Annotated in this window: 49 protein-coding genes (1 of these 49 cut by a window edge); 23 read left to right on the top strand and 26 right to left on the bottom strand. The window is 67.4% G+C overall.

The window, feature by feature from the left end; all coding sequences use genetic code 11:
- The first annotated feature begins 56 nt into the window (after window positions 1–56).
- From AC3WJI_RS06315 to AC3WJI_RS06305, 3 genes are read left to right on the top strand one after another with little or no spacing between them, the layout of a single operon-like run.
- Entirely contained in the window at window positions 57–1,187 is a 1,131-nt protein-coding gene (locus tag AC3WJI_RS06315) for an ABC transporter permease (RefSeq protein WP_492756402.1), read from the top strand.
- Entirely contained in the window at window positions 1,187–2,290 is a 1,104-nt protein-coding gene (locus tag AC3WJI_RS06310; RefSeq protein WP_492756401.1) for an ABC transporter permease, read from the top strand. Before AC3WJI_RS06315 ends, AC3WJI_RS06310 begins: the two co-directional genes overlap by 1 nt.
- 4 nt (window positions 2,291–2,294) lie before the next feature.
- Window positions 2,295–3,689 (top strand): efflux transporter outer membrane subunit, encoded by a 1,395-nt coding sequence (locus tag AC3WJI_RS06305; protein WP_492756400.1) that lies wholly within the window; start codon window positions 2,295–2,297, stop codon window positions 3,687–3,689.
- Between the two features lie 115 nt (window positions 3,690–3,804).
- Here the strand turns inward: AC3WJI_RS06305 and AC3WJI_RS06300 are convergent, their stop codons facing one another.
- Window positions 3,805–4,500: a FadR/GntR family transcriptional regulator gene (locus AC3WJI_RS06300; protein WP_492756399.1), complete on the bottom strand. Its 696-nt coding sequence runs from the start codon at window positions 4,498–4,500 to the stop codon at window positions 3,805–3,807.
- Between the two features lie 214 nt (window positions 4,501–4,714).
- On the opposite strand from AC3WJI_RS06300, the gene AC3WJI_RS06295 reads away from it, so the two are divergent.
- Window positions 4,715–4,972, top strand: coding sequence for a hypothetical protein (locus AC3WJI_RS06295; protein WP_492756398.1), 258 nt, complete (start codon window positions 4,715–4,717; stop codon window positions 4,970–4,972).
- Here AC3WJI_RS06295 and nagE read toward each other — a convergent pair.
- From nagE to AC3WJI_RS06275, 4 genes are read right to left on the bottom strand one after another with little or no spacing between them, the layout of a single operon-like run.
- Window positions 4,965–6,710, bottom strand: coding sequence for an N-acetylglucosamine-specific PTS transporter subunit IIBC (nagE, locus tag AC3WJI_RS06290; RefSeq protein ID WP_492756397.1), 1,746 nt, complete (start codon window positions 6,708–6,710; stop codon window positions 4,965–4,967). The genes AC3WJI_RS06295 and nagE overlap by 8 nt on opposite strands.
- Window positions 6,707–9,160: a phosphoenolpyruvate--protein phosphotransferase gene (gene ptsP, locus AC3WJI_RS06285; RefSeq protein WP_492756396.1), complete on the bottom strand. Its 2,454-nt coding sequence runs from the start codon at window positions 9,158–9,160 to the stop codon at window positions 6,707–6,709. Before ptsP ends, nagE begins: the two co-directional genes overlap by 4 nt.
- An 8-nt stretch (window positions 9,161–9,168) precedes the next feature.
- Window positions 9,169–11,400 carry a beta-N-acetylhexosaminidase gene (locus AC3WJI_RS06280; RefSeq protein WP_492756395.1) on the bottom strand — a complete coding sequence of 744 codons (2,232 nt, stop codon included), beginning with the start codon at window positions 11,398–11,400 and terminating at the stop codon, window positions 9,169–9,171.
- A gap of 44 nt (window positions 11,401–11,444) precedes the next feature.
- Window positions 11,445–14,126 carry a TonB-dependent receptor gene (locus AC3WJI_RS06275; protein WP_492756394.1) on the bottom strand — a complete coding sequence of 894 codons (2,682 nt, stop codon included), beginning with the start codon at window positions 14,124–14,126 and terminating at the stop codon, window positions 11,445–11,447.
- A 208-nt stretch (window positions 14,127–14,334) separates the two neighbouring features.
- Here AC3WJI_RS06275 and AC3WJI_RS06270 point away from each other — a divergent pair, with 208 nt between their 5' ends.
- Genes AC3WJI_RS06270 through nagA form a run of 3 tightly spaced genes read left to right on the top strand, consistent with a single transcriptional unit; the run spans window position 14,335 to window position 17,256 of the window.
- Window positions 14,335–15,078 (top strand): GntR family transcriptional regulator, encoded by a 744-nt coding sequence (locus AC3WJI_RS06270; protein WP_492756407.1) that lies wholly within the window; start codon window positions 14,335–14,337, stop codon window positions 15,076–15,078.
- Window positions 15,044–16,111: an SIS domain-containing protein gene (locus tag AC3WJI_RS06265; RefSeq protein WP_492756406.1), complete on the top strand. Its 1,068-nt coding sequence runs from the start codon at window positions 15,044–15,046 to the stop codon at window positions 16,109–16,111. The genes AC3WJI_RS06270 and AC3WJI_RS06265 overlap by 35 nt, the downstream gene beginning before the upstream one ends.
- Window positions 16,111–17,256 (top strand): N-acetylglucosamine-6-phosphate deacetylase, encoded by a 1,146-nt coding sequence (gene nagA / locus AC3WJI_RS06260; protein ID WP_492756393.1) that lies wholly within the window; start codon window positions 16,111–16,113, stop codon window positions 17,254–17,256. Before AC3WJI_RS06265 ends, nagA begins: the two co-directional genes overlap by 1 nt.
- A gap of 16 nt (window positions 17,257–17,272) precedes the next feature.
- Here nagA and AC3WJI_RS06255 read toward each other — a convergent pair whose 3' ends face one another.
- The 3 genes from AC3WJI_RS06255 to AC3WJI_RS06245 are packed head-to-tail and all read right to left on the bottom strand — an operon-like array spanning window position 17,273 to window position 25,528.
- The gene (locus tag AC3WJI_RS06255) at window positions 17,273–18,046 is read right to left on the bottom strand and encodes a helix-turn-helix domain-containing protein (RefSeq protein WP_492756392.1); all 774 of its coding nucleotides are present in this window, start codon (window positions 18,044–18,046) and stop codon (window positions 17,273–17,275) included.
- 38 nt (window positions 18,047–18,084) lie between these two features.
- Window positions 18,085–20,145 (bottom strand): response regulator, encoded by a 2,061-nt coding sequence (locus tag AC3WJI_RS06250; RefSeq protein WP_492756391.1) that lies wholly within the window; start codon window positions 20,143–20,145, stop codon window positions 18,085–18,087.
- Between the two features lie 7 nt (window positions 20,146–20,152).
- Complete coding sequence (locus AC3WJI_RS06245; protein ID WP_492756390.1) at window positions 20,153–25,528, bottom strand: HAMP domain-containing protein; 5,376 nt, start codon at window positions 25,526–25,528, stop codon at window positions 20,153–20,155.
- Window positions 25,529–25,722: 194 nt separating this feature from the next.
- Here AC3WJI_RS06245 and AC3WJI_RS06240 point away from each other — a divergent pair, with 194 nt between their 5' ends.
- The 3 genes from AC3WJI_RS06240 to AC3WJI_RS06230 are packed head-to-tail and all read left to right on the top strand — an operon-like array spanning window position 25,723 to window position 26,628.
- Window positions 25,723–26,094, top strand: coding sequence for a hypothetical protein (locus AC3WJI_RS06240; RefSeq protein WP_492756389.1), 372 nt, complete (start codon window positions 25,723–25,725; stop codon window positions 26,092–26,094).
- 1 nt (window position 26,095) lies between these two features.
- Entirely contained in the window at window positions 26,096–26,371 is a 276-nt protein-coding gene (locus AC3WJI_RS06235) for a DUF5985 family protein (protein WP_492756388.1), read from the top strand.
- Window positions 26,368–26,628 carry a DUF5985 family protein gene (locus AC3WJI_RS06230; protein WP_492756387.1) on the top strand — a complete coding sequence of 87 codons (261 nt, stop codon included), beginning with the start codon at window positions 26,368–26,370 and terminating at the stop codon, window positions 26,626–26,628. Before AC3WJI_RS06235 ends, AC3WJI_RS06230 begins: the two co-directional genes overlap by 4 nt.
- Here the strand turns inward: AC3WJI_RS06230 and AC3WJI_RS06225 are convergent, their stop codons facing one another.
- Together AC3WJI_RS06225 and AC3WJI_RS06220 are read right to left on the bottom strand one after the other, a co-directional pair.
- Window positions 26,629–27,015, bottom strand: a complete 387-nt coding sequence (locus AC3WJI_RS06225) for a hypothetical protein (RefSeq protein WP_492756386.1) — start codon at window positions 27,013–27,015, stop codon at window positions 26,629–26,631.
- Between the two features lie 82 nt (window positions 27,016–27,097).
- Window positions 27,098–28,048, bottom strand: coding sequence for a C2 family cysteine protease (locus AC3WJI_RS06220; protein WP_492756385.1), 951 nt, complete (start codon window positions 28,046–28,048; stop codon window positions 27,098–27,100).
- A gap of 126 nt (window positions 28,049–28,174) precedes the next feature.
- Here AC3WJI_RS06220 and AC3WJI_RS06215 point away from each other — a divergent pair, with 126 nt between their 5' ends.
- Both AC3WJI_RS06215 and AC3WJI_RS06210 read left to right on the top strand, forming a co-directional pair.
- The gene (locus AC3WJI_RS06215) at window positions 28,175–29,272 is read left to right on the top strand and encodes a Tle-like phospholipase domain-containing protein (protein ID WP_492756384.1); all 1,098 of its coding nucleotides are present in this window, start codon (window positions 28,175–28,177) and stop codon (window positions 29,270–29,272) included.
- A gap of 41 nt (window positions 29,273–29,313) precedes the next feature.
- Window positions 29,314–30,207 (top strand): ankyrin repeat domain-containing protein, encoded by an 894-nt coding sequence (locus AC3WJI_RS06210; protein ID WP_492756383.1) that lies wholly within the window; start codon window positions 29,314–29,316, stop codon window positions 30,205–30,207.
- 303 nt (window positions 30,208–30,510) lie between these two features.
- Here AC3WJI_RS06210 and AC3WJI_RS06205 read toward each other — a convergent pair whose 3' ends face one another.
- From AC3WJI_RS06205 to AC3WJI_RS06150, 12 genes are all read right to left on the bottom strand, one after another.
- Window positions 30,511–31,143: a hypothetical protein gene (locus tag AC3WJI_RS06205; protein WP_492756382.1), complete on the bottom strand. Its 633-nt coding sequence runs from the start codon at window positions 31,141–31,143 to the stop codon at window positions 30,511–30,513.
- Window positions 31,140–31,598, bottom strand: a complete 459-nt coding sequence (locus tag AC3WJI_RS06200; RefSeq protein WP_492756381.1) for a hypothetical protein — start codon at window positions 31,596–31,598, stop codon at window positions 31,140–31,142. Before AC3WJI_RS06200 ends, AC3WJI_RS06205 begins: the two co-directional genes overlap by 4 nt.
- Entirely contained in the window at window positions 31,598–32,923 is a 1,326-nt protein-coding gene (locus AC3WJI_RS06195; protein ID WP_492756380.1) for a FliI/YscN family ATPase, read from the bottom strand. The genes AC3WJI_RS06200 and AC3WJI_RS06195 overlap by 1 nt, the downstream gene beginning before the upstream one ends.
- Entirely contained in the window at window positions 32,916–33,524 is a 609-nt protein-coding gene (locus AC3WJI_RS06190) for a FliH/SctL family protein (protein WP_492756379.1), read from the bottom strand. The genes AC3WJI_RS06195 and AC3WJI_RS06190 overlap by 8 nt, the downstream gene beginning before the upstream one ends.
- A complete protein-coding gene (locus AC3WJI_RS06185; RefSeq protein ID WP_492756378.1) occupies window positions 33,521–34,039 on the bottom strand; it encodes a hypothetical protein in 519 nt (172 codons plus the stop codon). Before AC3WJI_RS06185 ends, AC3WJI_RS06190 begins: the two co-directional genes overlap by 4 nt.
- Window positions 34,036–34,752 (bottom strand): type III secretion system inner membrane ring lipoprotein SctJ, encoded by a 717-nt coding sequence (sctJ, locus tag AC3WJI_RS06180; protein ID WP_492756377.1) that lies wholly within the window; start codon window positions 34,750–34,752, stop codon window positions 34,036–34,038. The genes AC3WJI_RS06185 and sctJ overlap by 4 nt, the downstream gene beginning before the upstream one ends.
- 69 nt (window positions 34,753–34,821) lie before the next feature.
- On the bottom strand, window positions 34,822–35,214 hold the full coding sequence (locus AC3WJI_RS06175; RefSeq protein WP_492756376.1) for an EscF/YscF/HrpA family type III secretion system needle major subunit: 393 nt from the start codon (window positions 35,212–35,214) through the stop codon (window positions 34,822–34,824).
- Window positions 35,215–35,226: 12 nt separating this feature from the next.
- Window positions 35,227–35,538, bottom strand: coding sequence for a hypothetical protein (locus AC3WJI_RS06170; RefSeq protein ID WP_492756375.1), 312 nt, complete (start codon window positions 35,536–35,538; stop codon window positions 35,227–35,229).
- A gap of 28 nt (window positions 35,539–35,566) precedes the next feature.
- Window positions 35,567–36,685 (bottom strand): SctD/MshK family protein, encoded by a 1,119-nt coding sequence (locus AC3WJI_RS06165; protein ID WP_492756374.1) that lies wholly within the window; start codon window positions 36,683–36,685, stop codon window positions 35,567–35,569.
- Window positions 36,682–38,535 carry a type III secretion system outer membrane ring subunit SctC gene (sctC, locus tag AC3WJI_RS06160; RefSeq protein WP_492756373.1) on the bottom strand — a complete coding sequence of 618 codons (1,854 nt, stop codon included), beginning with the start codon at window positions 38,533–38,535 and terminating at the stop codon, window positions 36,682–36,684. The genes AC3WJI_RS06165 and sctC overlap by 4 nt, the downstream gene beginning before the upstream one ends.
- 14 nt (window positions 38,536–38,549) lie before the next feature.
- Complete coding sequence (locus AC3WJI_RS06155; protein WP_492756372.1) at window positions 38,550–40,538, bottom strand: FHIPEP family type III secretion protein; 1,989 nt, start codon at window positions 40,536–40,538, stop codon at window positions 38,550–38,552.
- Window positions 40,539–40,545: 7 nt separating this feature from the next.
- On the bottom strand, window positions 40,546–41,250 hold the full coding sequence (locus tag AC3WJI_RS06150; protein WP_492756371.1) for a lytic transglycosylase domain-containing protein: 705 nt from the start codon (window positions 41,248–41,250) through the stop codon (window positions 40,546–40,548).
- Between the two features lie 484 nt (window positions 41,251–41,734).
- Here AC3WJI_RS06150 and AC3WJI_RS06145 point away from each other — a divergent pair, with 484 nt between their 5' ends.
- The 7 genes from AC3WJI_RS06145 to AC3WJI_RS06115 are packed head-to-tail and all read left to right on the top strand — an operon-like array spanning window position 41,735 to window position 46,297.
- Complete coding sequence (locus AC3WJI_RS06145) at window positions 41,735–42,880, top strand: EscU/YscU/HrcU family type III secretion system export apparatus switch protein (protein WP_492756370.1); 1,146 nt, start codon at window positions 41,735–41,737, stop codon at window positions 42,878–42,880.
- Window positions 42,881–42,893: 13 nt separating this feature from the next.
- Window positions 42,894–43,229 (top strand): flagellar biosynthetic protein FliO, encoded by a 336-nt coding sequence (fliO, locus tag AC3WJI_RS06140; protein WP_492756369.1) that lies wholly within the window; start codon window positions 42,894–42,896, stop codon window positions 43,227–43,229.
- A complete protein-coding gene (locus tag AC3WJI_RS06135; RefSeq protein ID WP_492756368.1) occupies window positions 43,226–44,215 on the top strand; it encodes a FliM/FliN family flagellar motor switch protein in 990 nt (329 codons plus the stop codon). Before fliO ends, AC3WJI_RS06135 begins: the two co-directional genes overlap by 4 nt.
- The gene (sctR, locus tag AC3WJI_RS06130) at window positions 44,215–44,877 is read left to right on the top strand and encodes a type III secretion system export apparatus subunit SctR (protein WP_492756367.1); all 663 of its coding nucleotides are present in this window, start codon (window positions 44,215–44,217) and stop codon (window positions 44,875–44,877) included. The genes AC3WJI_RS06135 and sctR overlap by 1 nt, the downstream gene beginning before the upstream one ends.
- 12 nt (window positions 44,878–44,889) lie before the next feature.
- Complete coding sequence (sctS, locus tag AC3WJI_RS06125; RefSeq protein WP_492756366.1) at window positions 44,890–45,159, top strand: type III secretion system export apparatus subunit SctS; 270 nt, start codon at window positions 44,890–44,892, stop codon at window positions 45,157–45,159.
- A 17-nt stretch (window positions 45,160–45,176) separates the two neighbouring features.
- Window positions 45,177–45,932: a type III secretion system export apparatus subunit SctT gene (gene sctT, locus AC3WJI_RS06120; RefSeq protein WP_492756365.1), complete on the top strand. Its 756-nt coding sequence runs from the start codon at window positions 45,177–45,179 to the stop codon at window positions 45,930–45,932.
- A gap of 26 nt (window positions 45,933–45,958) precedes the next feature.
- A complete protein-coding gene (locus AC3WJI_RS06115) occupies window positions 45,959–46,297 on the top strand; it encodes a helix-turn-helix domain-containing protein (RefSeq protein WP_315587580.1) in 339 nt (112 codons plus the stop codon).
- An 80-nt stretch (window positions 46,298–46,377) separates the two neighbouring features.
- On the opposite strand, the gene AC3WJI_RS06110 is transcribed toward AC3WJI_RS06115, so the two are convergent.
- From AC3WJI_RS06110 to AC3WJI_RS06095, 4 genes are all read right to left on the bottom strand, one after another.
- Window positions 46,378–46,689, bottom strand: coding sequence for a hypothetical protein (locus AC3WJI_RS06110; RefSeq protein WP_492756364.1), 312 nt, complete (start codon window positions 46,687–46,689; stop codon window positions 46,378–46,380).
- A 194-nt stretch (window positions 46,690–46,883) separates the two neighbouring features.
- The gene (locus AC3WJI_RS06105) at window positions 46,884–47,246 is read right to left on the bottom strand and encodes a DUF6683 family protein (RefSeq protein ID WP_492756363.1); all 363 of its coding nucleotides are present in this window, start codon (window positions 47,244–47,246) and stop codon (window positions 46,884–46,886) included.
- Window positions 47,247–47,622: 376 nt separating this feature from the next.
- Window positions 47,623–47,910, bottom strand: coding sequence for a hypothetical protein (locus AC3WJI_RS06100; RefSeq protein ID WP_492756362.1), 288 nt, complete (start codon window positions 47,908–47,910; stop codon window positions 47,623–47,625).
- Between the two features lie 84 nt (window positions 47,911–47,994).
- The gene (locus AC3WJI_RS06095) at window positions 47,995–48,597 is read right to left on the bottom strand and encodes a hypothetical protein (protein WP_492756361.1); all 603 of its coding nucleotides are present in this window, start codon (window positions 48,595–48,597) and stop codon (window positions 47,995–47,997) included.
- 261 nt (window positions 48,598–48,858) lie between these two features.
- Here AC3WJI_RS06095 and AC3WJI_RS06090 point away from each other — a divergent pair, with 261 nt between their 5' ends.
- From AC3WJI_RS06090 to AC3WJI_RS06075, 4 genes are all read left to right on the top strand, one after another.
- The gene (locus AC3WJI_RS06090; RefSeq protein WP_492756360.1) at window positions 48,859–49,089 is read left to right on the top strand and encodes a hypothetical protein; all 231 of its coding nucleotides are present in this window, start codon (window positions 48,859–48,861) and stop codon (window positions 49,087–49,089) included.
- A gap of 11 nt (window positions 49,090–49,100) precedes the next feature.
- Window positions 49,101–49,967 carry a DUF6683 family protein gene (locus AC3WJI_RS06085; protein WP_492756359.1) on the top strand — a complete coding sequence of 289 codons (867 nt, stop codon included), beginning with the start codon at window positions 49,101–49,103 and terminating at the stop codon, window positions 49,965–49,967.
- A gap of 113 nt (window positions 49,968–50,080) precedes the next feature.
- On the top strand, window positions 50,081–50,593 hold the full coding sequence (locus AC3WJI_RS06080) for a hypothetical protein (RefSeq protein WP_492756358.1): 513 nt from the start codon (window positions 50,081–50,083) through the stop codon (window positions 50,591–50,593).
- Between the two features lie 64 nt (window positions 50,594–50,657).
- Window positions 50,658–50,676, top strand: partial view of a hypothetical protein gene (locus AC3WJI_RS06075; protein ID WP_492756357.1) — the 5' end (the start) only. It continues 833 nt past the right edge of the window; 19 of the gene's 852 nt are visible here — the first part of the coding sequence; it begins with the start codon at window positions 50,658–50,660; its stop codon lies beyond the right edge, outside the window.

Here is a 50,676-nt window from a genome sequence, read left to right as displayed (position 1 = left end):
GTCCGCGGGCGGGATCTCTGCGAGACATCCCCCACCCCTGAAGGGGAGGGGCTTATATGACACCCCGCTTCTCCCCCCGTCGCCTCGCCGCGCTGGTGCGCAAGGAAGGCGCGCAGATCCTGCGCGACCCTTCCACCTTCCTCATCGCCTTCGTGCTGCCGATGATCCTGCTGTTCCTGTTCGGCTATGCGGTGTCGCTCGATTCCAGCCGGACGCGGATTGGGCTGGTGCTGCAGGATTCGAGCGCCCCTGCCCTTCGCCTCGCCCAGGCCTATCAGACCTCGCGCTATTTCGAGGTCAGGATGGCGCGAACGATCCAGCCGATGCGCGAGCAGATGGTCTCGGGTGATTTGCGCGCAATCATCGTCATCCCGCCCGATTTCGGTGAGGGGGTGAAGCGCGGGCGCACCCCTGCGATCCAGATCATTGCCGACGGATCGCAGCCCAACACCGCCAATTTCGCCGCGGCGTACGGCGAAGGCGTGCGCGCGCAATGGGCCGCGGCCGAGGGGCTGGAGCGCAACCCGGCCGCGCGCGAGCCGCCGGTCAGCCTGTCGGCGCGCTTCTGGTACAATCCCGAGCTCAAGAGCCGCTATTTCCTCGTCCCCGGATCGATCGCCAACGTGATGACGATGATCGGCACGCTGCTCACCGCACTCGTCGTCGCGCGCGAATGGGAGCGCGGGACGATGGAGGCGATGATGGCCACGCCGATCTCGATGGCCGAGTTCATCGCGAGCAAGGTGATCCCTTATTATCTCCTCGCGCTCGCCTCGATGGCGCTCTGCACCGTGATCGGCGTGTTCGTGTTCGGGGTGCCGTTCCGCGGCTCGGTATTCGCCTTGTTCGTCGTCGGATCGGCCTTCTTGATGCCCGCGCTCGGGCTCGGGCTGTTCATCTCCTCGGCGACCAAGAACCAGTTCGTCGCGAGCCAGATCGCCTTGCTCTCGGCCTTCCTGCCGACCTTCCTGCTCTCGGGCTTCATCTACGAGATCAGCTCGATGCCCTGGCCGATCCAGGCGCTGACTTATCTCGTGCCCGCGCGCTACCTGATACCCAGCCTCGAATCGGTGTTCCTCGCCGGCGACCAGTGGGTGCTATTGCTACCCAATATCATCTTCATGCTCGGCTTCGGCGCGGTGTTCTTCTTGCTATCGTTTCGCGTTACCCGTCGAAGCCTCGACTGATGCGCCGCCTCTATGCCATGATCGTCAAGGAGATGTGGGCGGTGCTGCGCGACCCCAAGTCGCGGATCGTGCTGTTCGTGCCGCCGCTGATGCAGCTCTTCATCTTCAGCTTCGCGACGACGCTCGACGTCAAGAATGTCGATATCGCGGTGCTCGACCGCAGCTCGGGCGCGCATTCGGCCGAGATCGTCAGCCGCATCGCCGGCAGTCCCAATTTCCGCAGGATCGTGCCGCTGCGCAGCCCGCACGAACTGCGCGACGCGATCGACAACCAGAAGGTGATCGCCGCGCTGGTGATCGACCAGGATTTCGACCGCAACCTCGCCGCGGGCAGGCCCGCGACCGTCGGCGTGGTGCTCGACGGGCGGCGCTCTAACGCCGCGCAGATCGTCAATGGCTATCTCAGCCAGATCGTCGGCAGCGTCGGCGCCGACCTCGTCGCGCGGCCGGGCTCGGAAACGCCGCCGGGCAGCGTGATCACCAACTGGTACAATCCATCGCTCGACTATATCTGGTTCACTTTGCCCTCGCTGGTGGCAATCATCACCTCGGTCGCCGGCCTAGCGATCACCTCGCAATCGGTGGCGCGCGAGCGCGAGCTCGGGACGTTCGACCAATTGATGGTCTCGCCCTTGCGCGTCCACGAGATTCTGATCGGCAAGATGGTCCCGCCCTTCATCATCGGGATGATCAACGGTAGCCTCTATTTGATTATCGCGCCGCTTGTCTTCGGCGTGCCGTTCACCGGCTCGCTGCTGCTCTTTTTCCTCAGCCTGGCGATGTACATGCTCGCACTCATCGGGCTCGGCATGCTCGTCTCGGCGCTGGCCAAGACCCAGCAGCAGGCGTTTCTCGGCGTGTTCCTGATCACCACTCCGCTGATCCTGCTCTCGGGCTATGCCAGCCCGATCGACAACATGCCCGGCTGGCTCCAGCTCGTGACCTATCTCGACCCCGCGCGCTATTTCCTCGTCATCGTCCAGGGCTTGTTTCTCAAGGCGATGCCCGCCGCCGCCGTGTTCCACCAGCTCTGGCCGCTCGCGCTGATCGCCTGCGCGACGCTTTCCGCGTCGGCCTGGCTGTTCCGCGCGCGCATGGAGTGACCTGATGCCCCGCCTCCCCCTGCTCGTCCTGTTTGCCTTGGCCGGCTGCACCGTCGGCCCCGATTACCAGCGTCCGGCGCCGACCGCCGCGACGCAGGCACCCTGGGTCGAGCCCGGCACACCCGGCGCGGTAGACCTCGCCTGGTGGGACAGCTTCGGCGACCCGCAGCTCTCCGCGCTGGTCAATCGCGCGCTGGCGAGCGCGCCCGATCTCAAGGAAGCCGAAGCGCGCCTCGCCGAAGCGCGCGCCAACCGCGACGCCGTGGCCGGCGGCCGGCTGCCGAGTCTCGAGGCAAAGGGCTCAGTCACCGAGAACCGGCTGAGCGAAAACGGCCAGCTGCCGATCGGCAACATCCCCGGCGTCGACCGCGAGTTCCGCCTGTTCGACCTCGGCTTCGATGCGAGCTGGGAATTGGATTTCTGGGGCCGCCGCACCCGCCAGACCGAAGCCGCCGACGCCCGCGCCGAGGCGGCGCTGTTCGGCCAGCGCGACGTGATGTTGACCCTGATCGGCGAAGTCGCGCGCAGCTATTTCGACCTCCGCGCAGCGCAGGCGGACGCGACCAACGCGCGGGCGCTCGCCGGCTCGGACGCCGAGCTTGCTAGGCTCACGCAATTGCGGTTCACCGCCGGCGAGGCCTCGCGTCTCGAGCGCGAGCGCGCAGACGCCGCGGCGCGGACCAGCGCTGCTGCGGTGCCCAGCGCCGAAGCCAGCGCAGTCGCGGCAGCGTACCGGATCGCGGCTTTGGTCGGCGCGGCGCCGGAGGAGGTCGCGCCCGAATTGCGCAGGCCCGCCCCCGTTCCCGTCAGCCCCGACGCGATCCTGGTGGGTGTCCGCTCCGAACTGCTCGAACGCCGCCCCGATATCCGCCGCGCCGAACGCGAGCTCGCCGCCGCCACCGCCGATGTGGGTGTCGCCACCGCCGACCTCTTCCCGCGCTTTAGCCTGTTCGGCAGCCTCGGCCAGCAGGCCCGTACCCCCGGCGACCTGTTGTCGGGCGACAGCACGCGGCTGCAGATCGGCCCGAGTTTCTCCTGGCCGATCTTCTCCGGCGGCACGATCCGCGCGCAGATCCGCGCCGCCGACGCCCGCGCGCAGGGTGCCGCGGCGCGCTACGAAAAAGCCGTGCTCGGCGCGCTCGCCGACAGCGAGGCGGCGATCAACCGCTTCCTCAACGCCCGCACCGCCGAAGTCGAAGCGAAAGCCGCGCTCGACCGCGAGCGCTCGGCCTATGCGCTCGCGGAGAAGCGCGCAGCCAGCGGCGAAGACGACCGGCTGACCCTGGCCCGCGCGCGCCAGTCGCTGCTCGGCGCCGAACGCCGCGCCGACCAGGCGCAGGCGGCGAAGGGCCAAGCCGCGGTCGCGCTGTACAAGGCGCTGGGCGGGGGTTGGCGATAACGCCAACAGCACTCTCCCCGTTCTCCCTGAGCTTGTCGAAGGGCCGTTCTTTCTTCTGAACCAGAGAAGAACGGTGCTTCGACAAGCTCAGGACGAACGGGTGTTTGTGCAGCCCTTACGGCATCAATCGTTTCCGCCCCTGCGACAGATGCCAGCGCATCGCCAGCGCCGCGGCGTCGGCGTCCTGCGCACGGATCGCCTCGACCACCATCTCATGCTCGCTGATCATCGCGCCGATCGCCTCGGGCGGCCTGGCGCGCGAGATGTCGACCCCGGCGCGCAGAATACGGTAGATTCCCTCCTTGAGATGATCGAACGCGGCGACGAAGGCAGGGTTGGCGGTCGCCTCGAAGATCGAGCGGTGAAGCACCCAATCCTCCTCATGCGCCGGGCCGTTCGAGTGCAGCGCCTCGCGCAAAGCCTCCATCGCGGCCTGGATCGCCTCCATCTGCTCGGGCGAGCGCCGCATCGCGGCGAGCCGGCACGCCTCGGCCTCGAGCACGAAGCGTACCTCATAGGTGCCGAGCGTCGCCGACAATTCGGCCATCGGCATATGCGCGCCGAGCCGCTCGGACGGCCGACGCATGACATAGGAGCCCGCGCCGCGCCGCGCCTCGGTGATCCCGTCGGCGGCGAGCCGGACCAAAGCTTCGCGCACCACCGTCCGCGACATGCCGAAGCGCTCGGCGAGCCGCGGCTCGGACGGCAGCCGGTCGCCGATCTGGAGATCGCCGGCGTTGATGATCTCGACGATCTGCGAATAGGCGCGATCGGCGAGCCGTCCCTCGCCATGCGCAATCCCATGTGCCACGCGGCCCCTCCCCCTTCTCGTCCGAAACTAGTCGCAAAGGGAGCACCCTGCCAACCCCGCGTAAGACATATTGGTTAGACAGATTATACGATTTTGGCAGGTGACAAGCCGATTGACGCGCTCGAACGGCGAGGCATACTCGAACCTGTCCAACCGATTCAGGACTCGGCCGAAGAGCCGGGCGATCGGAACAAGGGACGGATCTGGAGGGGTTATGGACGCGATGTGCGGCTCTGCCGCGGTGACTCTGCCGCCGATGAGTGCCTTTGCCGAAGTCTATGTCGACCGGCCCACCGCGCGCGGCGGACCGATGACAGCATTGTTCGGCCCGTTCGGCGACTGCGCGTTCGTGCTGGTCCGCCAGGGCGGCTATGGCGACGCCGAATGCTGGATCGAGAGCGCAACCGGCCGAGTCTCGTACGCCGACGTCGTCGAGGCCGATCGCGCCGGACTGATCCAGCGCGCTACCTGACCGGCTGAAGCGCCTGCGCCAGTGCCGCGGTCGCGTCGCCGGCGATCAGATGCACCGGCCGTCCGGCATCGTCGGGCACCAGCACCGCGAGGATCCCGCCGCGCGCCAGCGCCGAACGGTCGATCTTCGCGGGATCCGCCAGCTCGACGAGCAACCGCGTGCCCCGGGCGCGAACCGCGCGGATATTGCCTTCGCCGAGGGCACCCATAACGGCTGCAGCATCGAATGCACGCGTCGGCGTTGCCACCGGTGCAGGCGTCGGAGCAGCCGCGACCACGGGTGCTGCCGACACGGCGGCAGGCCCCGCGGCCATCGCCGCACGCACTTCGCCCGCGACTTGGTCGGCGATCGGGCCTAGCACCACCTGCAGCGCGCCATTGTCGAGCTTGAGCACGCCGCGCGCGCCCAGCGCCTTCAAGGCACTCTCGTCGATGGCGGCAAAGTCGGCGACGACGAGCCGCAGCCGCGTCGTGCATGCGTCGACGCTGCGCAGATTGCCGCTTCCGCCCAGCGCGGCGAGCACTGCCGCTCCGCGCTCACCCGCCGCCGCCTGCTGTGCCGCAGGGGTCACCTCCGCGTCGCGACCCGGGGTCTTCAAATCGAAGCGCCGGATGCACCAGCTGAACGTCGTGTAATAGATCCAGAAATAGGCAGCACCGACCGGCAGCAGCAGCAGCGGCTTGGTCGCGAGCCCGTAATTCAGCACATAGTCGATCAGCCCGGCCGAGAAGCCGAAGCCGAGCTTCACCCCCAGCGCGTCCATCAGCACCATCGCGATCCCGGTGAGCACCGCGTGCACGACGTAGAGCACAGGCGCCAGGAACATGAAGGTGAACTCGATCGGCTCGGTGACGCCGGTGAGGAACGACGTCAGCGCGAGGCTGAGCAGCAGCCCGCCCACTGCCTTGCGCCGCCCAGGCAGTGCGTTGCGATACATCGCCAGGCACGCCGCGGGCAGCCCGAACATCATCACCGGGAAGAAGCCCGCCATGAACGATCCGGCGGTCGGGTCGCCGGCAAAGAAGCGCTTGATGTCGCCGGTCGCGCCGTTGAAGTCGCCGAGGATGAACCAGGGCAAGTTGTTGAGGATGTGATGGAGCCCGGTCACCAGCAGCAGCCGGTTGAGCAGCCCGAACAGGAACAGTCCGGCCGGCCCGGCGCCGAGCACCCAGCCGCTCAGCGTGTCGATCCCCGCCTCGAACCAGGGGAAGCCGAGCCCGAACAGCACCGCGCCGATCAGCCCCGCCAGACCCGCGACGATCGGCACGAAACGGCGCCCGGCGAAGAAAGCGAGATAGTCGGGCAGCTTGATGTTCGAAAAGCGATTGTAGAGCACGCCCGCGGTGATCCCGGCCAGGATGCCGGCGGCGACGCTGAGCTTGCCGATCTCCTTGGCGCGCCACGCCGCCTGCTCGATCGCGGAGGCCGAGACGATCTCGGGCGGCAGGTGCAGCAGCACCTTGGCACCCTCGACCGCGACGAGATAGGCGACCACGCCGGCAAGCGACGCCGCGCCGTGATTCTCGCGCGCCAGGCCCACAGCGACGCCCGCGGCGAACAACAGCCCGAGATTGGAGAAGATCGCCTCGCCGGCAGCGGCGACGAACGGAATGCCGAGCAGGTCGGCCTGCCCCAGCCGGAGCAGTAGCGCCGCGATCGGCAGCACCGCGATCGGCAGCATCAGCGCGCGGCCGAGCGGCTGCGCCTTGGCGAGCAGGGTTGCGGGTCGGAAGGTCATGCCAGTGCCTCTCGGGCGAGTGCGCGCACGTCGGCGGGGGAGTCGGCGTCGCACGCCTTCTCCGCCAGCTTTACGCAGGCGTTGATGTCGAGCCGGCGGACCGCCGCCTTGAGCCCGGGGATCGCGGCGGGAGTCGCCGACAATTCGGTGATGCCGAGCCCGATCAGGATCGGCGCGGCGAGCGGATCGGAGGCGAGCCCGCCGCAGACGCCCGCCCAGCGGCCGGCCGTGCTGGCGCCCTTGCCCACCTCGCGGATCAGGCGGAGCACCGCCGGGTGCAGCGCGTCGATTCGCTGCGATACCGACGCGTTGCCGCGATCAGCCGCGAGCGTGTACTGGGTCAGATCGTTGGTCCCGATCGACAGGAAGTCGGCTTCGCGCGCGATCTGCCCGGCGAGCATAGCGGCGGCGGGCGTCTCGATCATCACCCCGAGCTGGACCGCTTCCGCCATGCCCAATTCGGCCTGCACTTCGGCGAGCAGCGCGCGGACAGGCCGGTAATCGCCGAGATCGGCAATCATCGGCAGCATGATCCGGCACTGGGCCGCGGGCACCCCGCGCAGGATCGCGCGCAGCTGAAGCCGCATCAGATCGGGCCGCGCCAGGCTCAACCGCACCCCGCGCAGGCCGAGCGCCGGATTTTCCTCATGGCCCATCGGCAGATAGGGCACCGGCTTGTCGCCACCAATGTCGAGCGTGCGGACGATCAGCGGCCGATCGCCGAGCGTCGCGGCGATCCGCGAATAGGTGTCGCGCTGCTCCTCCTCGTCGGGGGCGGTCTCGCGCTCGAGGAACAGGAATTCGGTCCGCAGCAGCCCGCAGCCCTCGGCCCCCGCCGCGACTGCCGCCGCCGCGTCGGTAACCGAGCCGAGATTGGCGAAGATCTCGATCCGCGTGCCGTCGGCCATGCGGCACGGCGCGTGCGCCTCGGCCGCGTCGCGTGCGCGGCGCTCGCGCGTAGCGGAAAGGCGCTCGCTTGCCTCCGCCAAGGCGTCGGGGCTCGGCTCGACCGCCAGGGTCGCGTCATCGGCGTCTAGGATCAGCGCGGTGCCGTCGGCGATCGCCAGCACGCCCTCGCCGGCCGCGACCAGCATCGGGATCCCCGCCGAGGCCGCAAGGATCGCGACATGCGACGTGGGGCCGCCCGCAGCGGTGCAGATGCCCGCAAGGTTGGCCGCGTCGAGCGCGAGAAATTGCGAGGGCAGCAGATCGTCCGCGATCAGGATCGTCCCCGAGGGCAGCGCAGGAACGCTTGCTCCGGCGGTGCCGAGCAAGGCCGCGATGACCTGGCGCTCGACATCCTTGAGATCAGCGACGCGCTCCATCAGCAATGCGTCGCCGGTCGCGCGGATCGTGCCCGACGCCTGCGCCGTCGCAGTCCGCCACGCGAATCCGGCACTGTGCCCGGCAGCGATCTGGGCGTTGGCAGCGCGGACCAGCTCGGGGTCGTCGAGCAGCGCGCGATGCGCCTCGGCGATTTCGGCGGCAGCGCCGCGCGCGCCGGTGAGCTGGCCGGTGACCTCGGCCAGCGCGGCGTCGAGCGCGGCCCGCTCCGCCGCCGGGCCTGCGCCGTTCTCGGGCACTTCCTGGTCGACGGCGCGCAGCTGCAGTGCCGCGCCGATCGCGAGCCCAGGCGACGCACAGACCGGCCCATGCGACCGCATCGCCGGCACCGCGGGCGCCGCGGCGGCTTCCTCGCCGAGCCCCGACAGGATCAGTTCGGCAACGGCATCCACTGCCGCGCGCGCATCGGCACCGGTGCCGGTCACCCGCACCTCAGTGTCACGGCCGATGCCGAGGCCGAGCAACGCCACCGTGCTGCGTGCATTGGCCTGCTTGTCGCCCGCCACCAGCGTGACGTCGGCGACGAAGGGCCGCAGCGAAGCGGCGATCCGCGCCGCTGGGCGCGCGTGAATGCCATGCGCCGCGGCGACGATCACCTCGCGCTCGAAGCTTTCCGTAGATGCCTCGCGACGAGCTTCGCGCGCGTCGGCAGGGGCGATCCGAGCAACGCTCGTGCCTGCCTCGACGACGCGATCGGTCGCCTCCAAGGTCAGGACATAGCCCTCGCTGGCGACTACCACCGGCGTGATCAGTGCCTTCGCCGCTTCCGCGACCGCGTCGAGATCGAATTCGATCAGGGGATCGCCTGCTGCGACGCGCTGACCGGCGGCCACCTTGGCAGCGAACCCCTTCCCGCCCAGCGCGACGGTCTCGAGACCGATATGGAGCAGCAGTTCGGCGCCGTTGTCGAGCCGCAGGGTCACCGCATGCGCGGTGGCGGGCACCGACAGCACTTCGGCCGCCGCGGGCGCGCGCAGCACGCCCTCGATCGGGTCGATCGCAAAGCCGTCGCCCATCATCCGCTCGGCGAACACGGGGTCGGGGACGGCCTCGAGCGGCGCGAGCCACCCGGCGAAAGGGGCGACCAGCTTCACTACGTCAATCATCAGATTACTCACGGAATCAATTCTACGGCGTCGACCGCCCAGATCGGCTCGACGCCCTTGGCAGTGTAACGGATGCACAGGGTCTCGCTGCCCGGCCGCGGCGCCAAGGTGCCCACGAGGCGGGTCAGGCCGGGATTGCCGACTGCAGGGGCGAGCGGCAGCACCGCAACCCGCGGACCCTCGCAGGTCCCGGCACGCACTTCGAACTCGCCTTCGGGAGTCGCCGGCGGCGCGAACTTGATGTTGTCGACATCCTTGCCGACCTGGAAGTTGAACGGGATCTGCCCGACGGTGATCGCGATCTGCTTCGCCTCGCCGACCGGCGCCTTCTCCCATTGCCAGCACGGATTGAACAGATCGGTGACGAATATCGCGCGCTTGCCCGTCGCCGGATAATCGTCCTCCAGCGCGAGCGGAACCCGGCTGGTGCAAGTCTTGAGCATTTCGTCGCTGCGCCAGCGCATGCGTTGCGCGGTGACGGTCTCCGCCAGCGCGCCCGGCAATGCCCGTCCGTTGTGGAACGCGACCGCATTGAGCTTGGCGGGGAATGTCACCGTCACCGGCCCGTGATAGACCGGCGATGCCGGGCCCACGGGACTGCCGTCGGTGGTGAAGCGCATCTCGAGCCCGGACTGGTTGGCGAGAGTCACCGTCGCGCGCTTGCTGCCGGGAACGTAGCTGTAAGTCGGTGTCACCGCGAATGCGCTGGAGGCGGGCCGCAGCCCGAGCGGCCGCATCCGGTCGAGCTGCGGGATCAGCCGGTCGACGAAAGCCCCGTAATCGCGCGGTGCCTTCGCGGCCCAGCCGACTTCGGCGATCGCCGAGGCACGCGGGAAGGTCATCCAGGTCGCACGATCCTCGGTGCGAACATGCTCGGTGAACAAATTCCCCTGAAGTCCGAGAATATGGTGCTGCTGCGCGGCCGGCACCGCGGCGGGGACGGGCTCGAAATTGTAGATCGTCCGTAGGTCCCGCACGTCGGGGCGGCCGGGCGGCTCGCTTTCCCCGGCACCCTGGCGGCGATCGAAATACAAGGTGGGCGACGGGGCGAGTACCGCGTCGTGCCCGGCCTTGGCCGCGGTGATCGCGCCGTCGGTCCCGCGCCAAGAGGTGATCGTCGCGTCCGCGGGCACGTCTTCGCCTTCGAGGATCTCGTCCCAGCCGATCAGCTTGCGTCCGCGCTTGGTCAAATATTCGCCGATGCGGTGCATGAACGCCGCCTGCAGCGCGGTCTCGTCCTTGATGCCGAGCGCCTTCATCTGCGCCTGGATCCTGGCCGATCCCTTCCATTGCTCCTTGGTCGCCTCGTCGCCGCCGACATGAATGTAGCGCGACGGGAACAGCGCCATCACTTCGTCGAGAACATTCTCCAGGAAAGTGAACGTGCTATCGTCGAAATTGTAGAGCCAGGGAAAGACCCCCCAATCGCTCTCGGTGCCCGGCGGAATCGGCACGCCGGTGCCGAGCTCGGGATAAGCGCGGATCGCCGCGAGCGCATGGCCCGGCATCTCGATCTCGGGGATGATCGTGACGTTGCGCTGCGCTGCGTAGGCAACGATCGCCTTGATCTCGCCCTGCGAATAGAAGCCGCCGACCTGCGGCAGCTGCGGCGCCCCCGCCGCGGTGGCGGGGTGGCGCCAGCCCGAGATTGCGGTGAGCTTGGGATATTTCTTGATCTCGATCCGCCAGCCCTGGTCGTCGACCAGATGCCAGTGGAGCGTGTTGAGCTTGTTGACCGCCATCCAGTCGATCAGCTGCCGAACATAGGCCGGCGACTGGAAGTGACGCGCGCTATCGAGCATCAGCCCGCGCCAGCCGAAGCGTGGACTGTCGTTGATCGTCACACTGGGAATGCGGTGCGCGGCGTCGCCCTGCGTCGCCAGCTGCCACAAGGTCACTGCGCCGTAGAGCAGCCCCGCATCGCTCGAAGCAGTGATCGTCGCGCCGCCGGGTCCGGTTTCGAGCCGATAGCCTTCCGCCGCGAAACCCGGCCGCCGCACGAACGAAACCGTCGGACCCCGCGCCTTTTTCGTAGTCTTCGACAGCCGTACGCGCTGGCTCGCCATCAGTTCGGTGAGCCGCGCCGCGGCGTTGCGCTCGCCCGCATCGCGCGCGACGACCGGCGTGCCCGAACGCAATACGAACCCTTCCCCATGCACCGCCATTGCGGCGGGCACGGGGAGCAGGTCGGGCTCCGCCGCTCCGGCTGGAGCGGCGGCAAGCAACAAGGCAATCAACATTCGCACATCATCATCATGCCTTGTCCCTCATCCGTCGGGAAGCGTCAGAACTTTACCCGGATGCCCGCATAAACGATCCGGCCATTGTCGTAGAGCGCGCGGAAGCGCGTCTGCGTGCCGGAATATTGGTAGATCTTGTTGTTGGTCAGGTTCACTGCATCGGCGGTGAGCGACAGGAAGTCGGTGACCTTGAGGTTCAACGAAGCGTCGAGCGACTCGGTCTTGCCCTGGTTGAGCGGCGAGGCGCGGTCGATGTTGATGAAGAACGCCGAGCGGTAATTGTACGATGCCCGCAGCGATAGCCAGTCATTCTCGAAATAGCCGGTCAGGTTGAGCGAGTGCTTCGAGTTGCCCGGGATCGGATCGCCGCTGTCCGACTTGGCGTCGGAATAGGTGTAGTTCACGATCGCGCCGAACGGTCCGAACAGGCGCCGCGACGCCTGCAGCTCGACACCAAAATTGCGCCCGCCCGCGCCGTTCGAGCGCCGGTTGATGTCGAACAGGCAGCTGTAGAGCTGCTGGCCGGCATTGACGACCGAGCAGCGCGACAGGTTCGGCGTCGTGGTCTGGACGGGGAACACCTCCTGCGTCGTCCGGTTGACGATGTAGCTGGCGATGTTCTTGTAATAGAGCGCGCCGGCGAAGATCGTCTCGCGATCGGGATACCATTCGAGGCTGAGGTTGTAGTCGTCCGATTCGTAGCGGTTGACGCTGGGATCGCCGCCGTCGCCGGTCAGCGTACCCGGATTGAGGCTGACGCGGGGGACGATGTCGGTATAGTCCGGCCGCGCGATCGAGCGCCCGGCGCCGAAGCGCAGGATCATCTCCGGGCTCAGATCGAACCAGACGTTCACCGCCGGCAGGAAGTCCGTGTAGCTGCGGCGCACTTCGATCGGCGCGAACGTGCCGAACGGATTGTCGACCGCCCCCGGCGTTCCGGCCGGAACGCCAAGCTGGTTGCCGCGCGACGTCTGTTCGGTGTGGATCACCCGCAGCCCGATATTGGCATGCAGGCCCTGCACCTCCGGTTCGCCGACCTTGATCATGGCGTAGCCGCCATAGGTCTTCTCGTTGATCGAATAGTTTTCCGGCGGATTGAGCACGCGCGCCCGATTGGCCTCGGGCTGCGAACCGAGGATCTGCTGGAGCTTGGCGGTGTCGATGTTGAAATAGTTGGTCAGCGTGCCCGGCAGCGCGATGTTGTCGAGGAAGTCGTCGGGCAGCGATCCGCCGGCGAAGTCCGACGATAGGCAGGCGCGCCCGCCGCAGCCGGTTGCCGCGAGCGGCACGAAGAAGCTGCCGTACGTCGTGGCGTAGAAATAGGCGTTACGATCATGGTCGGTGTACTTGCCGCCCACCTTGATCGACGAAATCGCACCGCCGATGGGCTGCTCGAAATCGGCGTAGGCGTACTTCTCCTTGTCCGAATTGCCGACCTGATGCAGCGAGGCGAAATCGAAGAAAAGGTTGTTCGGTGCCGTCGGATCGATGCCAGTGAAGGTCACCTGCGGTACCCGGCCGGTGATGTCGAAGGTGAAGGCGCCGGGAGCGCCGCCCTCGTAGAAAGGCTGGTCCTGAGTTTTGCCGCGCGCGCGAGTATAGCCGCCCTTCAGGTGCAGGACGCCGTCGCTGCCGGTGTGCCAGGTCAGGTCGAGGTCGGCCGAATAGGTCTCGGCGAACGCGTCACGGTAGATCGAGTCGTAGACGACCGCGCGGCCGCCCGGAACCGAAGTGACGGTGCCCTTGACGACGGTCGCGTCTTCCACCGTCGCATTGGTCAGCGTGCCGCCGCCGCCCAGCGCGTTGGCGGTCCAGGCGAGGTAGTTCTGGTTGAAGTTCGATGCGTTGAAGCGCGAATAGAGGCCGGTCGCGACGATCTCGAGGCTGTCGCTCGGCTTGAACTGCAGCTCGACATTGCCCCCATAGCGCTCGCGCTCCTGCTGGAACAGCGCCGAGCCGATCAGCGACGGGACCTGCGCGGTCTGGCCGCCGACGGTAACCGGCTGATAGCCGAGCACCTCTACACCGTCGCGGCGCAGTCGGCGCTTCTGATAGACCCCGCCGACGAGGACGCCGAACGTCCCGGCGTCGTTCTTCCAGCTGAGCAGCCCGGAGGCCTGCGGATCGAACTTGTCCGACCGCTCGGTATAGGCAGCCTGCACCGAGGCATTGAGCGACCAGCGCGGCAGATCGAGCGGGTGGCGGGTATGGACGTTGATCGTGCCGCCGATCCCGCCTTCCTCGACATCGGCCTGGGGCGATTTGTAGACGTCGAGCTGTCCGACGATCTCGGCCGGCAGCGTCAGGTAGTTGAACGAGCGCGTCGCGGCGAGCTGGTCGAGGATGAACCAGTCGGCGGTGGCGATCCCGTGCCCGTTGACCAGCGTCTTGGTGAGGTTCGGCGCAGTGCCACGCAGCGAAACGCGCTCGCCCTCCCCGAATTCGCGGTTGATCACGACGCCGGGAACGCGCTGCAGCGCCTCGGCGACGTTCTTGTCGGGGAATTTGCCGATATCCTCGGCGGAGATGATGTCGGCGATGACCGGCGACAGCCGCTTCGCGTCGATCGAGGCTTGCTGCGAGGCGCGGATGCCGGTGACGACGACGTCCTCACCCTCCTGCGTCTCGGCGGCGGTTGGCGTCTCATCAGCCGTTTGTGCGTGTGCGGCACTCGAGAACAGCGCCAGGGCGCTGACGGTGCCAATAAGCAGACCTCGAATCTCCATGTTTCATCCCCTTATGATCCCAGTAGTGGCATGTCTTTTTTATACCAGTTGCATACCATTACGCGGACCATCCGTCAGACCAATACGGGCGTCAAGAGGGATTCTTTCACTAATGTGACGTCGCAGCGCATTTTTTGGGTAGCTTGTGGTATGCCATTGGTATTAGTATTGCCCTTCAAGATGCCTGCGCCCAATGGTAGAAACCGCAATGCCGCTTCTGGCCGAAAAGATACGACCTCTCGATGGGACCGGTGGCGGGCCGCTCTACCGGCGGCTTGAGGATGCGCTGCGCGATGCGTTACGCGACCAGGTGCTCAAGCCCAACGAAGCGCTGCCTGCCGAGCGTGACCTCGCCGCGGATCTCTCGGTCTCGCGAATCACCCTGCGCAAGGCGCTGGACACCTTGGTCAACGAAGGGCTCCTCGTCCGCCGTCACGGGGCCGGCACCTTCGTCGCCAGCCGCGTCGAGAAGCAATTCGCCAAGCTCTCGTCCTTTTCCGAGGACATGGCCGCGCGCGGACGCACGGTGCGCAGCGAATGGATCGGCCGCTCCTCGGGCGCCGTGACGCCGGACGAGGCGCTCACCCTGGGATTGAGCCCAGGCACTGCGGTCTATCGCTTCAATCGCATCCGCTTCGCCGACGATACCGCGATGGCGATCGAATATTCGACGATTCCCGGCTTCGGGCTCGACAGCGAGGAAGTCGTTGGGGCGTCGCTCTATGCCGCACTCGAAGTCACCGGCAACCGCCCGGTGCGCGCGCTCCAGCGGTTGCGCGCGGTGCTTTTCAACGCCGAGCAGGCCGAATTGCTCGGTACCGATGCCGGCGCGCCGGGTCTTTACATCGAGCGACGCGGGTTCCTCGCCGATGGCCGCGTGATCGAGGCGACCCAGAGCTGGTACCGTGGCGACGCATATGATTTCGTCGCCGAACTCGATACACGAGGCTGATATTGTGACGAATTCCGAAACGAAGATGTTTCACGAGGCGGGCGAAGCCGCCGCCGTCGTGCGCCGCCAGCTCGCCGCCAACCAGACCGCCGTGACTGCGCTCGCGAGCCAGCTACGAGCAGCGCCGCCGCGCGGCGTGCTGACCTGCGCGCGCGGCAGCTCGGATCACGCCGCCTTGTTCGGCAAATATCTGATTGAGACCCGCCTGGGGGTGCTGACCACCTCCGCCGCCCCGTCCATCTCGTCGGTCTACGGCGCGTCGGCGAACCTCACCGACATGCTGGCGATCGGCATCTCGCAATCGGGCAAGAGCCCCGACATCCTCTCAGCGATGCGCGCGGCCAAGCAGGGCGGCGCGCGCACCGTGGCGCTCGGCAATACCGCCGATTCGCCGCTCGCCGAAGAGGCAGACACCTTCCTGCCGCTCCACGCCGGCGCGGAAGTAAGCGTCGCCGCGACCAAGTCGTATATCGCCAGCCTGGCGGCATTGCTGCATCTGGTCGGCGAATGGGCCGGCGACGGCGAATTGCTCGAAGCGCTTCACGGCGCGCCGGCGCTGCTGGAGCGGGCGTGGGAAGCGGACTGGTCGCCGATGGTCGATCGGCTCGCCCAGGCGCGCGGGCTCTATGTCATCGGCCGGGGCCTGGGCTTCGGCATCGCGCAAGAAGCGGCGCTCAAGTTCAAGGAGACCTGCGGGCTCCACGCCGAGGCGTTCAGCGCCGCCGAGGTCCGCCACGGCCCGATGGCGCTGGTCGGCCCGGATTTCCCCTTGCTCGTCTTCCGGCAGGGCGATGAGACCGCCGACGGCGTCGATGAGCTGGTCGCCGAAGTCGTCGGGCGCGGCGGCGATGTGCTGGTGAGCGGCGGCGACGTGCCCGGCGCGATCCAGCTGCCGCACCCGGCCGCGCATCCGGCGATCGAGCCGATGCTCCAGATCCAGGCCTTTTATCGCGCGGCCAACGCGCTTTCGCTGCGTCGCGGGTTCGATCCCGACCGTCCTCCCCTGCTCGCCAAGGTCACCGAAACCGTCTGATGCTCACTGCTCTCGTCAATGGCCGCGTGCTCCGCGCCGGCATTCTTCGCGACGGCGAAGCCGTGCTGCTCGACGGCGATCGCATCGCCGGCGTAGTTCCCGCGAACGAAGTCCCCGCCGACGCTCAGCGCCGCGATCTCGCCGACGCGATGCTGTTCCCCGGCTTCATCGACACCCAGGTCAATGGCGGCGGCGGCGTGCTGTTCAACGATTCGCCGACTGCCGAGGGCATCGCCGCGATCGGCGCCGCGCATCGCCGCTTCGGCACCACCGGCTTCCTGCCGACCCTGATCAGCGACGACATCGCAGTGATCCGCGAGGCGGTCGCCGCGGTCGACGCCGCGATCGAGCAGGGCGTTCCGGGGGTGCTCGGCATCCATATCGAGGGTCCGTTTCTCAACGTCGAACGGCGCGGCATCCATCGCTCCGACAAAATCCGCCCGCTCGACGACGAAGGCGTCGCTGCTTTGACCTCGCTCAAGCGCGGCGTCACACTGGTGACGCTCGCGCCCGAGCAGACCGATCCCGCGACGATTCGCCGCCTCGTCGATGCGGGCGTGATCGTCGCCGCCGGCCACAGCAACGCGACCTACGAACAGTCGATCGCGGCGGTCGAGGCGGGGGTCACCGGAATCACCCACTTGTTCAACGCGATGTCGCCGCTCACTTCGCGCGCGCCGGGGCTTACTGGCGCTTCGCTCGAACGCTCCGAGCTGATCTGCGGGATCATCGTCGACGGGCAGCATGTCAGCCCGACCACGTTGGGCATTGCACTGCGCTGCAAGCCGCCCGAGCAATTGATGCTGGTCACCGACGCAATGCCAACCGTCGGCAGCGATTCCGACACCTTTGTCCTCCAGGGCCGCACGATCCGCGTGATCGACGGAATTTGCCGCGACGTAGACGGCACGATCGCCGGCTCGCATCTCGACATGGTCACGGCGCTCGCCAACACCGTGAACATGCTCGGCACGTCGATCGAGACCGCCGCCTGCATGGCCTCACACGCCCCCGCCGCGTTCCTCGGCCTTGCCGATAGCCTGGGCGAGATCGCGAAGGGCTACCGTGCCGATCTCGTCGCCGTCGATGCGGATTTTGGCGTCACCGAGACTTGGATCGGCGGCGTCAGCAGCAAGGCGGGCTAAAAGCTACCGTTCACGCTTAGCGGATGAAATAGCCTGCCACCTTCCAGCCGGCGCCCTCGTGCGTGAGGATGACCGTCTCGACCGCGGCTTTCCGTTGCGCGAAGCTGGTCCGAAACTGGAGCACTTCATAGTCCCCAACCGGCGCGCCGGGCAGCGACGTGCTCTTCGTTACGCTCTGAAAGGTGCGCGAGGATACCGCCCCCAGCGGCTGCCGTACCGGCTGAACTGTCGACGCCCATTGCGGGGCGGAAATCTGGGACCGGAACGAGGTCGCGGCGGCGCGCCAGCTTTCCTCCCAGCGCTGCTGATCGATCAGCGCCATCCAATTGCGCGCCGCGTCCAGGCTGGCCGGGGCAGCGGACACAGGGGGTGCCGGCTGCGGCCCGGGAGCCTCGGCGGTGGCGCCGCCATGCACGACCGACGCGACGATGGCTGCTGCGATGACAAGCGACATGATGAGCATTCCTCCACTGAGCCAAGCGAGCCGGTGAGCGACGCTCCGCCGGTGATCCGCATGCTCTGGAACAAGGCCTTCTTCGGCCTCCTCGGCCACCCCTATTGACTTGTATACGAGGGAATTGGGGCGATCCTGCTCGGCTTCGGCGAGCAGCCGCGCCGCCTCCCGGCTGCTCGACACGCTCAGTTTGCCGCGCGCATCGCGCAGGCGCTCGTTAACCGTATGAACCGACAGCCCAAGGCTCTGCGCAATCGACTTCGCGTCATGGCCACGAAGGAGCAGCCGCAGCGTCTCCTTCTCGCGCTCAGTCAGGGCCAGCAGGCCGTCGCGCATCGAGCGAGCATTCTCTGCACCATGCGCGTTACGCGTGTTCACCGCCGCTCGCGGAGCGCCGTCTTGAGCTGATCGGGCGTGAACGGCTTGCTGAGGAACCGAACGTCGGGGCTCTCGGCCGCGTTGAGATCGGTCTGCGCATAGCCGGTAATGATCAACGCCGGGAAATTTGCGCTTTCGCTGCGGATCTGGCGGACCAGCTCCGCGCCGGACATACGCGGCATCGCATAATCGGTGATCAGCAGGTCGAACGCCGTGGGATCCTCGCGGAAGGTCTCGAGCGCGAGCGCGCCTTCGGCGACGTGGATCACCTGGTGGCCGAGATCCTCGAGCAGCGCGGCGGTCGTCGCGCGCACGCCGTCATGATCGTCGACGAGCAAGATCTTCAACGCCGTGGCCGACGCGTCCAGGGCATCATCGGGGATCGCGAGGACCATCTCTGTCGCGGTCTCCGGCGCGCGTGGCAGCCAGATTTCGACGCACGTCCCCTTGCCGAGCTCGCTGTCCACCCGGACCTCGCCGCCCGATTGCTGGGCGAAGCCATAGACCATGCTGAGCCCGAGCCCGGTGCCCTTGCCCACCGGCTTGGTGGTGAAGAAAGGCTCGAGCACTTGCTGGATCAGCTCGGGCGCGATCCCACAGCCGGTATCGCCGACGCCGATCACGACATAATGGCCGGGCGCCAGGCCGGTACGGCCGACCTGCTCGACGATCTCGCGATCCTCGGCGGCGACGGTGACCACGCCGCCCTCGGGCATCGCATCGCGGGCGTTGATTATCAGGTTCATCACCGCGAGTTCGAGCTGCGCGGCATCGGCGTAGACCGGCGACACGGTGTCCGACAGCCTCCAGTCGAGCTCGACCATCCCCCCCAGCGTATGCGCGAGCAGGCTGGTCACCGACTGGGCGAGCCGCGGTATCTGGATCGACGCGGGCTCGAGCTTCTGGCGGCGCGCGAAGGCGAGCAGATGCTTGACCAGTTCGGCGCCCTGCTCGGCGGCGTGGCGGGTCATGCCGACGATCTTCGCCTGATCGTCGCTCAGTGGCACGCGCCGCTCGATCATTCCCAGTCCGCCGAGCACTGCGGCGAGCAGGTTGTTGAAATCGTGGGCGATCCCCCCGGTAAGCTGGCCGATCGCGTCCATCTTGCGCGCCTGGGTGAGCTGGCTTTCGAGCTCCTTGCGATCGGTGACGTCGAGCAGCGTGCCGGCGAACTCGACCGGATTGCCGAGCGAGTCGCGCAGCAGCACCACTTGGTCGAGGAAATGCTTGTACTGGCCATCTGCGCACTGCCAGCGATACTCCACCGACAGCGATTGCCCGCTCCGTCGCGCGGCGAACGCCTCGACAGCGCGCTCGCGATCCTCGGGATGGAGCCGCTCGACCCACAGGCTCGGCGCCGCCTGGATATCCTCGAACGCATAGCCGGTGAGCGCGGGGAAATTGCCGCTGACGAACTTGGGGATGCGCGGATCGGCGTGGATCTCCTCGAGATAGAGGATGATCGGGAGGGATTCGATGATCGCCGCCTGGCGCTGCTCGGCGAGGCGCAGTTCCTGCTCGACGCGCAGCCGCTCGGCATTGGCGCGCAGGTTGGCGTCGAGCAGCGCCTGCTCCTGGCGCGCCTTGCGCTGGATTTCGCGGGTCATCAGGAACAGGTCGACGAACACCGCGACCTTCGAGCGGATCACCACCGGCTCGACCGGCTTGAACACATAATCGACCGCGCCCATCGAATAGCCGCGGATGAGGTGCTCGCTCTCCTTGTTCACCGCCGAGAGGAAGACGATCGGCACCCGCTTTGTCTGCTCGCGCGAACGGATGATCTGCGCGGTCTCGTAGCCGTCGAGGCCGGGCATGTAGACGTCGAGCAGGATGACGGCGAATTCGGTCTTGAGCAGCTGGCGCAGCGCCTCCTCGCCCGAATTGGCGACGACGACTTCGGCGACATCTTCGAGCACATTGGTGATCGCGAGCAGATTGCGTTCGTCATCGTCGACGACGAGCACCTTCGCGCGGTCCTCGATGGCCTGGGGGTCCGTCACCAAAGTCGCCTCTGCAATCGTCGCGGTAAGAATGGGCGGTGTCTTTGCGCGCATCCGCACCTCAGCTCCGCTCTGCCAGGATGACGCCATTGGTCACGGCCGCGTCGCGCGACCGCGCTATCCATACGCGCAACAGCGCCAGCAGCAAATCGATGTCGACCGGCTTGGCGATATAGTCCGAGGCGCCGGCGTCGAGGCACTTCTGCCGGTCACCCTTCATCGCCTTGGCGGTGACCGCGATCAGCGGCAGATCGGCGAGCCCGGCACGCGCACGGATCTGCTGCATCGTCTCATAGCCGTCCATCTCCGGCATCATGATGTCGATCAGCGCGATATCGATGCCGGGCGTCTGTTCGAGAATGACGATGCCGTCGCGGCCGCCTTCGGCATGCAGCACCTCGACGCCGTAGCTCTCCAGCACGCTGGTCAGCGAGTAGATGTTGCGGATGTCGTCGTCGACAATGAGGATCTTGGTGTCGGCAAGTTCGGGCACCGCGCGCGCCGCCTGGAGGACTGCGTCGCTCTGCTCCGGGACAAGCTCGACGATCTGCGGCTCGGCGGCCACGCTCGCAGCAAGGTCCTCGAACACTGCCACCAGCGCTTCGCGGGCAGCGGGCTTCTCGGTCACGCCGAACGCGCCGAGGTCGATCGCCTTGGCGACCTTGTCGGCCCCGGAGATCACGTGGATCGGCACGTGCCGGGTCTGCGGATCGTGCTTGAGCAGGTCGAGCAGCACGAAGCCGTCAATGTCCGACAATCCTAGATCGAGCGTGATCGCGTCCGGCTGGAGTTTCCGGACCATCGCCAGCGTCCCCGCCCCGGCTCCGGACACGACGCCCTTGAGGCCCGCCCCCCGCGCGATGTCGAGCAGGATCGAGGCGAAGGTGGGATCGTCCTCGACGATCAGCACGAACGGTTCGCCTGCCAGAGTGTCGCGATCGTCGCTGAGGTCGAACGGTCCCGGTAGGGCGGTCGGCACCGTCGCACCGCTATTGTCGTAGCGCGCGGGCGTGCCCGCTTGACCGATCTGCGCGGGCGCGATCGCCTGGAGCGGCACGAACAAAGTGAAGGTCGACCCCTCGCCCGGTGTCGAGCGCACCTGCAGCTCGCCGCCGAGCAACCGGGCGATCTCGCGGCTGATCGACAGGCCCAGGCCGGTGCCGCCATATTTGCGGCTGGTGGTGCCGTCGGCCTGCTGGAACGCCTCGAAGATCAGCTTCTGCTTGTCCTGCGGGATGCCGATGCCGGTATCGGTGACGGCGATCTCGATTGCGGTGTCCATCCCGCGCAGTACCGGATGGTTGGTGCTCCAGCCCTTGGTCGCCGCCCGCACCGCCAGCGTGACGCTGCCCTTGGCCGTGAACTTGAACGCGTTGGAAAGCAGATTGAGCACGACCTGCTGGAGCCGCTTCTCGTCGGTGCGGATCGCCGACGGCAGGCCCGGATCGAACTCGACGTTGAAGTCGAGGCTCTTGTCCGCGGCGAGCTGGCGGAAGGTCCGCTCCATATGCTGCTTGAGCCCGGCCATCGGCATCTCGCCGATCTCGATCGACACGGTACCCGATTCGATCTTCGACAGATCGAGGATGTCGTTGATCAGGTTGAGCAGATCCGAACCCGCGCCGTTGATCGTCCGCGCGAATTCGACCTGCTTGTCGTTGAGGTTGCCCTGCGGGTTGTCCGACAGCAGCTTCGACAAAATCAGCAGCGAATTGAGCGGCGTGCGCAACTCGTGCGACATGTTGGCGAGGAACTCGGACTTGTACTTGGAGGTGAGCGCGAGCTGCTCGGCCTTCTCCTCGAGCGCGCGGCGCGCCATCTCGATTTCGAGGTTCTTGGCCTCGACCTGCTTCTTCTCGTTCTCGAGAAGCTGCGCCTTCTCCTGCAGCTCCTCGTTGGTGTTGTGGAGCTCTTCCTGCTTGGTGGTCAGCTCGGTCTGGCGTGCCTGCAATTCCTGGGTCAGCAGCTGCGACTGCTTGAGCAGGCCCTCGGTGCGCATCGTCGCGGCGATCGTGTTGAGCACGATGCCGACCGATTCCATCAGCTGGTCGAGGAAGCTCTGATGCGTCTCGTTGAACTCGCCGAACGATGCCAGCTCGATCACCGCCTTGACGTCGTCCTCGAACAAGGCCGGCAGGATCGCGACATTGGCGGGCGCAGCGTGGCCGAGCCCCGAGCCGATGCGCAGGAAGTCGCTCGGCACATGCTCGAGCACGATCGCGCGCTTGTCCGCGGCCGCCTGGCCGACAAGCCCTTCGCGCAGCTGGAACTTGTTCTTGAGCGCGTCCTTGCTTTCGGCGCCATAGCTCGCGGCAAGCTCGAGCACGGTGTCGTCGCCCTCGCGCGTGGTGACGTAGAACACGCCGTATTGCGCATTCACCAGCGGCGCGAGCTCGGACATGATCAGGTTCGAGACCGTGGTGAGATCGCGCTCACCCTGCAGCATGCGCGAGAAGCGCGCGAGGTTGGTCTTGAGCCAGTCCTGTTCCGCATTCTTCAAGGTCTGGTCCTTGAGGTTGCGGATCATCTCGTTGATGTTGTCCTTGAGCGCGGCCATCTCGCCCGAGGCTTCCACTGCGATCGAGCGGGTAAGATCGCCCTTGGTCACCGCGGTCGCCACGTCGGCGATCGAGCGAACCTGATTGGTGAGATTCGCTGCCAGCTGATTGACGTTATCGGTCAAGTCGCGCCACAGGCCGGCGGCGCCCGGCACGCGCGCCTGGCCGCCGAGCTTGCCCTCGATGCCCACCTCGCGCGCCATGTTCGTCACCTGGTCGGCGAAGGTGGCGAGCGTCTCGATCATGAAGTTGATCGTCTCGGCCAGCGCCGCGATCTCGCCCTTGGCGTCCACGGTCAGCTTGCGCTTGAGGTTGCCCTGCGCCACCGCGGTCACGACGTCGGCGATGCCGCGCACCTGGTTGGTCAGGTTGGTCGCCATCAGGTTGACGTTGTCGGTCAGATCCTTCCACGTGCCGCCGACGCCCGGCACCTGCGCCTGCCCGCCCAGCTTGCCCTCGGTACCCACTTCACGCGCCACGCGAGTCACTTCGGAGGCGAAGCCGTTGAGCTGGTCCACCATCGTATTGATGGTGTCCTTGAGCTCTAGGATTTCGCCCTTCACGTCCACCGTGATCTTCTTGGAAAGATCGCCGCGCGCCACTGCGGTGGTCACGTCGGCGATGTTGCGGACCTGGCCGGTGAGGTTCGCCGCCATCAGATTCACATTGTCGGTGAGGTCGGCCCAGGTGCCGGCGACGCCGCGGACCTGCGCCTGGCCGCCGAGCTTGCCCTCGGTGCCCACTTCGCGCGCCACGCGCGTCACTTCCGACGCGAAGCCGTTGAGCTGATCGACCATCGTGTTGATCGTGTTCTTGAGTTCGAGGATCTCGCCCTTCACGTCGACGGTGATCTTCTTGGAAAGATCGCCCAGCGCCACCGCGGTGGTCACTTCCGCGATGTTGCGCACCTGCCCCGTCAAGTTCGCGGCGAGGTCGTTGACGTTGTCGGTCAGATCCTTCCACGTCCCGCCGACGCCCTCGACCTTGGCCTGGCCGCCGAGCTTGCCTTCCGAGCCCACTTCGCGCGCCACGCGGGTCACTTCCGAAGCGAACGAATTGAGCTGGTCCACCATCGTGTTGATCGTGTTCTTGAGCTCGAGGATCTCGCCCTTCACGTCGACGGTGATCTTCTTGGAAAGATCGCCCTTCGCCACCGCGGTGGTCACCTCGGCGATGTTGCGCACCTGGCCGGTGAGATTGCCGGCCATCAGGTTGACGTTGTCGGTGAGATCCTTCCAGGTCCCCGCGACGCCCTCGACCTGCGCCTGGCCGCCGAGCTTGCCTTCCGAGCCCACTTCGCGCGCCACGCGCGTCACTTCGCTCGCGAAGCCGTTGAGCTGGTCGACCATCACGTTGATGGTGTTCTTGAGCTCGAGGATCTCGCCGCGCACCTCGACGGTGATCTTGCGCGACAGATCGCCCTTCGCCACCGCGGTCGTCACGTCGGCGATGTTGCGCACCTGGCCGGTGAGGTTCGCCGCCATCAGATTGACGTTGTCGGTCAGATCCTTCCACGTGCCGCCGACGCCCGGGACCTGCGCCTGACCGCCGAGCTTGCCCTCGGTACCCACTTCGCGCGCCACGCGCGTCACTTCCGAGGCGAAGCCGTTGAGCTGGTCGACCATCACGTTGATCGTGTTCTTGAGCTCGAGAATCTCGCCCTTCACGTCGACGGTGATCTTCTTGGACAAGTCGCCCGACGCCACCGCGGTGGTCACTTCGGCGATGTTGCGCACCTGGCCGGTGAGGTTGTCGGCCATCAGATTAACGTTGTCAGTGAGGTCCTTCCACGTGCCGGCGACACCCGGCACCTGCGCCTGCCCGCCGAGTTTGCCCTCAGTGCCGACTTCGCGCGCCACGCGCGTCACTTCCGAGGCGAAGCCGTTGAGCTGGTCGACCATGACGTTGATGGTGTTCTTGAGCTCGAGGATCTCGCCTTTCACGTCGACGGTGATCTTCTTGGAAAGATCGCCCGAGGCCACTGCGGTCGTCACTTCGGCGATGTTGCGGACCTGGCCGGTGAGATTGTCGGCCATCAGATTGACGTTGTCGGTCAAATCCTTCCACGTGCCCGCGACGCCTTCCACGCGCGCCTGACCGCCGAGTTTGCCCTCTGTGCCAACTTCGCGTGCCACGCGCGTCACTTCCGACGCGAACGAATTGAGCTGGTCGACCATCGTGTTGATCGTGTTTTTGAGCTCGAGAATCTCGCCCTTCACTTCGACGGTGATCTTCTTGGACAAGTCGCCCGACGCCACCGCGGTCGTCACCTCAGCGATGTTGCGGACCTGGCCCGTCAGGTTGGTCGCCATCGCGTTGACGTTGTCGGTGAGGTCCTTCCAGGTGCCGGCGACGCCCTTCACCTTGGCCTGCCCACCCAGCTTGCCCTCGGTGCCCACTTCGCGCGCCACGCGCGTCACTTCCGACGCGAACGAGGCGAGCTGCTCGACCATCGTGTTCACCACCTTGCCGATGCGAAGGAATTCGCCGCGCAGCGGTCGCCCATCGATCTCGACGGTCATCGACTGCGAAAGGTCGCCCTTCGCCACCGCCCCGATGACCCGCGCGACTTCGGCGGTCGGCTGGACCATGTCCTCGATCAGTTCGTTGACCGAGCGCAGCTTGGCCTCCCAGCCGCCGGTGGCGCCCCGGACGTGGCCGCGCTGGGTGATCTTGCCTTCCTTGCCGACGACGCGCGACAGCCGCTCATATTCGTGGGTCATCGCCTCTTCCATGGCGACGACTTCGTTGAACAGCGCAGCTATCTCGCCATCGGTTCCCGGCAGGTCGTCGGGAAGGCGGACGCTGAAGTCACCGCGGCGGAAGCTGCGGAGCGCGGCGACGAGTTGACGGCGGTCGAGCGTGAGTTCGGCGTTCACCTGGCACTCCTGGCATGTTTCCCCGTCCCTGAAATGCTGACGGCCCCCCGGCCTGGACTCTGCATAGCAACAGCGGCGCTGTAGGAAAAGTGAACGCGTACACGGATTTGCGGCAGGTTGCGGGGTTCCTGCCAGTCGCTAGAAAGAAGCGGGGACACGCGGGGGACACAAGCGGATGACAGACGACCCCCGGCATGCCGGCCAGACAAGAGCTCTCCAGTTTCATTCGCGCGACCTTCCGCTCGGTCTGGGCGCTCGAATTGCTGTGTTTCCTGAGGCAGCATCGCGACCGGTCGTGGCCGTACGCCGATCTCGTCGTTGCGCTGCGGGGAAGCGAGCTTGTGGTGACGCAGAGCGTCGAGTCGCTGCTCGCTGCCGGGCTCGTCCTCGTCGAGGATGGGCAATTGGTCCGCTACCAGCCGACCTCGAATCTGGTCGACACGCTCGCCGGTGCGACCGAGGCGCTGTATGCCAGCAGGCCCGACGCGGTGCGGCGGATGATCGTCGCGCCCACCCCTTCGGGCCTGAGCAGCTTCGCCGACGCATTCAAGCTGTGGAGCGATTGAAGTGACCGCGTGGCTCCCTGCGACCGTCTATCTGCTCTGCTTCGCCACCAGCGCGGCATGCGCGCTGCTGCTGGGGCGCTCGTATCGACGCAGCGGCATGCGGCTGCTGCTGTGGAGCGCCTTGTGCTTCGGGCTGCTCGCGGCGAACAATCTGTTCGTGATCGTCGACCTGATGCTGATCCGCGACATCGACTTCGGGCTCGTGCGGCTGTTGCTGTCGCTCGCCGCAGTGGGAGTCCTGCTGTTCGGCTTCATCTGGGACATGGAAGACGCATGACCCTGCTCGTCTTCCTGTCCGGCGCGGTCACGCTCGGCTTCGCCGTCGCGGCGTTGTTCTTCCTGCGCTTCTGGCGCGACACGCGCGACGAGCTGTTCCTCGCCTTTTCCGCGGCGTTCCTGCTGCTCGGCGTCGGACAGGCGATCCTCGCGCTCGGCGGGATTCCGGACGAGCAGCGCAGCTGGGTCTATCTGGTCCGGCTGGTCGCGTTCCTGACGATCATCGTCGCGATCCTGCGAAAGAACCGCGCGCGATAGCTATTGCGCGAACTTGACCGCGAAATAGGCGACCGCGCCCCCACTAGGCGACGGCACCATGGCGACGAGCACGCCGCTGCCGTCCTTGGCACGCCAGGCCTGACCCAGCTTCTTACCCGGATCGGCACCGGGCAGCGCAACCGAAGCAGCGCCCCGCTCGCGCGCGATATTATCGATCCGCTTGGCGATCGCCACCCAGGGCACCGATTTGCCCACGGTGAACAGCCGCTCGTCGGTGATCGTCACGCCCCCTTTCGATACGTCGCTCGCCAGCGCGTGCAGCGCCTGGCGCTCAGCAGCGCTCGCGCCGGCCTGCGCACCCGCAGGCGCGGGCAGCGACGCGAGATCGAACCCGCGGACGAAGCCGAGAAAGGCCAACAGACTCAAGAGCGCCGCTTTCAGCAAGGGATGTCCTTCGTGCCGAGCTTGCCCGCTTTGCGGGTGCCACTCAACCTTGAACGCACGGCGCTCAGCGTGGTGCCGGCCCGACGGTGAATGCCTCGGCGCCACCGGTATCGGCGAGGGTACGCAGCGGCACTTCCATCGTCGCCGAGGCGGTGTCGCGCCCCTCGCCGACGTTCATGTTGGTGCCCCAGGGGTTGCGGACGCTGACCATCCATTCCCCGTCGGCGTTCTTGTGGACGCCTTCGACGACATAGACGTGGTTGTCGACCAGCCCGTCCTGCGTGCCCTCGTTGCCGCGGATGCGGTCCCACAGGCTGCGATTCTCGGGCACGGTCCACAGGGTCACCGGGCGGTCGTTCGACAAGGCGGCGTCGACCTGGCCCGCCATCCGGTCGAGCGCCGAATTCTCGCTCTCGAAAAAGCCCTCCGAATAGCGGATCTCGTCGCCACGAACGCCGGTGATCGCCTGCATCGCGTCCTGCGGCCAGCCGCCATTGGCGATGGCATTATAGCCTTCGGTGAGTCCGTCCGCGGGATTGCTGTCGTGGATCTTGGCATAGGCCGTCTCGGCGACCGCGGGCCAGATCGGGCCGTCCAGGCCCGTATTGTCGGCGGTCGAGCCGCCCGAGCGCGCGAGATTGTCCTCGAGCTCGGCCTGGGTGACCTGCACCGACTGCGGATTGCCGTTGCCGTCGTGAAGCTGGACGGTGAAGTTGCCGGTAGCGGAATTGTAGCTGATCATGTTGCGCACCGCGTCGGGCTGCTGCTGGGCGACCGCGCCAAGGGTCGCGACGAAATAGCAGTCGCCGAGCGCATCCTGTCGGATGTCGGCCGCCTTGGGACCTTGCGCGCCATACAAGTCCGCCGCGTCGAAGCGAACTTCGGCGGGTTTGGCAGCGCCGCTGCCGCTGCCGCCGCCGTCGACCGGGATGCGGAACGCCGGCGTGGCCACTGACGTGCCCGCGAGCAGCGAGTCCAGATTGAAGCGGGTTGCGGCGCCTACGGCTTCCAACATGCCGACTCTCTCCCATATTTTCATGCCGCTATGCGCCCCTCGCGCGGGCGCCGCGATAATCGGATCGATTATGGCGCGCGACGGCCGCCGGCCGCATCTAGAAGCAGTCCGATCGAAGGATGCGTGATGCAGGTAAACAGGGCCACCCCAGCTTCTACGGCGTCGACTCCCCCCTCGACGCCGCCTGCCGCTTCGTCGCGAAACGCCGACGCGTATCGGTCGGACTGGCAGCCGTCGCGCGTTACGCCGGCGCTGCATTCGGCGCCATCGGTCTCTCTTTCCCCCCGAGCCGATGGCGCCGACTCCCTCCAGCAGCGCGCCGCGAACGACCGCGAGGCCGCCATCGTGCCGTTCTCGCCCGATCGGGGCGTCCAGCCGGCGCGGTTCGCCACCTTGTCGCCGGTCACTGCGCCCGCGGCATCGGAGGAAGCGCGCCTCGCCGCCAACGACGCGCCCGACCTCCAGCAGGTCCATACCAACGCCTTGCTCGCCAAGGATGTCTATAACGACGTCCCCAGCCCGCCCTCGGGCTATCGCGCGGCCAGCGATGCGGACCTCGCCAAGCTCGGCCTCACGCCCGACATGCTCGAGCAGCCCGGCGAGAGCAGCTTCCGCGCCCGCGTCTATGTCAGCGGCGAGGCCGGCCAGGAAAAATACACCGTCGTCTTCCGCGGCAGCCAGTCGGGCGACGACTGGAAGAGCAACGCTCAGCAGGGCCTCGGCTTCGATTCGGCACACTATGCCAGCGCGCTGGAGATCGGGAAGAAGCTCGCGCGCACCGATGCGGACGTCACCTTGGTCGGCCACTCGCTCGGCGGCGGGCTCGCGGCCGAGGCGGCGATCGCCTCGGGGCTTCCGGCGGATACGTTCAACGCCGCGGGCCTCCACCAGAACACGATCGACAAGGCGCAGGCCGTCGCGCAGGCGAACGACCGCGGTGCGTCGTCGATCAACAATTATCGCGTGCCCGGCGAGATCCTCACCACGCTCCAGGAAGGCGGCGACCGCGCGATCGGCGCCGGGCTCGGCAGCCTGATCACCGGCGGCGTGGGCGGCGGGATCCTGGGCGGCGCGGTGAGCGACCTGCCCCAGGCCTATGGTGCGCAGCACGATCTGCCCAATGTCCGGCCCGAAGGCGCGCATTGGTGGGATTCGATCAATCCGGTCGATCGCCACAGCATGGACTGGGTCCTCGCCGGAACCGCGGCACAAGCTGGCCGCTGAGCGGTTGACGCACCGCTGGCAATGCGCAGAGGGTGCGGTGTGTGCGTAAATTCGTCCTGCTCAGCCCCGCGCTCGCGCTCATGACGATGGGCTGCGAGAGCGACGCGCGCGCCGATTGCTTCGCGCCGGGCACCGAACTTCCCAGCCGTCGCGACACGCTGACCGACCAGCGGCTCGGCGCCGCCGCGCGCGACTTTGCCGAGGCGCTGTTCGACGGCGATCTCGACCGCGCAGACCAATTGCTGCGCGGCGATTCCGGCCTCGCGCGCCGCCGGGTCGGCGCGCATTACGACATGCTCTCGGTCGCGGTCGCGACGTGCCGCCTCGACGCGGTCGACCTCGTCCTTGGCGGCGGTGCGCCGCGCGACGGCGCCGAGGACCAGGGCCTGCCGCTGCGGCTCGCGCTGCGCGCGAAGGATCCCGCGTTCGCGCACAGTCTGCTCAGCGCCGGTGCCAGCCCCAACCCGAAGGGCAATCCCAGCGGTCCGCTGCGCACCGCGATCACGCTCAATTCGCTCGGCGCGGTTCGCATGCTGCTCGACTTTCGTGCCGATCCCGACGTGATGGAGGCAACGGGCAACCGCCCGCTCCATACCGCGCTCGACATGGAGCATTTCCGCATCGCCGAGCTGCTGCTCGACCGCGGCGCCGATCCCTGGGCGATCGACAGCGGCGGCGCGAACCTCGGCACCGCCGCGACGACGCAGATGCTCACCGAGTCGGCGGAAGAAGCCGAGGCGCAGCGCCGGCTGGCCGGGCGGTTGAAGAAATTGGGCTGGCCCGAGCCGGCCCCTTCGGCGCGCGAAGTGCGCGCGGCGGCGGCGAATGGCGACTGGCCCCCGGCAGCGGCCCTTGCGGCGGGCGCCAAGCCGCTGCCGCCGGCGATAGTGGCCCTGATCCAGGCCAATGCCCGAACGCAGGGGACGCCGCACTAGGCTGCGTGCCGGTCAGCGCGGAGCAGGAAGGTCACACTATCTGGCTGTTTTTCGGAAGCTAAATCTTCTAAATCAAGTAGTTGCGGATTTCTCGGCTGAGAAAACCAAGCAGGCGAATTCTCACATTGCAAGCCCATCAGGCCAGCGAGGATTTCTGCATTCCACCCCGGCGAAGGCCGGGGCCCAGTTGCCACGAACATGAGATTGCACCGCGCCGTCGATAGCAACTCGAAGCTGGGCCCCGGCCTTCGCCGGGGTGGGATCAATCGCTGAGCTGGGACTGATCGCCGGAGCGAACTTAGTTCAGCCGTTCCCTGCCTCGGTCGACAGGCTGCCCAGCGCGATGCCGGCGTCGTGCAGCTGCGCCTCGAGCTCGCGCATCGTGCCGTCATAAGGCGGCGCGCCGTCGCCGAGCAGCAATGCGACGTCGAGCGTGCCCGCGGCGTTGCGCACCAGCCGTGCGCCGGTCGCCGGCCAGGCGCCGTCGCCGAAAGTCACGGTGACTTCCTTGGTCCCCTTGCCGTTCTCGCGCGTCCACAGATCGGCGAGCATCTGCGCGAAGGCGCCCGGATCGACATGCGCCGCGGGCATCGCCGGCATCGCCGTCGCCTGCGGCTGGGCATGGCCGGCAAAGCCGAACAGCCCGTCCTGGCGCTCGCGCGCCTCGCGTTCTTGGCGCAGCGCCGTGTCGCGCGCATCGCCAAAGGCCTCGCGCTGCTGGACCGGCACTTCGCCGCGGCGATCGGGCTGAACCAGCCCTTTCAAGCCCTTTCCTGAGCCGGCGCCGCCCGGCTGCTCCTTGGTCTGAAGACGCGCCTTGGCGAAGGCTTCGTTCATCGCGCGGACGTCGCCCGGCGCGGGTTGGCCCCGCCCCTGCACCGTGCCCTGGGCCGGCTGGCGCGCCGGCTGCGCATTGGGGGAACTGACGCGGGTCATGATCGCCTCCGTGCTTCCATATTGTCGAGTGCGGTGCGCTCTTCCTGCTGGCGTGCCCAGCGGCGCACGGCCTGACCGGCATGCTCGGCCAGCTTGTCGTGCCGCGCACGCGCAAGGATCATCGCCTTGCGCCGCTCGTCCTCGGCGTCGCCGCACGCCTGCTCGGCCTCGCGTGCCGCGTCGAGCGCGCCGCGCGCCACCGAGCGGCGAAAATGGCTGCGATCGACCACTGCGAGAAGCCGTTCGGCCTCGGCCGGATCGGTTGCCAGATCGGCCTGCGCGTCGGCCATAGCCGCGTCCGCGACTTCGGCGGCGGCATCGGCCTCTGCGCGCTCGCGTTCGGCCGCGGCAGTCGCGGCGCGCGCTTCGGCGAGCGCCACGGCGGCGCTCTGCATCCGCACTTCGCGCAGCCGGACCAGCGCCTTGGCCTGGCGCCGCTGATCGCCGCCGCGCATCAGCCGGCGACTCCGCGCAGCAGCATCAGCGAGGTCTGGAAGTCCTCGGCGTGGTTCGCGTCCTGCCGCAGCAGCGTATCGATCTCGGGCTTGGCGGCGATCGCCCGGTCGGCGAGCGGATCGGCGCCGGCGCGATACTCGCCGACCTGGACGAGAAACTCGATCTCGGCATGCTTGGCGAGCAAGGCGCGTACGCGCGTCGCCGCCTCGCGATGCGCCGGCTCGGCGAGCCGCGGGAACAGACGACTGAGGCTGCCGAGCACGTCGATCGCCGGATAATGCCCCGCCGCGCCGAGCTTGCGCGACAGGATCACGTGCCCGTCGAGGATCGAGCGGACCTCCTCGCCGATCGGATCGTCGCCCTCCTCATCCTCGAGCAGGACGGTGTAGATGCCGGTGATCGATCCGACCGAATCGTTACCGGCGCGTTCGAACAGGCGCGGCAGTTCGGCGAAGACCGAGGGCGGGAAGCCGCGGCGCACCGGCGGCTCGCCCGCGGCCAGCCCGATTTCGCGCAATGCCCGAGCGAAGCGCGTCACCGAATCCATCAGCAGCAGGACGTTGCGGCCCTCGCTGCGAAAGCCCTCGGCGACGGCGGTGGCGTGATGCGCCGCGCGCACCCGCTCCATCGCCGCGCGGTCGGACGTGGCGCAGACGATCACCGAGCGTGCAAGCCCGTCCTCGCCGAGCGCATCCTCGATGAACTCGCGGACTTCGCGGCCGCGCTCGCCGATCAGTGCGATGACGATGACATCGGCCTGCGCGAAGCGCGCGAGCATGCCGAGCAGGGTCGACTTGCCCCCGCCCGCCGCCGCGAACACGCCGAGGCGCTGCCCCTGGCCGAGGGTGAGCAGCGTATCGATCGCGCGCACCCCGGTCTGCAGCGGCGCGTGGATCAATCCGCGCTCCATCGGCTGCGGCGCCGGCGCATGGAGCGGCCGGCGCTGGAGATCGGCCGGAAGGTCGCCCTTGCCGTCGATCGGCCGCCCGCGCCCGTCGAGGACGCGGCCGAGCAGCCCCTCGCCCCAAGGCACCGATTCCTCGCCGCTGCGCACGATCACTTCGGCGTCCACCGACAGCCCGCGCACATCGGCGAGCGGGGTGAGGATCGTCGCCTGTCCGGCGATGCCGACGACCTCGACCGGAACGACACGACCGGTCGACGGCTCGATCACTTCGCAGGCATCGCCGATCCGCGGCGCGATGCCGGTCACCTTGAGCGTCGTGCCGAGCACTTCGATCAGCCGCCCCCGCCGTTCGACGGTCGGGCTGCGCTGGAGACCGGCCAGCAGCTGGTCGACGGTGCTGGCAGGCCCTTCAGCCATCGAGCGTCTCGCCCCACATCCGCTCGATCTGCGCGAGCTGGGTCTCGAGGCCGGCATGGGTGCGCCCGAGCGCGGTCTCGATCACGCAATCCTGGCCTTCGAGCGCAGGATCGGCCTCGACGCTCAAGCCCGCCCGCCCCTCGAGGCGTGCGCGCGTGGCGTCGACCGCGGCCGGCGCGACGCGGACCACCGCAACGGTATCGGGCGCGACCTGCGCCGCCGCGCGTTCGGCCAGTCCAGCTACCAGCGCGCCCTGATCGAGTTCGCCGGCGATCCGCCGCACGACCTCCAGCGCGAGCCGCGCAATGTCCTTCTGCCGTTTGCGCTGGAGCTCGCCGTCGCGGAGCGCGATGCGGAATAGTTCGGCCTGGCGTTCGTTCTCGGCCGCCGCGAGGCCCTCCTGGCGTCCGCTGGCGAAGCCTTCGGCACGCGCCGCTTCGCCTGCGGCCTGGATCGTCGCCTCGGCGTCGTGACGCAGCTCACCGGCGGCGGCGAGCAACGCGAGGGCGTCCTGCACCCTTCCGACATCGGCCGCGGGCACCAGCGGATCGTCGGCAAGCGCGGTGGCGAGGCGGTCGGCGTGGAGGACGAGGAAGCTCATGCGCGCGCCGCCTCGACCGCAGCCGCGACAAAAGCGTCGAGTGCTTCGTGGGGGCAGGAAAGCGCCAGATAGTCACCGCGCACCGGCAGATAGGCGCGCAAGGGCGCCGGCAACTGTTCGCGCAACAGCGAGAAGCCATAGGTCTCGAGCTCGGCGGGTTCGATCCGGCGCCCCGAAGCGGCGGGCATCGCCGGGATGGTCTCGATTGCCCAGTCGAGCAGATCCTCGCCAGCCACCTCAGCGAGGCCGCCGAGCCAGGCACCGTCGATCGATCCGGTCAATGCCTCCCCCATCCACAACAAGGCGACGCGCTGGGCAAGCTTTTGCTGCGCAGCTGCGGGGAGCCGCAGCCAGACCGGTACGCTCGGCAGATCGGTCAAACACGCCGCCGGGTCGTCGCGCCCGTTCAGCTGCTTGAGCAGCAAGGCGGCGCGGCGATCGCCGGGACCGCCCTCGACCGCGACGAGATCGTTGCCGATCGCCGCCAGCGTCGCGCGATGCTCGGCCGCCCTCATACGCTGCCCTCGCGCCGGGCCACTGCCGAGCGTCGCTGCTGCCAGCGCCGCAGGCCGGGATAGCCGAGCGCCGCGACGAGCAGCAGCAATCCCGCGATCGCAATCGCGATCAGATTGCCGTTGAACGCGCTCTCGCCGCCCTTGGCCGCCACCGTCGGCAGCGGCTGGGCGGGGAAGGTCTCGACCGAGACATTCTCGTATTTTAGGCCCTGCACCGAATTGACGATCAGCGCCTTCACCTTGCCGATCTGCGTCTCGATATTGGTGCCGGGCCGGTATTTGATGAACACCGATGCCGATGCGGGCTGGCCCGTTTCGGCGAGCGGCTGGTTGTCGGGCAGCACGAGATGGACGCGCGCCTGCACCACGCCGTCGATCTCCGAGATGGTGTGCGAAAGCTCCTGGCTCATGCCATAGACCAGTCGTGCCTTCTCCTCGGTGGGCGAGGAGACCAGCCCCTCGCGCTTGAACACCGTGCCCAGCGAGGCGAATTCCTCGCGGGGATAGCCCTGGCTGTGGAGCACCTCGACGGCGCGACCGAAATCGCCCTTCTCGGTGAGCAGGGTCCAGCCTTCCTCGCCCTTCTGCTGCTTGGTCGCGCCGATCCCGGCGCTCTGCAGCACCGCGATCATCTCGTTCGCCTGCGTCTCGGTGAGCTTCGAATACAGCTCCTCCTGGCCGCAGGCGGCGAGCAGCAGGCACAAGGCGATCATGGCCGGCCGCGCGCGTCTGGCAATCGGACCCATCTCAGCGCTCCGTCCGCGAACCAGGCACCACAGACCTCACGACTGCTGCCGGAACAGTTGCTGGATGCCGTCCGACGTGCGGTTGGCGATGTTCGAGGTCAGCTGGCAGTGGAACATGAACTCGTGGCATTTCATCGTGAGGTCCACGACTTCGCCCGGGGTCATTTCCGAGCCGCTGGCCTGCGCCGCCTTGGCATATTCGGACACGCTCTTGGCTTCACCGTTGACGCGCTCGATCTGCGAGAACATCGCCTGCATCGCCGGCCCGAGCGCCTCGGGGCCGCCGACGCCGGAGCCTGCCGCCGAGAGCGAACCCTGGAAGCTGGTGACGTCGGAGACCGACGCATTCGGCCCCGCCTGCATATATTGGGGCGGCATCGGGGCAGAGGCGGCGCTGGCGGCCGCCCCCGCAATGGCTTCGATCGACATGATCGCCTCCCTTTAGTTCTTGCGGGCCATCGTCTCGAGCGCCTTGCCGACGCTGTCGATCGAGCTCGACGAGCTGTTCGCCATGAACGACATGCGCATCGTCTCGGCAGTCAACTTGGTGATCTGCGAGGGATTGTCGGTGCCGCCATTGCCGAGCGCATCGGACATCGACTCGATCGTGCTTGCCTGCTTGTCGAGCGTCTGGCCCCAGGAATCTGCCAATGCCTCGAACCAGGTACCGGGCGCCGAGCCCTTGGTCATCCGGTTGTTGGTCATCGGCGTCAGCGCCATGTTGGTGAGGCCGGTGGTGATGGTATTCGACATGATCTTACTCCTCTCACACTCTAAATGATCAGAACTTCAATTGTGTTTCACGGCCGTTCTTCTCGAAGAAGACCGTGTCTCCCTGAATTGTTATCAGTCGATGCCCGCTCGGCATGATCGCGCCGGGGAAATAACGCGCGCCGTCGACGGTCTGGATATAAGCCGGGTCGCCCGCGACGACGGTCGATACTTTCTTGGTGGCATCGGAGACGGTGCGGATGGGCGAATCGTCCTTGGGCGGAAGATCGTCGCGGAAGACGAGCCGGCCGAGCTGCTTGACGTCGGTCCGGATCGCCTGGGCGAGCTTGCCGCGCTCCTCGTCGGTCATCCGCGTGACGCGAAGCTCGACGCCGGTACGCGAGATCGGCCGTCCCATCGCCTGCAGCCCGTGGATGCGCGCCACCTCGACCGCGGCCTGAGCCAGCTCGGTGCTGGTCTGGACATTGACCGTCGCGTCGATCCCGTGATCGCGCAGCGCCTCCTGCGCCTTCATCCGCTCGGCATCGTTGGCCACGACGCCGCTGACGATCACGCCGCCGGTGGCAGAGTCGTTGGCAGTGGTCAGCGGCGACAGTCCGACGGTATCGAGGACATGGTCGGCGCGGGCGGCGTGATCGCCGCGAAGGCCGAGCGCGTCCATCGTCGGCACCGCGAGCGCCGCGCCCGCCACCAGCGTGGCGATCGCGCCGACCGCGATCGCGCGCTTGCGCGTGACCCAGCTGCCGACCTGTTCGCCCGCCTTGCCGAGCAAGGCGATCGCCTCGTCCTGCGGCGAGGGCGGCGGCAGCGACGGCGTCGGGGTGCTGCCGGCGATGTCGCTCGCCTCGGTCCAGCGCGCGCTTTCCGGGTCGCCCCAGGCCAGCGCGACGCCGCCGATCGAGAACGGAACATAGGCCGGGAGGATCGCCGTCTGCCCCTCGCCGATATGCGAGCCGAGCAAGAGCGCCTCCCCGGTCAGCACCGTGATCTGCGCGCCGACTTCGCCGTCGACCTGCAGGTCGACCGCAATGCCCTTCGTCGCAGGATCGCGGATGACGACATCCTGCCAGAACTGATGGCCGATCGACACGGTTCCGCTCGTCGGCAATTGCTTCTCGGTGCCGGCAAGCCGGCCGTTGAGCACGCGTAGAACGGAAATCGCGGTCATTGCGTCGGGGCTCCGCTGGCCGGAACGGGGATCTTCGCCGGCGGCTGGTTGGCGGCGGGCACCGGCGCGCCCGGCGCCATCGCCGTCGCGCGCGACGCGAGCGGAACGAGCCGCGGCGTGATCAGGAACAGCCGCTCGGTATGGCCGCGCTGCTTGGTGCGGAACTTGAACAATTCGCCGAGCAGCGGGATGTCGCCGAGCAGCGGCACCTTGGTCTCGTCGTTGCTGTCGGCGTCGATCGTCATGCCGCCGAGCAGCAGGCTCTCGCCGTCGAGCACCATGCCCTGCGTCGCAACGCTCGCGCGGTCGACGATCGGAATGTTCTCCACCGCCGAGTTCGGGCTGATGCTGCCATCCTCGATGTTGACCAGCACGCGGATGCGGGTCTGGTCGTGGTCGCGGAAGACGTGCGGATTGACGCGCATGATCGTGCCGGCGGTCACGTTGAACAGGTCGACTTCCTCGCGGCCGGCGACGCGGACGTAGAAGGTGCGCGTGCGGTCGAACACCGCCTCGACGTTCGACAGGGTCATGATCTGCGGACGCGAGACGATCCGCGCCGCGCCCTTGTTCTCGAGTGCGGTGACTCGGCCGAGAAACTCGCGCTGGCTGCCGATGATCGTCGAGATCGTGCCGCCCTGGCCCGAAGGCGTGATGTTGGTGACGTTGTCGCGGCGGTTGGTGCCTGGAATCGGCAGCAGCCGGGTATCGTCGCTGGTGCCGTTGCCGAACAGCGCGCCGAAGCCGCCGCTGCCGAAGCGCCAGTTGATGCCGAGCTTCTGGAGCCGGTCGACATTGATGTCGATGATCGTCGCCTCGATCTCGACGATCTGCGGCTCGACGTCGAGCGCGCGGATCAGCGAGTCGTATGCCGCCATCCGCTCGGGCACGTCGCGGACGACGACGGCGTTGAGATAAGCGCTCGGCTCGATGCGGACGACGTCCTGGGTCAGCGGTGCGGCGAGCCCCATGCCGTCACCGCCCCCGAGCACGTCGGTCGCGGCATAGGCACTGGACTGCGAATTGTCGGGCGCGACCGAGTCGAGCCCCTGGCCCTTGAGCCGCGGCTGGCTCTGCCGGACCAGGCGCGCGCCGAGCGACGGGGTGACGGCGCTGCCGCCGGGCTTCTGGTCGAGCACGAGATTCTGCAGGATCGAGGCAAGGCCGGGAACGCGCGTCTCGCGGCCGCCCGCGGTCACCACGGTGTCCTCGGCGCGGGCATAGCGCAGGTAGAAGACGCGGAACTCGACCGGCTGGCTCGCGGGGACCCGGGGCGCGTCGTAATAACCGCCGCCGCGCCCGCCGCCGCCGGGCGCGCTACCCGGTGCCGCGGGGGCACCGTCGGCGAGGCCCTCGCCGCGCGCCATGCCGGTGACCTGCTCGATGAAGCGCGGGGTGCCGCTGACGACGAGTCCGTCGGTGGTGACGCGCAGAAGGTTGCGGCGATCGGGCAGGCGCTGCGCACGCGCCTGGCGCGCGACCCGCTCGGCGCCGGCACGGCCGAGCTGCAGCGTCTGCACGCCGAGCTCGTTGGGCGCGTACACATAAACCGCCGCGCCGTCATAATAGGATACCAGGTTGAAGGCCTTGGCGATGTCGCCGTAGATCTTCTCGACGCTGCCCTGAAACACGCCGTTGACCGTTCCGGTCAGCTTGGCGCTGGGCACCACCGGCCGCCCGACCTTCCCGAACAGATCGCGCAGGAACGCCGCGATCGGCTGGTCGCGCGCGACGATCGAGATCTGGTTGCTGGCCGGCGCCGGTGGGGTCTGCGCGTGCGCCGCGTACGGCACGGGCAGCGCCGCCGCAAAGGCGACGAACAGCATCGACGGGTTCTTATACAGCTTCAAACAGCCCTCCGTTGTTATTCGGCCGCGAGCGCGGCAGGCGAGTCTTCGGCCAAAGCCCCTGGCGGAAGACCGATCTGGCCGACCATTTCGACAGGCGTGGTCGGCGAGAGTTCGTTGAAGGCGAGCACCGGCAGCTCGAAAAGATCGGGTTCGATGAGCTTGCGGACCGAACGGCGCACCTCGAACGAGGTCACCAGCGCGTTGGCGCCGGTCTCCGCAGCGGTACGGCCGATCGTCGCTACCAGCTCGCGCGCGACCTCGGGCTTGACCGCCAGCCGCTCGACTCCGTCCACCAGGCGCGTCGCCTCGCGGATCAAGGTCTCGAGCTCGGGGGTCACCACGAGTGCACGAATGCCAGCGCCCTGCGCGACCGAATCGAGCAGATAGCGCTTGAGCGCGATGCGCGTGAGATCCGCAATCCGCGCGATCTCGCGTTCCTGGTTCGCCGCTTCGGTGAGCCCTTCGAGCACGTCGCGCATGTTGCGCAGCGGCACTTCCTCTTCGGCGAGCCGGCGCAGCACTTCGGCGATCCGCGAGGCCGGGACGGCGCGCACCGCCTCCTTGACCACTTCGGGATATTCGTCGCCGACGCGATTGAGCAGACCGACGGCTTCCTGCACGCCGAGGAAGCGCGGGAAATTGCGGCGGATCAGCCCTTCGACGGCGGCGACCACGGTCTCGGCATCGCTGCCCTCGCCTGCCCCGACCGAAAGTTCGAAGGCGAGCAGGCGCCACGCCTGCGGCCCGTCGGGCGCGAGGAAATGGATCGCCAGCCGGGGCAGCGGCACCCCGCTGCGATATTGCAGCCGCTCGAGCATCGCGACGAGCTTTGCCGAAAGCGCGGTCTCCTCCTCGATCGAAGGCTGCGGGCCCGAGAGCTGGAGGAGCAAAGGCACGACGGCCTTGGGCGCCTCGGGCTGGGCGAGCAAGGTCACCGGCCGCGGCGCCTCGCGCCCGCCGCTGAGCAATTTGCGCATCGGGCCCGAGTGGCGGACGATGTGCGGCTTGAGCCGCGGATGCATCGCCGCCCCCGAGAACATCGACACGAAGCCGAGCACGATGAACACCGCGGCCGGGAAGCCCGGGATCAGCGCCATCAGGAAGGCTATGCCGCCGACCGCGAGCAGCACCCGCGGATTGGCGACCAATTGGCGATGCATCGCCTGGCCGAGATTGGTGTCGGTCTCTTCGTCGGTCGAGCGCGTGACCATCAGGCCCGCGGCCATCGCGCCGAGCAGCGCCGGGATCTGCGCGACCAGACCCTCGCCGATCGTCAGGATCGAATATTTGGAGGTGGCGGCGCCGATCTCCATGCCCTGCTGCATCACGCCGATGGCGAGGCCGCCGATCAGGTTGACGATGACGATCACGACCGAGGCGATCGCGTCGCCCTTCACGAACTTCATCGCGCCGTCGAGGCTGCCGTGGAGCTTGCTCTCGAGCTCGAGCGTGCGGCGGCGGCGGCGCGCCTCGTCCTTGTCGATCAGCCCCGAGCGCAGGTCGCTGTCGATCGACAGCTGCTTGCCCGGCATCGAATCGAGGCTGAACCGCGCGGCGACCTCGGCGACGCGCTCGGCGCCCTTGGCGATGACGATGAACTGGACGATCGTGATGATCAGAAACACGACGAGCCCGACGACGATGTTGCCGCCGGCCACCATCGTGCCGAAGGTCTGGATGATGTGCCCGGCATGCCCCTCGACCAGGATCATCCGCGTCGTCGCGATCGACAGCGCCAGCCGGAACAGCGTCGAGACCAGCAGGATCGACGGGAAGGACGAGAAATCGAGCGGCCCGCGAATGTAGAGCGTGGTCAGCAGCAGCATCACCCCGAAGGTGATGTTGACGCCCACCAGCATGTCGATGATCAGCGTCGGCAGCGGCAGGATCATCAGCCCGACGATCGCGACCACGCCCGCGACCAGGAACAGGTCCGCGATGCGCGCCGCTAGCGGCAGCGGCTTGGCTGCATTGCTGCTGGCAAGATAGCGTTCGACGCTCATGGCCGCCTCAGCGCGCCCGTCCGCCCTGCGCAGCCTGATAGCGGCCGACGACCTTCTTCACATAGGCCTGGGTCTCGCGGTAGCGCGGCACGCGGCGGCCGGCCTTGATCACGGCGCCGGGCCCGGCATTGTACGCCGCGACGACGAGCGGCACGTTGTTGCCGAGCTGGCCCTGCAGCTGCTTGAGGTAGCGCGCGCCGGTGTGCATCGCGAGCACCGGATCGTCGAGCAGCGCGCTGGGATTGCGCACGCCGAGCCCGCGCGCCGTCGCCGGCATCACCTGCATCAGGCCGAGCGCACCCTTGTTCGACACCGCGCGCTGGCGGCCCGCCGATTCGGCGTTGACCATCGAGGCGAGCAGATGCGGATTGATCCGATAGCGATAGGCGACCGACGCGATCAGCGCATCGTTGCCGCCCGTGCCGCCGCGTGCCCGCACCGCGCGGGTCGCCAGAGCGAGCCGCTTCTGGAAGCCTGGCATGCTCACGCTGACCGAGCTGCGATCGGGCAGCACCACCGGATCGGCTTGGACGCGCGGCGCAGCAGGCGCGGCCTGCGGCCCGCAGAAGCGCAGCGCCTCGACATAGCGCGAGCCGATCGCCGCAGCGTCGCAATTGCCCGCCTGCGCGGGGATTGCCGCGATGGCGGCACCGCCGACGGCTGCCAGCTTCCATGCGAAGCGGAGCGACGGGACAGAGCTTGAAAAGCGCATACACGATCTCCCTGCAAGCCCGGGGTGGGCCATGCTGACGATCGTTTGATTCGCATTTGGGTCCTGCGATCCGGAATCTCATCCGGCCAATAAAAGTTAGCGCGATCGGACGCTACGTAACAGCCCTTAGTTGAGTCGGGTCATCGCGGTTTTTGACCACCCCGTCCCGGCCAAACCGCAGCTCGTCGCTTGACCGGATACCGTGTCGAATCCGAAACGATCCGCGGGCAGCCTTATTGATTTAAGTGATTCATCGTGGTTAAATTACCAAATTACTTCGCTTTAGTGACGATTTCGTACAAAGCGCGCGAGTTGACCTTTGCGACGCGTTTTGGGAAAATAACGGCGTTTGGTACGCAACAGGGTCCTGCGCTCCAACCTTGAAGTTCAGGTGCTGCCTCGTCTGGGGCGGTCGACGAACGCATCCGGCGCTCTCCTCTCGTCCGTCGTTCGGGCGAGGCACGAGTAAGGCTGGAGGCGGCGATTGGCCGAGAAAAACGACGGCGGCGACAAGACCGAAAAGCCGACACCGAAGCGGCTCGCCGACGCGCGCAAGAAGGGCGACGTCGCGAAGTCGAAGGACATCACCGCGACCGCCACTTTGTTCGTGTGGATGCTCGTGCTGATGTTCGGCGCGGGCTATGCCGGCAAGCAGGTCATCGGATTGTTCGACGACGGCTTCAAGCTGATCGGCGGGAACGTGCCGTTCCACACCGCGCTGTCGCAACTCGGCTGGAGCGCGCTCTGGGCGCTGCTCGGCATCACCGCGGTCGCATTGCTTCCCGCCGCGATCACCGGCGTGATGTCCGAATTCCTCCAGGCCGGCGGCGTTTTCACCACCGAGAAGATGAAGCCCGGGCTCGACAAGCTCAACCCGGTCCAGGGCTTCAAGAAGATGTTCAGCATCGACAACCTCGTCGAGCTGGCCAAGACGATTGGCAAGGCGGCGCTGATCGTGTTCGTGATCTGGCTGGTGCTGCGCGGATCGCTCGCCGAGATCATCGAGCGTACCGGACCGGTGCTGCTGCCCGTCGCCGACACCGACGGCCGCTCTGCCGCCGCCTCGGTGCTGCTCTATACCGGCGCGCTGGTGCGCACCGCCATGCTCTGGACCTTCGGCGTGTTCCTGCTCGTCGCGGTGCTCGACATGGCATGGCAGAAGCACAGCTACACCAAGAAGTTGCGGATGAGCATGCGCGACATCCGCGAGGAATCGAAGGAAAACGAGGGCAACCCCCTCATCAAGTCGAGCCGTCGACAGCTGCACGAGGAATGGGCCAGTCAGAACGCCGTCGGCGCGACGCGCGACGCCAATGTCCTCGTCGTCAATCCGACGCACATCGCCATCGCGATCGCCTATGACCAGGAGAGCTGCCCGGTCCCGATGATGACCGCGAAGGGCGAGGGCCCGCTCGCCGCCGCGATGCGCGAGGCCGCGGAGGAAGCGGGGATCCCGATCATCCGCCACGTCCAGGTAGCGCGCAAGCTCTACGAGGACGGCGCGCCCGACGAACTGATCCCGCGCGACATGTTCGACGCGATCGCCCAGATCATCCTGTGGGCGAAGCGCGTCCGCGACGGCCAGACCGCGCCGGACCTCACCGAACCCGACCTGATTCAAACGAACTGATGAGGCCCAATTGATGGATTCGACGATCGGCGCTGCGCTTTCCGGACTGCTTGGGACGATCATCGCGCTCGCGGTGGTGCTCGGGCTGGCCTGGGTCAGCCTGCGCGCACTGCGGCGCTGGCAGGACCGCGGACTCGGCGGCCGCGATGGCGCCGCCGAGCGCCAGATCCGCTTCGTCCGCGCGCTCCCGGTGGGCCAGCGTGAAAGGTTGGTGCTGGTCGAGGCCGAGGGCGAGCTGATGCTCGTGGGCGTCACACCCGGCTCGATCTCGCTGATCCGCAACTGGGGCAGCGGCGCCGCGGTCGATGTTGCCGAAACCGAAATCCTGCGAACGGAGACGATCCAGTGAATGCGCGTCCGCAACAGCTCCGCACCAATCTGCGCGCGATCGACGAGCACCGCGCGCAATTGCAGACGACGCTGATTGGCGCGCTCAACCGGCGCCTGATCGACGACCTGCAGACCAGCGTGCGGATGGCCACCGAGCGCGACCGGCGCGCCGCGGTCGCCTGGATCCAGTTCCGCAGCGGCGACCATCTCGTCCAGATCGCACCTTTGCTCGTCGACGGCGCGCTCGCCCGCGTCTCGGGCGCGCAGGGCAGCGTCGATGCTGCTGCCGCCGCCGCAACGCTCGGGCGGATCGAGCCGCTGGTCGGGGCACTCGAGCTGGTGCTCGGCTGCGAGCTCCAGCCGGCGGGGCTGCACAAGAGCTATGCCGGCGATCCCGTGCTGCTGCGCCTCGACGCGACCACGGCGAACGGCGTCATCCAGCACCGCCTGCTGCTGGCGATCCCGCCCGACATGGCGGTCGAGCCGCTTGCCGAGATCGCGCTCGCCGCGACCGCCATCGGCGGGCTCAGGCTGCGCTGGACCGCGCGTTTCGACGGTCCCGCGGTGCGCGCCGCCAGTATTGCTGCAATCACGCGTGGCGCTCTGCTGCTTTTGGGAACCGGGGCGCCGGTCGCGAAGTTGTCATTGCCGGGCCGCAACGATGCGCCACGCGCACGAGTCGCGTTCAACGAGGGGGTGCTCGTTTTGCAGGATGATGCCGTAAAGGACGGACCACAGGAGCCCTTCGCGCCCGTTGCCACGGGCGATGCGGGATGGAGCGACGTCCGGCTGCCCACCGTGATCGAGATCATCGGCTCGGGAATGACCGCGGCCGAGCTGGCGACGCTCGGCAAGGGCAGCGTGCTTCCCCTGCCCGCTGCGACCGGGACCCTGCCGGTGCGCGTCATCGCCGGCGAGCAATGCGTGGCCGAGGGCGAGCTCGTCGCGGTCGGCGACGGCTATGGCGTGCTGATCACCGGGGTTTCCGCCGACGGGGAGGAATAATGGAACTCTCGAGCTTTACGCCCGGCTCGGCGCTGATCGTCGTCGTCGCGCTGGCGCTGGCGCCGTTCGTCGCGGTGATGGTCACGTCGTTCACCAAGATCGTCGTCACGTTGAGCCTGCTGCGCAACGCGCTCGGGCTGCAGCAGGTGCCGCCCAACATCGTCCTCAACGGCCTGTCGCTGATCCTGACAATCTACGTCATGTACCCGGTCGGCCAGCAGATGCAGGACGCGATCGCGGCGCGGCAGATCGAAGGCAGCATGATGCAGTCGACCGCTTCGATTTCGACCGCGATCGACGTCGGCAAGGAGCCGCTGCGCGAATTCCTGATCAAGCACAGCGATCCCAATGAGCGCGCCTTCTTCCTGCGCACCGCGCAGCGCGTCGGCAATCCCGAGCATGCCAAGGAGATGACCGATCGCGACCTGATCATCATCATCCCGGCCTTCGTCGTGAAAGAACTGAGCCTGGCCTTCCAGATCGGCTTCCTGATATTCCTTCCCTTCCTCGTCATCGACCTGGTCATCTCGAACATATTGCTCGCGATGGGGATGATGATGCTGTCCCCGACGACGATATCCCTGCCGTTCAAGCTGTTGCTGTTCGTGCTGGTCGACGGCTGGGTAAAGCTCAGCCACGGGCTGGTGCTGTCCTATGTCTGAGGAGGCAGCCGCATGAACGGCGACTTCATCGGCCTCACCAATGACGCGCTCTGGCTCGTGCTGATCCTGTCGGCGCCGCCGATCATCGTCGCGTCGGTGGCGGGCCTGCTGGTGGCGATCGTCCAGGCGGCGACGCAGATCCAGGAACAGACGCTGCAATATACCGCGAAGTTCTTCGCAATCGTGCTAACCTTGTTCGTGACCGCGTCGCTGATCGGGGCGTCGCTCTATCGCTACAGCGATCGCATCTTCAGCGAATTCCCGGCGATGATCCGGCGGTGACCGGCTGGAGCGATCCCATGCTCCTGCTCGGCGTCGCGTCTGCGCGGATCGCCGTGGCGTTCATGCTGATGCCGATCTTCTCGCCCGACCTTATCCCGGCAATGGTGCGCAACTCGATCCTCGTCTCGCTCGGGATAATCTCGCTGACGCTCCAGCCGACGCTCGACGTCTCGATGCTCGGCCCTGGCGAGTGGGTCGCGATGTTCGCCAAGGAAGTGTTCGTCGGGCTGGTGATCGGCTTCTTCTTCGGTTCGGTGCTATGGGCGCTCGAGGCCGCGGGGCAGATCATCGATACCAAGGTCGGCGCGACGATGGCACAGATCGTCGACCCGCTGTCGGGCCACCAGACCTCGCTCAATGGCGCGTTCCTGGGGCGGCTCGCGGGGATCGTGTTCATCTTCTCGGGCGGGCTTTCGCTGCTCGTCCACGTGCTGATGGAAAGCTACGCATTGTGGCCGGTGGCGGCGCCGATGCCGACGCTAGATGCGCGCGGGCTCGGATTGTTCGAGGCCGAATTCGGCCGGATGATGGTGCTCGCCACCTTGTTCGCCGCGCCCGTGCTGACCGTGCTGTTCCTGATCGACCTCGGCCTGGGGCTGATCAATCGCTTCGCGCAGCAGCTCAACGTGTTCACCTTGTCGATGTCGATCAAGGCCTTCGCCGCCACCTCGATCATCCTGCTGCTGCTCGGCTCGTTCATCGAGGCGATCACCCGCGACATCCTCAGCCGGCCCGAGGTGATCCTGAACATCCTGCGCGGTCTGACGCATTGACGCTCATGGCCCCCGCCCCTGCCCCGATGACCGAGGATGAACGCCTCGCCGCAATCGCGGAGTTGCTGCGCAAGGCGGATGCGATGCCCGGAGCACCCGAGCGTGTCGCCCTGGGCGAGCACATGATCGAGGCGGCGCGCGTTCCCAAGCGCCACCGCGAGGCGCTGTTGCGGCTCACCCCGACCGAGATCACCTGCATCCGCTTTCTCGGCTGGGGCCGCTCGAACGGCGACATCGCCACGCTGTTGCTGATGGCGGAAAACACCGTGCGCGTGCATCTGTCGAACGTCGCGCGCAAGTTGGAGCTCGACGGGATGCGCGAGCTCGCGGCGCTGGCGGGACTTCTTTTCTACCCGGCGGACTGACCGCGTTCTCGTCTCTGGCGATCGGTAGCATCCCGACCGAGTGATCGATCGATCTCCGCCGCGCTCCTGAATACCTGTGGCTAAGGTTGTCGCTGCCGAGCGAATTTCGCGCATCTTGCGGCGAGCAACTGCACTTCCGGGTTCAGGGCGCCGTACCGGCGGCGATAAAGGGCTAATTCAGGACCACAAATATTGGCCATTCGCGCATCGCTGACAGGCGCCCGGTTCCCTTTCCGCGCGTTTCCGGCCGCGATGCGATTGGAATGCGCCCGCATCGTCGTACTCAAGACAGCGCCTTGACCCACCGACGCGGGATCCACCTGCGCCATCGCTCGCGTGGCGTCCATGCTTATGAGCGCCACCGACGCAATCATGATCAGATAACGTGTCATCAGTACATCCATTCATTCGCAGACCGGTCCAACCATCGTACTGCTGACCTCAGTCCGCCTAGTACCCCGACCGCCGCGCTCGCATTCCGCAAATCGCGACGTCTGCAATCAACACTCGGCCTGCCGATACAAATGCCTCAGGAGGAGTGACACGGCGCCTTGTCGCGGCGGCTGCGGCGAGCGATTGCTCCCCATCAGCTTAGTCCCTCCGGCCCGAGCCGCATGCTGCCAACGTCGAAGCCAAATGCGGCGCGCGCGCCCTTCGCGATCGCCGCCTTGACAGCGGGCATCGCTGAGGGCTGCTTCTGCGCCGCCTGCACGGCCTGGTTCACAAGCGCCGCCTGAACCATCATCGACTCGGCGATTTCCTGCTTCAGCGCGTCGCTGGCTCCGGCGAAATTGGTGCTGGCGTTGATCGCACGCGCCAGTTGTGCGCTCACGGCCTTGAACTCGGCCGGCTCGCCATCTGTCGACCCGCGCACGCCATAATAAGCGGTGATCAGATAGATCGCCATGGCATCGGCGACGTTGTTGGGGTCGAGCCCAACCGGGCGCATCAAGTCGCCTATCTGGGCGATGGGATCGCTGCGCGCGAAGGAACGCTCGATGTCGGCGGCGCTGGTCGGATCGACACGCCGGAGCCGGGCGACGAATTACGCCAGGTTCCGCTTCCGAACCGCCATGTCGGGGCTGTACCGGATCGCCGCTCGATTGATCGCGGCGTTCGGGCAATCGAGCGAAACACCGGCAGACTGCTCGCCCGGGCGCTCTCCGATTGCGAATCGCCACCTTGCGAGAGGGTGTTGGTGAGCATCCCCATGTTGAAGACGCCCTGCGCTGACGCGCGGGGACCGAGGTCACAGCCAGCGCGACGAACGCTGCGAGCCTGGTCGAGCGCCGCGGTCTCCTTGTCGAAACCGCGGCGTGCATGAATCAGTACCCGCCCTGACGGCACAACCGCGCCAGCCGCACGACGCGCCGGTCGTTCGAACCATAGCGTGCGCGCACGCGAGGCAATTCATTGGCGCAGATCGCCGCCGCTTCCCGCGTCGAAGTGTGGCCCTGCGTCCTGCCACGGCTCTTCGCGCGCGCGTTGATGGCGGAGTGCATCACGGTCGGCAGACTATAGGCAGAGGGGTCGACGTTGCCGGTATAGTCCTGCGCCTGTGCCGATCCTGCCACCAGCATGGCGGCGGTCGCCGCGAGTATCGTCCTGATCATTCTCTTGGCTCCTCTTCACATAGCCGAATGGGGCACATTGAAACCAATGTGCCCCACCGACTGAATACGCTCTGAACGCCGTAGTTACTGACGCGAAGCGCTCTTGCCCATCGCTTCGCCGATCGTCTTCAGTGCGTTGGTCGTGGCGTTCATCAGCATGTTGAACTCCTGCGACACGACAGTGAAGTCGGTCGAAGTGCTCGGGTCTTCCTTGTTGACCTTGCCCGCCTTGTCTTCCATCTCGTGGGCGAGATCGTCGAGCTTCTTGCCGAGGACTTCGGCCATGGCGCGGAGCCAGCTGTTGCCGCCCTTGCCGCTCTTGGCCTCCTTGACCTCGTCGCTCTGCGAAAGATTGTTCAGGACATCGCGGATGTCGCTGTCGGCCTTGCGCTGCGCGTCGCCGGTCTCGGCGGGGCTGGCGCCGAACTGGTTGGCGGCCTCGCTGATCGAATCTTCGGTGCTGACGCCGCCGCGCACGCCGTGGCCGCCCGCCGCGCTGTCGAAGGCGTCATGCGCCAGGTCGATCGCCGACTGGGGCAGGCCCATCTGCTGGCCAAGCTGCTGAAGCAGCTGATGCGCCATCGACGAGAAGATCTGCGTCGCGAGCTGCGCGACGATGCCGCCGACCGGGCCGAGCGCGGTGGTGGCGAGAAGCGAAACCGGGTTGAAGCCGTTAAGTCCGAACATCGTGGTTCTCCATCCTTAATCTGCTGCCCTCGAACCGGGGCCCGTGGGACGGCGGCAAGGGGTGTGCCGTCAACGACCTTCTGCCCGATCGGATGCGCGGGCGCTCTCACCGATCCGATTAGTACGGCTAGTCAAAACGCTTAGGGAGGGATTCGGCTGCGGATCCGGACCGCCCGTGCCGGCCACGCGTTTAGTCGATGCGACTATAGCCGTTCGCCCCCGCATGACCTATCTCGGGCGCGCACATAGGAGAGTAAGGCAATGACCATCGCGATCGGAGTGCACGTGGCAGGCGTCGGTTTCGGCGTGAGCCGGATGTCGAACGCGGAACGTGCCCAGGACGCCGCGGCGCGCGATCTCGACCATGCGGACGAGGCATCGCGCGACCTGCGCCGCGGCACCGAGCAGGCGAGCCCGACCAACGCCGCCGAATCGGGGCCGATCGAGCGATTGCTCGACACCCCCTCGCCGCTCGACCGCCTGTCGCGCTGACCGCGCCGCCGATGCGCCGTTCGCTTTCGCTCGCCGTCGCGCTTGCCGCGCTTTCGGCTGCCCAGCCGGCGCGCGCGCAAGAGGGCGTCGACTGGGGCGGGCTGATGGCGGGGATCGCCCATGGCACCGCTATGGACGAGGCCGCGCGGGAATCGGTCACGCCCGCGCGCCGCGGCAGGTCCACGGCCCCCGCACCCACGGCGCGGCTGTCCTACACGCCCTCGCTCGAGCGCAGGCGCGCCAATTTCGCGAAATTCGTTGCGAAGTCCCGCGCCCGCGATCCGCAAAGTGCCGCCTCGCTCGAAAACGACCTGCGCACCGACGTGATCGCGAAGATGGCGCCCGAGTTCGCCCAATATGGATTGCGCATCGACAATGTCGCCGACGCCTATGCGATCTGGTGGCTCAATGCCTGGCTGGCGTCGCGTTCGCGCACCGACACGCCGCCTGTCCGCCAGATTGCCGCCGTACGCAGCCAGGCTGCCGAGGCGATGGCGGCGATCCCCGGCCTCGCCTCTGCCGGCGACGCCAAGAAGCAGGAACTGGCGGAAGCTCATCTGCTCCAGTCGCTGCTGATCGGCGCCAGCCTCGAGCAGGCCAAGAACGATCCCGCGCAGCTGCGGCGCATCGCGGCCGCGGCCCGCGCCGGCGCGCGGCAATCGGGCCTCGATCTCGATGCGATGGACCTCACCGACCAGGGCTTCGTGCCGCGACGCACCGGTGCGGTCGACCCCGCGCGCGTGCCTGCCACCCCTCTCCCCCAGACCGCGGAGAGTGCGAACGCCGCTTTATATGCCGTTGCGGCAGCCGGTGCCGCCGTGCTCGCGGGCGGCCTGTGGCGGACGCGCCGCGCGGAAGACGTCTCGCATGCCAGCTAATCGTTGCGATTATGGCGCCCGACACCCGCAATCGCCACATCTGGCGGAGAAGATTGGGCTAATAGCAGGCACAGCGCCGGCTTTCCCGGTCAACGCCATTTGGACATAGGATCATGACCAGCATCGACCGCATCTCGGGGGCATCGCCCCTCTCCGCCACCGGCCTCGGCGCGTCGAGCGAGGCACGCGGTGCGGCCATCGAGACGATGGGCGAGATCGGCCACCGGGTCCTCGCCTGGGTCGATGCTGCGAGCCGCGGCAATGGCAGCGGCACCCAGGCATGGAGCCAGACTGCCGGCAACGGCAGCGGCTTCACCCCCGATATGGGCGAGCTCGCGCGGCGCGGCGACGCCTACGGCCTGGGCGCGCTGACCAGCGACCTTTCGGCGCGCTTCGGCGGCAGCCCGGCGCAGGAAGGCGAATTGCGCCGCGCGCTCGACGATTTCACCCGCCAGGCGGTCGTCCAGATCGCAGGCCTGTCGGGCGCGAGCGGCGACCAGCAAGTGAGCGGGGTCCGCAGCGCGCTCGACGGTGCCGCCGGTCTCGACGCCCCTTCGGGCCTCGATGGCGTGATCGCGCGTTTCGAGGCCGCGACCGCCGACCTCTCCGCGCAAAATCGCAGCTGAGGCGGAACCTCGCGCGGTTTCGCGCGTGCTAGCGCCGTGCATTCCCGCTCTTGAGAGGTTCCCGATGCCAAGGCCAATGATGC

Source organism: Sphingomonas sp. FW306-1B-B10E, from assembly GCF_058782005.1.
This window is presented reverse-complemented; position numbering and strand designations above follow the sequence as displayed.

Bases quoted from the DNA above. Each gene is read 5' to 3' on its own strand.
- AC3WJI_RS06240 (WP_492756389.1), top strand. From the start codon at position 25,723: ATGCCGGCCAGACAAGAGCTCTCCAGTTTCATTCGCGCGACCTTCCGC.
- nagA (WP_492756393.1), top strand. From the start codon at position 16,111: ATGCTCACTGCTCTCGTCAATGGCCGCGTGCTCCGCGCCGGCATTCTT.
- AC3WJI_RS06115 (WP_315587580.1), top strand. From the start codon at position 45,959: ATGACCGAGGATGAACGCCTCGCCGCAATCGCGGAGTTGCTGCGCAAG.
- AC3WJI_RS06185 (WP_492756378.1), bottom strand. From the start codon at position 34,039: ATGAGGGCGGCCGAGCATCGCGCGACGCTGGCGGCGATCGGCAACGAT.
- AC3WJI_RS06265 (WP_492756406.1), top strand. From the start codon at position 15,044: ATGATTTCGTCGCCGAACTCGATACACGAGGCTGATATTGTGACGAAT.
- sctJ (WP_492756377.1), bottom strand. From the start codon at position 34,752: ATGATCGCCTTGTGCCTGCTGCTCGCCGCCTGCGGCCAGGAGGAGCTG.
- AC3WJI_RS06295 (WP_492756398.1), top strand. From the start codon at position 4,715: ATGGACGCGATGTGCGGCTCTGCCGCGGTGACTCTGCCGCCGATGAGT.
- AC3WJI_RS06110 (WP_492756364.1), bottom strand. From the start codon at position 46,689: ATGACACGTTATCTGATCATGATTGCGTCGGTGGCGCTCATAAGCATG.
- AC3WJI_RS06085 (WP_492756359.1), top strand. From the start codon at position 49,101: ATGCGCCGTTCGCTTTCGCTCGCCGTCGCGCTTGCCGCGCTTTCGGCT.
- AC3WJI_RS06230 (WP_492756387.1), top strand. From the start codon at position 26,368: ATGACCCTGCTCGTCTTCCTGTCCGGCGCGGTCACGCTCGGCTTCGCC.
- AC3WJI_RS06255 (WP_492756392.1), bottom strand. From the start codon at position 18,046: ATGCGCGACGGCCTGCTGGCCCTGACTGAGCGCGAGAAGGAGACGCTG.
- AC3WJI_RS06150 (WP_492756371.1), bottom strand. From the start codon at position 41,250: ATGCGCTTTTCAAGCTCTGTCCCGTCGCTCCGCTTCGCATGGAAGCTG.
- ptsP (WP_492756396.1), bottom strand. From the start codon at position 9,160: ATGATTGACGTAGTGAAGCTGGTCGCCCCTTTCGCCGGGTGGCTCGCG.
- AC3WJI_RS06190 (WP_492756379.1), bottom strand. From the start codon at position 33,524: ATGAGCTTCCTCGTCCTCCACGCCGACCGCCTCGCCACCGCGCTTGCC.
- AC3WJI_RS06305 (WP_492756400.1), top strand. From the start codon at position 2,295: ATGCCCCGCCTCCCCCTGCTCGTCCTGTTTGCCTTGGCCGGCTGCACC.
- AC3WJI_RS06250 (WP_492756391.1), bottom strand. From the start codon at position 20,145: ATGCGCGCAAAGACACCGCCCATTCTTACCGCGACGATTGCAGAGGCG.
- AC3WJI_RS06155 (WP_492756372.1), bottom strand. From the start codon at position 40,538: ATGAGCGTCGAACGCTATCTTGCCAGCAGCAATGCAGCCAAGCCGCTG.
- sctS (WP_492756366.1), top strand. From the start codon at position 44,890: ATGAACGGCGACTTCATCGGCCTCACCAATGACGCGCTCTGGCTCGTG.
- AC3WJI_RS06080 (WP_492756358.1), top strand. From the start codon at position 50,081: ATGACCAGCATCGACCGCATCTCGGGGGCATCGCCCCTCTCCGCCACC.
- nagE (WP_492756397.1), bottom strand. From the start codon at position 6,710: ATGACCTTCCGACCCGCAACCCTGCTCGCCAAGGCGCAGCCGCTCGGC.
- AC3WJI_RS06270 (WP_492756407.1), top strand. From the start codon at position 14,335: ATGCCGCTTCTGGCCGAAAAGATACGACCTCTCGATGGGACCGGTGGC.
- AC3WJI_RS06220 (WP_492756385.1), bottom strand. From the start codon at position 28,048: ATGTTGGAAGCCGTAGGCGCCGCAACCCGCTTCAATCTGGACTCGCTG.
- AC3WJI_RS06315 (WP_492756402.1), top strand. From the start codon at position 57: ATGACACCCCGCTTCTCCCCCCGTCGCCTCGCCGCGCTGGTGCGCAAG.
- AC3WJI_RS06175 (WP_492756376.1), bottom strand. From the start codon at position 35,214: ATGTCGATCGAAGCCATTGCGGGGGCGGCCGCCAGCGCCGCCTCTGCC.
- AC3WJI_RS06275 (WP_492756394.1), bottom strand. From the start codon at position 14,126: ATGGAGATTCGAGGTCTGCTTATTGGCACCGTCAGCGCCCTGGCGCTG.
- AC3WJI_RS06205 (WP_492756382.1), bottom strand. From the start codon at position 31,143: ATGACCCGCGTCAGTTCCCCCAATGCGCAGCCGGCGCGCCAGCCGGCC.
- fliO (WP_492756369.1), top strand. From the start codon at position 42,894: ATGGATTCGACGATCGGCGCTGCGCTTTCCGGACTGCTTGGGACGATC.
- AC3WJI_RS06170 (WP_492756375.1), bottom strand. From the start codon at position 35,538: ATGTCGAATACCATCACCACCGGCCTCACCAACATGGCGCTGACGCCG.
- sctT (WP_492756365.1), top strand. From the start codon at position 45,177: ATGCTCCTGCTCGGCGTCGCGTCTGCGCGGATCGCCGTGGCGTTCATG.
- AC3WJI_RS06105 (WP_492756363.1), bottom strand. From the start codon at position 47,246: ATGCGCCCGGTTGGGCTCGACCCCAACAACGTCGCCGATGCCATGGCG.
- AC3WJI_RS06200 (WP_492756381.1), bottom strand. From the start codon at position 31,598: ATGCGCGGCGGCGATCAGCGGCGCCAGGCCAAGGCGCTGGTCCGGCTG.
- AC3WJI_RS06310 (WP_492756401.1), top strand. From the start codon at position 1,187: ATGCGCCGCCTCTATGCCATGATCGTCAAGGAGATGTGGGCGGTGCTG.
- AC3WJI_RS06215 (WP_492756384.1), top strand. From the start codon at position 28,175: ATGCAGGTAAACAGGGCCACCCCAGCTTCTACGGCGTCGACTCCCCCC.
- AC3WJI_RS06280 (WP_492756395.1), bottom strand. From the start codon at position 11,400: ATGTTGATTGCCTTGTTGCTTGCCGCCGCTCCAGCCGGAGCGGCGGAG.
- sctR (WP_492756367.1), top strand. From the start codon at position 44,215: ATGGAACTCTCGAGCTTTACGCCCGGCTCGGCGCTGATCGTCGTCGTC.
- AC3WJI_RS06100 (WP_492756362.1), bottom strand. From the start codon at position 47,910: ATGATCAGGACGATACTCGCGGCGACCGCCGCCATGCTGGTGGCAGGA.
- AC3WJI_RS06165 (WP_492756374.1), bottom strand. From the start codon at position 36,685: ATGACCGCGATTTCCGTTCTACGCGTGCTCAACGGCCGGCTTGCCGGC.
- AC3WJI_RS06195 (WP_492756380.1), bottom strand. From the start codon at position 32,923: ATGGCTGAAGGGCCTGCCAGCACCGTCGACCAGCTGCTGGCCGGTCTC.
- AC3WJI_RS06095 (WP_492756361.1), bottom strand. From the start codon at position 48,597: ATGTTCGGACTTAACGGCTTCAACCCGGTTTCGCTTCTCGCCACCACC.
- AC3WJI_RS06090 (WP_492756360.1), top strand. From the start codon at position 48,859: ATGACCATCGCGATCGGAGTGCACGTGGCAGGCGTCGGTTTCGGCGTG.